Below are 55,910 nucleotides of genomic sequence, written 5' to 3'. Positions count from 1 at the left end.
CGGGAGGATGTTCATTTCGCCTGTCATACGCGGACACAACCTGAGGAAAATGCACTCGGGAGAGCGGGGGACGCCATGTATAATGCCGCCCGTCCTTCCATTCGTTCAAAAAACATAGCAATTGTTTGACGCAGCTCTCTGGATTGAGCCGTCATTGCATTTATGCTGCAACTCTTTAACGGCCGCGCCAGAGCCGACTTGAACCGTATAAGGCCCGTGATCCCTTGACCAGTCCTGTCCTGCAAACCGTCGCCCTCGCGTGTGAACGTGATCTCAGACTGCTCTTCGACAATCTCGAATTGAGACTGGCCAGTGGCGATATGGTGCAGATCAGCGGCCCCAACGGCAGCGGCAAGACCAGTTTGCTGCGTTTGCTGGCCGGTCTGATGCAGCCGACCGATGGCCAGGTATTGCTCAACGGCAAGCCACTGGGCGAGCAACGCAGCGAACTGGCGCGCAACCTGCTGTGGATCGGCCATGCTGCCGGGATCAAGGACTTGCTCACCCCGGAAGAAAATCTCGCCTGGCTCTGCGCCCTGCATCAACCCGCCGAACGCGACGCGATCTGGCAGGCCCTGGCGGCGGTTGGATTGCGTGGTTTCGAGGATGTTCCCTGCCACAGCCTGTCCGCCGGCCAGCAGCGCCGCGTGGCGCTGGCGCGGTTGTATCTCGATAGCCCGCCGTTGTGGATTCTCGATGAACCGTTCACTGCGCTGGACAAACAGGGCGTGGCACAGCTTGAAGAACACCTGGCCGGGCACTGCGAACGGGGAGGGCTGGTGGTGCTCACCACCCACCACACGCTGAGCCGGATGCCGGCCGGTTATCGCGACATCGATCTGGGGAATTGGGCGGTATGAGTGTGTTCGGCCTGCTGGTTGCCCGTGAGTCCCGACTGCTGTTCCGCCGCCCGGCGGAGCTGGCCAATCCGCTGATTTTCTTCGCCATCGTCATCGCGTTGTTCCCGCTGGCCGTCGGACCGGAAACTCAAGTATTGCAAAACTTGTCCCCGGGGTTAGTCTGGGTGGCGGCACTGTTGTCGGTGCTGCTCTCGCTGGACGGGCTTTTCCGCAGTGATTTCGAAGATGGCTCCCTTGAACAGTGGGTCCTTTCGCCGCACCCCCTGCCACTTCTGGTATTGGCCAAGGTGCTGGCACACTGGCTTTTTTCCGGGCTGGCACTGGTTTTGCTCTCGCCGTTACTGGCGTTGATGCTCGGGTTGCCGGCTGCGTGTCTGCCGGTATTGCTGCTTTCGTTGCTGCTGGGAACACCGGTGCTGAGCTTGCTCGGCGCGGTGGGCGCGGCGCTGACGGTCGGTCTGAAACGCGGAGGCCTGTTGCTGGCGCTGCTGATTCTGCCGTTGTACATCCCGGTGTTGATCCTCGGCAGTGGCGCCTTGCAGGCGGCGTTGCAGGGCATGCCGGCGCTTGGTTATCTGTTGTGGCTTGGCAGCCTGACCGCCCTGGCGATAACCCTGACACCTTTTGCAATAGCGGCTGGCCTGAAGATCAGCGTCGGCGAATAATGAGGTCTGGTTAAAATTTAACCAGCAAAGACCCTGAGACTGCTCACACCGATGAGCGGCACCCGTGATGGAAACAGTATGAACTGGACCTGGTTTCACAAGCTCGGCTCGCCCAAGTGGTTCTACGGCATCAGCAGCAAGTTTTTGCCGTGGTTGAGCCTCGCCGCGTTGTTGCTGATCTGCGTTGGCGTCATCTGGGGCCTGGCCTTCGCGCCGCCGGACTATCAGCAAGGCAACAGCTTTCGCATCATCTATATCCACGTACCCGCCGCGATGCTCGCTCAGTCGATCTACGTGATGCTGGCGGTGTGCGGTGTGGTCGGGCTGGTGTGGAAGATGAAACTGGCCGACGTCGCCCTGCAATGCGCCGCGCCGATCGGTGCCTGGATGACCGCCGTGGCGCTGGTCACCGGAGCGATCTGGGGCAAACCGACCTGGGGTTCGTGGTGGGTCTGGGACGCGCGTCTGACCTCGATGCTGATTCTGCTGTTCCTGTATTTCGGCGTGATCGCCCTGGGCAACGCCATCAGCAATCGCGACAGCGCCGCCAAGGCCTGCGCGGTGCTGGCCATCGTCGGCGTGATCAACATCCCGATCATCAAATACTCGGTGGAGTGGTGGAACACCCTTCACCAGGGCGCGACCTTCACCCTCACCGAAAAACCGGCGATGCCCGTCGAAATGTGGCTGCCGCTGCTGCTGACGGTGCTGGGTTTCTACTGTTTCTTCGGCGCCGTGCTGTTGCTGCGCATGCGCCTTGAAGTGCTCAAGCGCGAAGCCCGCGCCAGTTGGGTGAAAGAAGAAGTGCAGAACAGCCTGGAGGCCGCTCGATGAGTTTCGCGTCATTCGGCGACTTCCTCGCCATGGGCCATCACGGCCTGTATGTCTGGTCGGCCTACGGCATCTGTCTGGCGGTACTGATCCTCAACGTGGCGGCGCCGATCGCGGCCCGCAAGCGCTATCTGCAACAAGAGGCGCGTCGTCTGCGCCGGGAGAACGGCAAGTGAATCCGCTGCGTAAAAAGCGTCTGATCATCATCCTGGCAATTCTGGTCGGGGTCGGCGCTGCCGTCGGCCTGGCCCTGAGCGCCCTGCAGCAGAACATCAACCTGTTTTACACCCCGACCCAGATCGCCAACGGCGAAGCGCCGCAGGACACCCGCATCCGCGCCGGCGGCATGGTCGAGAAGGGCTCGCTGCAACGCTCCACGGATTCGCTGGACGTCAAATTCGTGGTCACCGACTTCAACAAGTCCGTGACCATCACCTATCGCGGAATCCTGCCGGACCTGTTCCGCGAAGGGCAGGGCATCGTCGCGCTGGGCAAGCTCAACGCCGACGGCGTGGTGGTTGCCGATGAAGTGCTGGCCAAGCACGACGAAAAATACATGCCGCCGGAAGTGACCAAGGCCCTGAAGGACAGCGGTCAATCCGCGCCAACCCCTGCGAAGGAGGGTTGATCGATGACATCCAGCATTTTCATTCCTGAACTGGGCCATCTGGCCATGATTCTGGCGCTGTGTTTCGCGCTGGTGCAGGCCGTGGTGCCGTTGCTCGGTGCCTGGCGCGGCGACCGTCTGTGGATGGGCCTCGCCCAACCGGCGGCGTGGGGGCAGTTCGCATTCCTGCTATTCGCCTTCGGTTGCCTGACCTATGCGTTCATGACCGACGATTTCTCCGTGGCTTACGTCGCGATGAACTCCAACAGTGCTTTGCCGTGGTACTACAAGTTCAGCGCGGTGTGGGGCGCCCACGAAGGGTCGCTGCTGCTGTGGGCGTTGATCCTCGGCGGCTGGACCTTCGCGGTGTCGGTGTTCTCCCGGCAACTGCCGCAAGTCATGCTCGCCCGCGTGCTGGCGGTGATGGGCATGATCAGCACCGGTTTCCTGTTGTTCCTGATCCTCACCTCGAACCCGTTTTCGCGGATCCTGCCGCAGATCCCGGCCGATGGTCGTGACCTCAACCCATTGCTGCAGGACATCGGCCTGATCGTCCATCCGCCGATGCTCTACATGGGTTACGTCGGTTTCTCGGTGGCCTTCGCGTTTGCCATCGCCGCACTGCTCGGCGGTCGTCTCGATGCGGCGTGGGCACGTTGGTCGCGTCCGTGGACCATCGTCGCCTGGGCTTTCCTCGGCATCGGCATCACCCTCGGTTCGTGGTGGGCTTACTACGAACTCGGCTGGGGCGGCTGGTGGTTCTGGGACCCGGTGGAAAACGCCTCCTTCATGCCATGGCTGGTGGGCACGGCGCTGATTCACTCGCTGGCGGTCACCGAGAAACGTGGCGTGTTCAAGAGCTGGACGGTGTTGCTGGCGATTGCCGCGTTCTCCCTGAGCCTGCTCGGCACTTTCCTCGTGCGTTCCGGCGTGCTGACCTCGGTGCACGCGTTTGCCTCCGATCCTGAGCGAGGCGTGTTCATCCTGATCTTCCTGCTGTTCGTGGTCGGTGGTTCGCTGACCCTGTTTGCCTTGCGCGCCCCGGTGGTCAAGAGCCAGGTCGGTTTCAATCTGTGGTCGCGGGAAACCCTGCTGCTGGGCAATAACCTGGTGCTGGTGGTGGCAGCGTCGATGATCCTGCTCGGCACGCTGTATCCGCTGATTCTCGACGCGATCAGCGGCGCCAAGCTGTCGGTCGGCCCGCCATACTTCAACGCGTTGTTCATTCCGTTGATGGCGCTGTTGATGTTGGTGATGGCGGTCGGTGTGATCGTGCGCTGGAAAGACACCCCGGTTAAATGGCTGGTCAGCATGCTGACCCCGGTGCTGCTGGGCAGCGTTGCCCTGGCGGTGGTGGCCGGTGTCGCTTACGGCGATTTCAACTGGGCCGTCATCGCGACGTTCCTGCTCGCGGCCTGGGTGTTGCTGGCCGGCGTGCGCGACATCTTCGACAAGACCCGCCACAAAGGTCTGATCAAAGGCCTGCCGACCCTGACCCGCAGTTACTGGGGCATGCAGATCGCCCACCTCGGTATCGCCGTCTGTGCGCTGGGCGTGGTGTTGTCGAGCCAGAACAGTGCCGAGCGCGACCTGCGCCTGGCACCGGGCGAGTCGATGGACCTGGCCGGTTATCAGTTCGTGTTCGAAGGCGCCAAGCATTTCGAAGGCCCGAACTTCACCTCCGACAAGGGCACCGTCCGGGTGATCCGCAACGGTCAGGAAATCAGCGTGCTGCACCCGGAAAAACGTCTGTACACCGTGCAGAACTCGGTGATGACCGAGGCCGGGATCGACGCCGGTTTCACCCGCGACCTATACGTCGCCCTGGGCGAACCGCTGGGCGATGGCGCCTGGGCGGTGCGGGTGCATGTGAAACCGTTTGTGCGCTGGATCTGGTTCGGCGGTCTGCTGACCGGTTTCGGTGGTCTGCTGGCGGCGCTGGATCGGCGTTATCGAGTGAAGGTCAAAGCCCGCGTGCGTGAAGCGCTGGGCATGGAAGGAGCCGCTGCATGAGACGTTGGTTGATGCTGGTGCCATTGGCGATTTTCCTGCTGGTGGCCGTATTCCTTTATCGCGGTCTGTACCTGGATCCGGCGGAGCTGCCGTCGGCGATGATCGGCAAACCGTTTCCGGAGTTTTCGCTGCCGGCGGTGCAGGGCGACAAGACCCTGACCAAGTCCGACATTCTCGGCAAACCGGCACTGGTCAACGTCTGGGGCACCTGGTGCATTTCCTGCCGGGTCGAGCACCCGGTGCTGAACAAGCTCGCCGAGCGCGGCGTGGTGATCTACGGCATCAACTACAAGGACACCAACGCCGATGCGTTGAAGTGGCTGGCCGAATTCCACAATCCGTATCAACTGGACATCCGCGACGACGAAGGCTCGCTGGGCCTGAACCTCGGTGTCTACGGTGCGCCGGAAACCTTCTTCATCGACGCCAAGGGCATCATCCGCGACAAGTACGTCGGGGTGATCGACGAGCAGGTCTGGCGGGAAAAACTGGCGGCCAAGTATCAGGCGCTGGTCGACGAGGCCAAGCCATGAAGCGCTTTTTAGCCGCCATGGTGCTGGGCTTGAGCCTGGCCGGCGTGGCCCACGCCGCCATCGACACCTACGAGTTCGCCAAAGAAGGCGATCGCGAGCGTTTCCGCGAGCTGACCAAGGAACTGCGCTGCCCCAAGTGCCAGAACCAGGACATCGCCGACTCCAACGCGCCGATTGCCGCCGACCTGCGCAAAGAGATTTTCCGCATGCTCGGCGAGGGCAAGGACAATCAGCAGATTATCGACTTCATGGTCGACCGCTACGGTGATTTCGTCCGCTACAAACCGGCGCTCAATGCCAAGACCGCTTTGCTCTGGTTCGGCCCGGCCGGCCTGTTGCTGGGTGGGTTCGTGGTGATTGCCGTGATCGTCCGCCGCCGTCGCGGGCAACGCGCCGAGACGCCGCAATCGCTGTCTCCTGAAGAGCGTCAGCGCCTCGACCAACTGTTGGATAAAAACCAAGAATGATTGATTTCTGGCTTGCCGCAGGGCTGTTGCTTCTGGTCGCCCTGAGTTTTCTGTTGATCCCCGTTCTGCGCGAACGTCGCGCCCAGCGTGAAGAGGATCGAACCGCTCTCAACGTCGCGCTGTATCAGGAACGCGTCGCCGAGCTGCAATCGCAGCAGGCGGAAGGCGTGCTCGACGCCGCGCAAATGGACAGCGGCCGCGCCGAAGCGGCCCGGGAACTGTTGGCCGACACCGAAGGTGTGGCGCCGGCGCGGGTTTCGCGTCTGGGCAAGCCGTTGCCATTGCTGGCAGCCGTGCTGGTGCCGGTGTTGGGCCTCGGTTTGTACCTGCACTTTGGCGCGAGCGACAAGGTCGAACTGACCCGGGAATTCGCCCAGGCGCCGCAGTCGATGGAAGAGATGACTCAGCGTCTGGAACGCGCAGTCGCTGCGCAGCCGGATTCGGCTGAAGGCGTGTATTTCCTCGGTCGCACTTACATGGCCCAGGATCGTCCGGCTGATGCGGCGAAGATGTTCGAGCGTGCCGTCAATCTGGCCGGTCGTCAGCCGGAACTGCTCGGCCAGTGGGCGCAGGCCCAATACTTCGCCGACAACAAAAAATGGTCGGACAAGGTTCAGGCTCTGACCGATGAAGCGCTGAAAGCCGATCCGAAAGAAGTCACCAGTCTCGGCCTGCTGGGCATCGCCGCGTTCGAAGGCGAGCGTTATCAGGAGGCCATCGACTACTGGAACCGTCTGCTGGCGCAACTGCCACCACAGGACAAATCCCGCGAGGCTCTGCAGGGTGGTATCACCCGCGCCACCGAAAAACTGCAGGCCAGCGGCGGCAAGGTCGCCCAGGCACCGGCGGCGAAAGCGGCGGCGTTGTTGAAAGTGCGTGTGGATCTGGCCAGCGAGCTCAAAGCCAAAGTGCAACCGGGTGACAGCGTATTCATTTTTGCCCGCGCCACCTCGGGCCCGCCGGCACCGCTGGCGGCCAAGCGCCTGACCGTCGCCGATCTGCCGGTGACCGTCGAACTGGGTGATGCCGACGCGATGATGCCGCAATTGAAACTGTCGAACTTCCCCGAAGTCCAACTGGTTGCGCGCATCTCCCGTGCCGGTCAGCCGACCGCCGGTGAGTGGGTCGGTCGCAGCGGGCCTCTGGCCAGCAGCACCACCGCGCCGCAGACACTGACCATCGACAGCCCGGACAAATAGCCGGAACCAACAGGAAAGCACCGCCATGAACGCCATCGCCCGAATCACAGTCCTCACACTGGCCCTGGGCTTGAGCGCATGTGCGGTGCAACGACCGGAGCCCACCACACGGCTGCCGCCGATCCCACCGTCACAACCCAGCCCGACCCCGTCGACCAGCCCGACGCCGAGCAAACCGGGCATCCCGGCCAAACCCGCCAAACCTGTCCCGCGCACCTCCGCCAGCTTCGCCCCACCACCGGGCGGCAACAGCCACTGGGACCAGAAACTGGGCGTTTACGTGCTCGACGACCAGACCAACACCTTCTACCGTCAGCGCACCTACTACCGCTGGAACAACGGCTGGAGCCGCTCGATCAGCCCCAACGGCCCGTGGGAAGAAACCAACATCCACGGCGTACCGGCGGGACTGGGCAAGCAGTTCGGGCAGTAATGAAAAACGGCGATCTTTGGATCGCCGTTTTGCTGTGTGGGGGTAATGAGCTTTCAAAGGATTGCGTGATAGCCGCGGAGTGCCTGGACTGATTTAACCAGGCCTTGTCGTTGCAGTAGATCAAGAAAAGGTTCGACGTCCATGGCAGGCATTTTCAGCTGCCGACGCTGCTTTTGGGCCGCAGCAACCACTGCTGCCGGATCAAGCCCCAAGAGATTGTCGACGAACTCGTCCGGATGCTGCGCCTCGATGCCGAAAGGCTCCAGCGTTTTGCAGGGAAAGTCTTTCTGGTTGAAGGTCACTATCACACTTGCGCCGCAGCGGATGGCCGCCGCCAGAACATGGCGATCATCGCAGTCGGGCAAGGTGAGGCCGGCAATCAGGTCTTCATAGTCATGGACACAGGCGTCGGGTATCGCTTGATCCATCAGGCCGGACGTACGATCCAGCTGTTCCATCGTCAGGTCAGGACGGTTCTTCAACAGATTGCGTTTCCATTCGCAGTGAATCTCCTGGGTCCATCGCGCCCGAAATCGCCCCGAGAGGGCAAGCCACATGAGGAAGTCTCTCAAGGGGGCAGGGTACAAGACGCATGCATCATATAAAGCGGTAAAAGAGGAATGCCTCACTCGTATCCTGTCCTTAACGCCTGAGCTTGCTCTGCGAGAAGCGCCATTGCCTGCTCGCTGGCGGTGGTGCGCCGGGTCTTATAGTCCATCAGATCGGCAAAACGCACACGTCGGTGCTTGCCTGTTTTGTGGTAGGACAACTCGCCGCTTTCCAGCAGTTTTATGAGGTGTGGACGTGAGACGTTGAGGAGGTCCGCGGCTTCCTGGGTCGTCAATTCGGCATGCACCGGTACGACCTGCACCGCGTTGCCGGCTGCCAGTTCCGCCAGAATGTCGATCAGCAAGCGCAGGGCCGAGGTGGGCAGTTCGACGCGATGAGCTTCGTTCTGCTCGTCGAAAATCTGGATGTGCTGAGTCTCGAAATGGGTCGCGAGGTATGCCGCCAGGGCACGCTGCCCTTCAATGGCGGCTTTTACTTCGCGTTCTACGGGGAGGCTGATGGAGGGATGAATAACGGTCGACATGGCGAGTCCGGCTTTGGAAATGAGGAATGCCGGAACGTTATTCGAAATAAGCGAAAATCGCAATAAACGAAACGAGTAGGGGTTTTATGGCTTTTCGCCGACAACCCCTGCACATATTCAACGAACGCCCGCGCCTTGACACTGGCCAGCCTACCCGTCGGAAACACCGCCGACAGGTAGTCAAAACATCCTGCAAAACAACCAACGTTGTGTCACAACCTTCCGCAGGCTACTAAAGGTATCTCTAGAGTTACTTTAATGGGCGAGGCAATTTCACAATGCAATACCCAATCTGCATCGAGTGGGGTGACGAGAACACCGCCATCGGGATTCAGATTCCCGATATTCCCGGCGCGGTAACGGCCGGGGATACGTTTGAGGATGCCTACAACGCGGCCGTCGAGATTGCCCACATCATGCTGCAGGAGATCGCGGCGGATGGTGATTCGATTCCGATGCCGACCTCCGCGGCCACCCATCGCAACAACCCGGAGTTTGCCGACATGGGCTGGGGCATGCTCGAACTGGACATCTCGCCGTACATGGGCAAGACCGAAAAGGTCAACGTGACGTTGCCGGGCTATGTCATCCAGCGCATTGACCGCTATGTGCGTGAACACAATGTCAAAAGCCGCTCCTCTTTTCTGGCGGATGCCGCCATGGAAAAGCTGGTCCGGCATTGAACCTCGAGCCCTCTCGGATCAGCGATCCGACAGGGCTTTTCAGGTTCTAGGCCGTTGCCAGAACGGTCTTCTGCGAAGCACTCAAAAACCGCACCAGCGCCAGCAGCGGGAACGCGCTGCCGACAATCACGATCCACAACCAGCCGCCATGCTCGTACACCGCACTGGCCACCGACGAGCCGAAGGCGCCGCCGACGAAGATGCTGGTCATGTACAGCGCGTTGAGGCGGCCGCGGCTTTTGGCGTCGAGGGAGTAGACCGCGCGCTGGCCGAGCACCATGTTCATCTGCACGCAGAAATCGAGCACCACGCCGGTCACGGCCAGGCCGATCACGCTGTAGGCCGGGTGGATGAAGGCGGGCAGGAAGCTCAGGCTGGCGAACAGCATGGCCAGCAACGAAGCGATGCGGGTGTGGCCGGCGTCGGCCAGGCGTCCGCTGATCGGCGCGGCGATGGCACCGATGGCACCGACCAGGGCGAAGATCGCGATTTCACTCTGGGACAAGCCATGGTTGCGCGCGAGTTCCAGCGGCACGGCGGTCCAGAACAGGCTGAAGGTGGCGAACATGCAGGCCTGGTAAAACGCCCGCTGACGCAGCACCGGTTGTTTGCGCAGCAGCGTCCACAAGGAACCCAGCAATTGGCCGTAGGAAGCGCTGTGGTCCGGCTGGCGCTTGGGAACGGTCAACGCCAGCACCACGCTGATCGCCGCCATCAAGGCGGCTGCGATCATGAACATCGCCCGCCAGCCGAGGTGGTCGGCGACCACGCTCGACACTGGCCGCGCCAGCAGAATCCCCAGCAGCAAACCGCCCATGATCCCGCCGACCACCCGGCCACGGGATTCCTCCGGCGCCAGGTGCGCCGCCAATGGAATCAGCACCTGCACCGATACCGAGCTGAAACCCACCAGCAAAGAAATGAGCAGGAATACATTCGGTTGATCGGTAAACGCCGCACCGAGCAGGCTGGCAATCGCCACCACGGTGGTGATGATCATCAGACGGCGGTTTTCCAGCAGATCCGCCAGCGGCACCAGGAAGAACAGGCCCAGCGCATAGCCGATCTGGGTCAGCGACACGATGAAACTGGCCATGGTGTCGCTCAGGCCGATGTCCGGCGCGATCAGGCCGATGATCGGCTGGGCGTAGTAGATGTTGGCAACGATGGCGCCGCAGCAGAAAGCGAACAGCAGCACCATGCCTCGGGTCATTGCGTGAGTTGTGGCGGTCATAGGGTTTCTCGATCCAGCGAAAAGGAATGCGATGAGGCTAAGGGACGGGCCGAGCCGGCAGTAGAGGCTTCTGATCGATATCAGTTATTCCGTTGCGGAACAGGTGGCGCCGAACAATCCATTGTTCATCGGCGAACCTTGCGTCCGACCGTTGAGCGTCGATGATACATTCACTTACATCTTGTTCGATAGCGTGCTTATGTTTGTTTCCGAGCACGGCTAACGCGCTGCTGGCTCAAGCCTCCTGCAGACGTTGCGCAAAGAGGATTCAGGAACTACGGGCTGGCGCTTTGAGAATTTCATATAGCCATGCAGCAAACGAAATAAACATCATCACAGCAAGACAGATAAAGACCTCATAAAAATTGGCGACACGTGCCGCCCAGCCTTTGAATTCCCTTGGGTACTCCAGGTGAGCAGTTTGTTGGTCGTTGCCGATACTGACGGCGAATTCATCGATCTTCTCGAGTTCTGATGGAAACCAGATCCAAAGCTTGTATGAGCCGCCTTGCTTGATCGAAGGAATCTTGTAGCGGCGTACTTGTTCGTCGGCCTTTACAAGCTCTTTCTTATCATCCTGAACCATTAAAAGACCAGATTCAGGCAGGTCGACGTAGACATCTTTCGCTACAGCGGAACCTTCATTCTTGATCCAGATGAATACCATTGTCTGGAAAGCGTTGACCCCGTCCTCAAAGGGTGAAGTCCAAGGTGTGAGCATATTGCTGCGGATTTTTTCAAATAAATCGTTTTTTTGTTCAAACGACGCTTCGGGTACTGCCTTGTTTATCAGGGACGACAGCGTTTCCGAGTTGGCCAGTGTCCTACTCTGAAGCATCAGCTTTGAGTATTGAGGCGGAGCATACGAAACTTGCTTGCTGATTTCAGCGACCAGGTTCGGACTTGGGCTTGAGAGCGATATGTATAGACCGGCAATTGCCACAATGGATGTGATGATTCCAAAGATAGTTGCGCTGGTTTTTTCAGCATTCAACAAACGTCATCCTTGTGTCGGTTGATCAGGGGGCAGGGCACTAGTGTGGAAGCGCGTCGGGATTGTAATAGAAAAAGGCGGCCCGAGGGCCGCCTTGATGGACGCAGTGACGCGTTTTACTGAGCGTAGATCTGGTCGAAGATCCCGCCATCGTTGAAGTGGGTCTTCTGTACGGTGCGCCAGTCGCCGAAGGTCTTCTCGACCGACAGGAAATCGACTTTCGGGAAGCGGTCGGTGTACTTGGCCAGTACCGCCGGGTCACGTGGACGCAGGTAGTTGGCGGCCGCGATTTCCTGACCTTGCGGCGACCACAGGAACTTCAGGTATTCCTCGGCAGCGGCGCGGGAGCCTTTCTTCTCGACCACTTTGTCGACCACCGACACCGGCGGCTCGGCTTCGGCGGAGACGCTTGGGTAGATGACTTCGAACTGGTCGCGGCCGAACTCGCGGGCGATCATTTCGGCTTCGTTTTCGAATGTCACCAGCACGTCGCCGATCTGGTTGGTCATGAACGTGGTGGTGGCGGCGCGGCCACCGGTGTCCAGCACTGGCGCCTGTTTGAACAGCTTGCCGACGAAGTCTTTGGCCTTGTTCTCGTCACCGCCGTTTTTCAGGACGTAGCCCCAGGCGGACAGGTAGGTGTAGCGGCCGTTGCCCGAAGTTTTCGGGTTCGGCACGATCACCTGCACGCCGTCCTTGAGCAGGTCCGGCCAGTCTTTCAGGGCTTTCGGGTTGCCCTTGCGCACGATGAACACGGTGGCCGAGGTGAATGGCGCGCTGTTGTTTGGCAGACGGGTGACCCAGTCCTTCGGCACCAGTTGACCGTTGTCGGCCAGGGCGTTGATGTCGGTGGCCATGTTCATGGTAATGACGTCAGCCGGCAGGCCGTCGATCACCGAACGGGCTTGCTTGCTCGAACCGCCGAAAGACATCTGCACGGTGATGTTTTCGTTGTGTTCGGCCTGCCAGTGTTTCTGGAACGCAGCGTTGTAGTCCTTGTAGAAATCGCGCATCACGTCGTAGGAAACGTTGAGCAGGGTCGGTGCGGCCTGAGCCGCGCTGCCGAAGGCAAGACCTGCGGCGAGAAGTGAGGCGCCAAAGAGTTTTTTCACTGCGCATTCCTTGTTCTGTGGGGGTGTTTTTGACAAAGATAAGGCCATTTGCCAGCGACTATAGCGGGGCGCGCATAGTCGTTTAAAGATTAAAAAGAACTTTGCTTATTCCATTTTCTTGAATAACGGATTGCCGCACCGCGAACAGAAGGCGGCGCCGCTTTCATGGCTCTTTTTCTGGCAAACCGGGCAGTCGTGTTGCAACTGTTCACCACGCATCGCATTGGCCAGTTCAGCGGTGAAGATCCCGGTGGGCACCGCGATGATCGAGTAACCAGTGATCATCACCAGCGACGAAATCACTTGGCCCAACGGAGTCTTCGGCACGATGTCGCCAAAGCCGACGGTGGTCAGGGTCACGATAGCCCAATAGATACCCTTGGGAATGCTGGTGAAACCGTGTTCCGGGCCTTCGATTACGTACATCAACGTACCGAACACGGTTACGAGTGTGCAGACGCTCACCAGAAACACCACGATCTTCTGCTTGCTGCCGCGCAGCGCCGACATCAGGTAGTTGGCTTGCTTGAGGTACGGACTGAGTTTGAGGACGCGGAAAATTCGCAGCATCCGGATGATCCGGATAATCAGCAGGTACTGCGCATCGCTGTAGTACAGCGCGAGGATGCCCGGCACGATCGCCAGCAGATCCACCAATCCATAAAAACTGAAGGCGTAGCGCAGCGGTTTGGGCGAGCAGTACAGACGCAGAATGTACTCGCCGGCAAAGATGATGGTGAACCCCCACTCGATATACGCCAGCACATCGGCGTAATTGCGGTGAACGCTGTCGATGCTGTCGAGCATCACGATCACCAGGCTGGCGAGAATGATCAACAGCAGGATGCCGTCGAAACGTCGCCCGGCGGGGGTGTCGCTCTGGAAAATCATGACGTAAAGCTGTTCACGCCAGTGCTGGTTACTGTCCATGGATCACGCCTGAATCAAAGATCAGCGCAGCCTAGGTTGATTCTCCCCGCGAGCGCAAGGCGCGCCGCTGATCTGCGGTTGTTGCATCAGGCGAATGCCGGTGCGCAGCAGCCAGCAGGCGAGAATGAACGGTGCCGTGAGGGTTGCCAGACCCAGGGCACTGAACAGCGGCGCCAACAGCAGCGCCAGGCCGATGCCGAACAGCGGCAGCCACGGTTGCTGGCGCTGGGTGCTGAAGGCGAGGGCGGCAAGGACTGCGTTGTAACCACCCAGACCCAGCAACGCGATTTGGCTGTCATGGTGCAACAGGCTGGAACCCAGACCGATTGCCGACGCCAGCAGCGCCCAGGCAAAGGCCCGGCGATCGGCAATCAACAAACCGGCAGCGATCAATCCACCGGCCAACGGATGGTCGAGGAACATCACCTGACCGAAGCCTTTCAGGGCGGCACCGAGCAGGTTCACGGTATTGAGTTCAAGCGCCGGTGCGGCGGATAAAGGCTCGGCGAAACACAGGAACACCCAGCTCAACAATACGAACGGCGCAGTGTAGGCGGGCAGGTATTCGGTGAGGCGTGCACGTTTGAGCCACTGCTGCGTGATCATCGCGCTCAGGCCACCGGCCGCCAGAATCAGCGGCGGCAGCATCGGCGACCAGGGGAAATACAGGCTCAGCAACAGGCCGACCAGCACGCCGTTGTAGCTGAACAGTCCGGCCTGACGATCCGCCTTGGCGTAGTTGCGCCGTTGCGCGGTGAGCAATCCGGCGACCGCGCCCAGCAGCGCGCCGGCGAACAGCACCGGCGCGGTAAATAAAATGGCCAAAAGGCACAGGAGTCCACACAGCGGATGGCGCTGGAGGAAGATTTGACTGAAGCCGTTGAGCAAAGCCTCGGCCCAGTCAGGGCAGTGGGTGTTGAAATGATTGGCAGGCATGGCAGTTCTAAAAAGTCAGTACTGATCGTTCCCACGTCGAACCGTCTGCGTGGGAATGCCTCAAAGGACGCTCTGCGTCTGCTCTTGGGACGCGGAGCGTCCCGGGCTGCATTCCCACGCGGAGCGTGGGAACGATCTTGGTCAGTGGTTAAATCAATGTTTCGATCCGCAGCGAATTCGTCGACCCCGGCTGCCCGAACGGCACACCCGCGGTGATCAGCAACGTATCGCCACGCTCGGCCATTCCTTGCGCCTGAGCGATTTCCAGCGCGGTCGAGCACACCTCATCCACTTGACGCAGGCGATCATTGACCACCGAATGAATGCCCCACGCCACGCTCAGCCGGCGGGCGGTCTGCAGGTTCGGCGTCAGGTTGAGGATCGGCGCTTTCGGCCGCTCCCGCGCCGCACGCAGACTTGATGCGCCGGACTCGCTGTAGTTGACCAGCACCGCCACCGGCAGCACGTTGCTGATCCGGCGAATCGCGCAGCTGATGGCATCGGACACGGTCGCTTCGGCTTTCGGCCGGCTGACGTCGAGCTGGGTCTGGTAGTCCGGACCGTTCTCCACCTGGCGGATGATCTTGCTCATCATCTGCACGGCCTCCAGCGGGTACTCGCCGGACGCGGTTTCTGCCGACAGCATCACCGCATCGGCGCCTTCGGCCACGGCGTTGGCCACGTCGGTGACTTCGGCGCGGGTCGGCGCCGGGGAGAAGCGCATCGACTCGAGCATCTGCGTCGCCACCACCACTGGTTTGCCGAGCTGGCGGCAAGTGGTGATGATGTTCTTCTGGATTTGCGGCACGCTCTCGGCCGGCACTTCCACGCCCAGGTCACCGCGAGCCACCATGATCGCGTCGCTCAGTTCGGCGATCTCGCGCAGTTGCTCGACGGCCGACGGCTTCTCGATTTTCGCCATCAGGAACGCCTTGTCGCCGATCAGCGCGCGGGCCTCGAGGATGTCTTGCGGACGCTGCACGAACGACAGCGCGACCCAGTCCACACCCAGCTCCAGACCGAAGCTCAGGTCGCGGCGATCCTTGGTGGTCAGTGGGCTCAGGTCGAGCACCGCTTGCGGCACGTTAACGCCTTTGCGATCCGACAGTTCGCCGCCATTGAGCACGGTGGTGTCGATCGCGTCGGTGTATTTGGTCACGACCCGCAGGCGCAGTTTGCCGTCATCGAGCAGCAGGTCCATGCCGGCTTCCAGCGCGGCGATGATCTCCGGATGCGGCAGGTTCACCCGGCGCTCATCGCCCGGCGTTGCGTCCAGATCGAGGCGGAACGCCTGACCGCGATGCAACTGAACCTTGCCGTCAGCGAACTTGCCGACCCGCAGTTTCGGCCCCTGCAGGTCCATCAGGATCCCGAGCGGGTAGTTGAGCTGGCGCTCGACTTCGCGGATCCACTGATAGCGCTTGGCGTGGTCGGCGTGATCGCCGTGGCTGAAGTTGAGGCGGAAGATATTGACCCCGGCCTCGACCAGCTCGCGGATGTCTTCGATGCCGTCGACGGCAGGCCCGAGGGTGGCGAGGATTTTGACCTTTTTATCAGGCGTCATGATTTAGAGCTCTCGAGGATCAGGATGGCGCGGAAGTCGTTGACGTTGGTGCGGGTCGGCTCGGTGACGATCAGCGCATCGAGCGCCGCGAAGTAGCCGTAGCCGTTGTTGTTATCCAGCTCGTCGCTGGCGCTCAGGCCCAGGGCAGCGGCGCGGGCGTAGCTGTCCGGGGTCATGATCGCGCCGGCGTTGTCTTCCGAGCCGTCGATGCCGTCGGTGTCACCGGCCAGCGCATAGACGCCCGGCTGGCCCTTGAGGCTGTCGGTGAGGCTGAGGAGGAATTCGGCGTTGCGCCCGCCACGGCCATTGCCGCGCACGGTCACCGTGGTTTCGCCGCCGGAGAGGATCACGCACGGCGCCGCCAGTGGCTGGCCGTGATGGATGATCTGGCGCGCGATGCCAGCGTGGACTTTCGCTACTTCGCGGGACTCGCCTTCCAGGTCGCCGAGGATCAGCGTGCTGAAACCGGCCTGACGGCATTTCACCGCCGCCGCATCCAGCGATTGCTGAGGGCGGGCGATCAACTGGAAGTGACTGCGGGCGAGGCTCGGATCACCGGGTTTGACGGTTTCCGATTCCGGGCTTTGCAGCCAGCTGCGTACGGACGCCGGAATCTCGATGCCGTAGCGCTTGATGATGGCCAACGCTTCGGCGCTGGTGCTCGGGTCGGCCACGGTCGGGCCGGAGGCGATGACCGTGGCGAGGTCGCCCGGTACATCGGAAATCGCGTAGGTGTAAACAGTCGCCGGCCAGCAGGCCTTGCCCAGGCGTCCGCCCTTGATCGCCGAGAGGTGCTTGCGCACGCAGTTCATCTCGCCGATGGTCGCGCCGGATTTGAGCAGGGCTTTGTTGATCGATTGTTTGTCGGCCAGGGTGATGCCTTCGGCCGGCAGCGCCAGCAGGGCAGAGCCGCCACCGGACAACAGGAAAATCACGCGGTCGTCTTCGGTCAGGTTGCTGACCAGTTCCAGCACGCGTTTGGCCACCGCCAGCCCGGCAGCATCCGGCACCGGGTGCGCGGCTTCGACCACTTCGATTTTTTCGCACGGGGCGCCGTGACCGTAGCGGGTCACCACAAGGCCCGAGACTTCACCTTCCCAGCAGCGCTCGACCACTTGCGCCATGGCCGCGGCAGCCTTGCCGGCGCCGATGACGATCACGCGACCTGTGCGATCGGCCGGCAGATGCGCTTCGAGGACCTGATTCGGATGGGCCGCGTCGATGGCTGTGGCAAACAGCTCGCGCAGCAGTTGTTGCGGATCGACCGACATGGCGGGCTCCCATTCTTATTGTTCTTGGTTAGTGCGGGTGATCGTTCCCACGCTCTGCGTGGGAATGCCTCAATGGACGCTCTGCGTCCGCTTCGGCAGGGACGCGGAGCGTCCCGGGCTGCATTCCCACGCAAACGGTTCGACGCCTCGACGTGGGAACGAGCGACGGGGCAGGGCTTACTTCTTGTCGCGAATCGAGAAGTTGGCCATGTGTTCCAGGCCCTTGATCAGCGCCGAGTGGTCCCAGTTGTTGCCACCGATGGCCGCGCAGGTGCTGAACACTTGCTGGGCGTTGGCGGTGTTCGGCAGGTTTATGTTCAGCTCCTTGGCGCCTTGCAGGGCCAGGTTCAGATCCTTCTGGTGCAGGCTGATGCGGAAGCCCGGATCGAAGGTGCCCTTGATCATGCGCTCGCCGTGCACTTCGAGGATCTTCGAGGAGGCGAAGCCACCCATCAGCGCTTCACGCACCTTGGCTGGATCGGCACCGTTTTTCGAAGCGAACAGCAGGGCTTCGGCCACGGCCTGAATGTTCAGGGCAACGATGATCTGATTCGCAACCTTGGCAGTCTGACCGTCGCCATTGCCACCGACCAGGGTGATGTTCTTGCCCATGGCCTGGAACAGCGGCAGTGCGCGTTCGAAGGCATCGGCGTCGCCACCGACCATGATGCTCAGGGTCGCGGCCTTGGCGCCGACTTCACCACCGGACACCGGAGCGTCGAGGTACTGCGCGCCTTTCTCGTTGATCTTCGCGGCGAAAGCCTTGGTGGCGGTCGGCGAGATCGAGCTCATGTCGATCACGACTTTGCCTTTGCCGATGCCGGCAGCGACGCCGTCGGCGCGGAACAGCACGTCGTCGACCTGCGGGGTATCCGGCACCATGACGATGATGAATTCGGCTTCTTGAGCCACGTCACGCGGGTTGGCCAGAGCGACGGCGCCAGCGGCGACCAGGTCGGCAGGGGCAGCGTCGTGGTGCGCCGACAGGAACAGGCTGTGACCGGCTTTCTGCAGGTTCGCCGCCATTGGGTGGCCCATGATGCCGGTGCCGATGAATCCGATTTTAGCCATGAGAAAATCCTCTTGTTTTTGTCTTGCTCAAGCAAATAGGGGGTCAGATCGCGTTGTGGGTCTTCAGCCAGCCGAGGCCTGCTTCCGTGGTGGTCAGCGGTTTGTACTCACAGCCGACCCAGCCCTGATAACCGATGCGATCGAGGTGTTCGAACAGGAAGCGGTAGTTGATCTCGCCAGTGCCAGGCTCGTTGCGGCCCGGGTTGTCGGCCAACTGCACATGGTTGATCTCGGCCAGGTGCGATTGCAGGGTGCGGGCCAGATCGCCTTCCATGATTTGCATGTGATAGATGTCGTATTGCAGGAACAGATTGGCGCTGCCGACCTGCTCGCGAATCGACAGGGCCTGCGCCGTGTTGTTCAGGTAGAAGCCCGGGATGTCGCGGGTGTTGATCGCTTCCATCACCAGTTTGATGCCGACGGCTTGCAGCTTGTCGGCGGCGTACTTGAGGTTGGCGACGAAGGTCTTTTCAACGGTGGCATCGTCCACGCCCTGCGGACGGATACCGGCCAGGCAGTTGACCTGGGTGTTGCCCAGCACCTGGGCGTAAGCGATGGCCAGATCAACCCCGGCGCGGAACTCTTCGACCCGGTCCGGCAGGCACGCGATACCGCGCTCGCCCTTGGCCCAGTCACCGGCCGGCAGGTTGAACAGCACTTGGGTCAGACCGTTGGCGTCGAGTCTGGCCTTGATTTCGGCAGAACTGAAATCGTACGGGAACAGATACTCGACACCGCTGAAGCCGGCCTTGGCGGCGGCGTCGAAACGGGCAAGGAAATCCTGTTCGGTGAACAGCATGGACAGGTTGGCTGCGAAACGCGGCATGGTGGTCTCCCGTTCTAGATTCTCGTTCCCACGCTCTGCGTGGGAATGCCTCTATGGACGCTCTGCGTCCGCTTTGGGACGCAGAGCGTCCCCGGCTGCATTCCCACGCAGACGGTTCGACGCCTCGACGTGGGAACGATCAAGCAAAAGCAGTTAATCGAGCAACGAAATCGCCGTTGGCGCATCGTTGCCGACCAGCGCCAGGTCTTCGAATTCGTTGACGGCGTTGATCTCGGTCCCCATGGAGATGTTGGTCACACGCTCCAGAATGATCTCGACGATCACCGGCACCTTGAACTCTTCGATCAGCTCTTCGGCCTTGCGCAGGGCAGGGGCGATGTCAGCCGGTTCGAACACGCGCAGTGCCTTGCAGCCGAGGCCTTCGGCGACTGCGACGTGGTCGACACCATAACCGTTGAGTTCCGGCGCGTTCAGATTATCGAAGGACAGCTGCACGCAGTAGTCCATATCGAACCCGCGCTGGGCCTGACGGATCAGTCCCAGATACGAGTTGTTCACCACGACGTGGATGTACGGCAGTTTGAACTGAGCGCCGACCGCCAGTTCTTCGATCATGAACTGGAAGTCATAGTCCCCCGACAGGGCCACGACTTTACGGTTCGGATCGGCCTTCACCACGCCCAGCGCTGCCGGAATGGTCCAGCCCAACGGGCCTGCCTGGCCGCAGTTGATCCAGTGACGCGGCTTGTAGACGTGCAGGAACTGCGCGCCGGCAATCTGCGACAGACCAATGGTGCTGACGTAGCAGGTGTCCTTGCCGAACACCTGGTTCATTTCTTCGTAGACGCGCTGCGGCTTGACCGGCACGTTGTCGAAGTGGGTCTTTCGTTGCAGGCTGGCCTTGCGCTGCTGGCAGTCCTGCAGCCAGGCGCTGCGGTTTTTCAGCTTGCCGGCGGCTTGCCATTCACGGGCGACTTCGATGAACACGGTCAGCGCGGCAGCGGCGTCGGACACGATGCCCAGGTCCGGGGTGAACACGCGGCCGATCTGGGTCGGTTCGATGTCGACGTGAATGAACTTGCGGCCTTCGGTGTAAACGTCGACCGAGCCGGTATGACGGTTCGCCCAGCGGTTGCCGACGCCCAGTACCACGTCGGATTTGAGCAGGGTGGCGTTGCCGTAGCGGTGCGAAGTCTGCAGACCGACCATGCCGACCATCAGCGGGTGATCGTCCGGGATGGTGCCCCAGCCCATTAGGGTCGGGATCACTGGAATGCCGGTCAGCTCGGCGAACTCGACCAGCAATTCGCTGGCGTCGGCGTTGATGATGCCGCCGCCGGCCACCAGCAATGGACGTTCGGCCTGATCCAGCATTGCCAGGGCTTTTTCGACTTGCACGCGGGTGGCGCTCGGCTTGGCCAGTGGCAGTGGCTGGTAAGCGTCAATGTCGAATTCGATTTCGGCCATCTGCACGTCGAACGGCAGGTCGATCAGCACCGGGCCTGGACGGCCGGAGCGCATTTCGTAGAAAGCTTTCTGGAAGGCGTAAGGCACCTGGCCCGGCTCCAGAACGGTGGTCGCCCACTTGGTCACTGGCTTGACGATGCTGGTGATGTCGACGGCCTGGAAGTCTTCCTTGTGCATACGGGCGCGGGGGGCTTGCCCGGTGATGCAGAGGATCGGGATCGAGTCCGCGGAGGCGCTGTACAGACCGGTGACCATGTCAGTACCGGCCGGGCCGGAAGTACCGATGCACACGCCGATGTTGCCGGCCTTGGTGCGGGTGTAGCCCTCGGCCATGTGCGAGGCGCCTTCAACGTGGCGAGCGAGGACGTGATCGATGCCACCGACTTTCTGCAGGGCGGAGTACAGCGGGTTGATTGCAGCGCCCGGAATGCCAAAAGCGGTATCAACCCCTTCACGGCGCATCACCAGAACGGCGGCTTCGATTGCTCTCATTTTGCTCATGGTTTTGTGCCTCTTTACGTTTTGTAATTGTATACAAGTGGCTTTGCGCAGAGTGTATTCACGGCGGACGGCGCAGGTCAATCCATTTTCTCAAGCGCCTGTTTCATTCGTCGGAAGCCTGTTCTGCTGTGGCTTTTCGTCGCATGAGGCGCTTTTCGAGAATTATTGTATACAAAAAAATTATTCATTGTGTTCTATTTGGTGCATCGGGCTGCGGCACTTGCGCGCAGTTCAACGACTTTCCCAATAACAAAATGAGGACGGCACCATGAGCGCTTTAACCTTGAAAGTCGCAGTCAAGCTGGTCAACGAAGCCATCAGCGCAGGGCGGGCCATTTCCGCCGCGCCGCTGACCATCGCGGTACTGGATACCGGCGGCCATCTGGTCACCTTGCAGCGCGAAGACGGCGCCAGCCTGCTGCGCCCGAACATCGCCATCGGCAAAGCCTGGGGCGCCATCGCCCTGGGCAAGGGCTCACGCCTGCTGGCGCTGGACGCGCAACAACGCCCGGCGTTCATCGCCGCGCTCAACAGCATGGGGCAGGGCAGTGTCGTGCCGGCACCGGGTGGTGTGTTGATTCGTGATCAGACGGGGAACGTGCTGGGTGCGATCGGCATCAGCGGCGATCTGTCGGACATCGATGAGCAGGTCGCGATCAAGGCCGTGGAGGCCCTGGATCTGCGGGCGGATGCGGGGGTGGCGGCCTGAGTGGCTAAAACCGGATAGCCGCTGAAACGCACAAGCCCGCCCTCACAGGATGATGTGAAGGCGGGCTTGTTTGTGTCTGGAGGTGCGGACTTCAGTCCGGCTCGCAGCCCTTGAGCACCAACCGGATGATGGTTTGTGCTGCGGCTTCATAGTCGGCTTCGTCGAGCTTGTCCTTGCCGGTGACGGCGGAGATCTGCCAGTCGAAGTCGGCGTAGGTCTGGGTCGCGGCCCAGATGCTGAACATCAGGTGGTTGGGGTCGATCGGGGCGATCTGGCCGCGGTCGATCCAGGTCTGGATGCAGTCGATGTTGTGCTTGGCCTGGCCGTTGAGCTGCTCGACCAGGTCGGCGCTCAGGTGCGGGGCGCCGTGCATGATTTCGCTGGCGAACACCTTGGAGGCGAAAGGCAGGTCGCGGGAGATGCGGATCTTCGAGCGGATGTAACCGCTCAGCACTTCGCTCGGTACGCCGTCCGGGTTGAACGGGGTCGAGGCCTGCAGGATCGGCACGATGATACTTTCCAGCACCTCGCGGTAGAGGTTTTCCTTGGACTTGAAGTAGTAATAGACGTTGGGCTTGGGCAGTCCTGCCTTGGCGGCGATGTCGCTGGTTTTGGTCGCAGCGAAGCCCTTGTCGGCAAACTCTTCACTGGCTGCACGCAGGATCAGTTCTTTGTTGCGCTCGCGGATTGTGCTCATAAACCCGGTGGTTCCTTGCCTGTTCTGGCGGTTGCGCATGGTAGCACCGGCCTCGCGCGGCGCTCAACAATGCCCCGTGTGGCCCACAGTCGCGGTATGCTGCGCGGCATTATTCACATAAGGAAACATGATTCATGGCAGGAAGCAGTTTGCTGGTGCTGATCGACGACATCGCTACCGTTCTGGACGACGTTGCGTTGATGACCAAAATGGCTGCCAAGAAGACCGCCGGCGTGCTCGGCGACGACTTGGCGCTCAACGCCCAGCAGGTCTCCGGCGTACGCGCGGAGCGGGAAATCCCGGTGGTCTGGGCGGTGGCCAAGGGCTCGTTCGTCAACAAACTGATCCTGGTGCCGTCGGCGCTGGCGATCAGTGCGTTCGTGCCGTGGCTGGTGACACCGCTGTTGATGGTCGGTGGCGCCTACCTGTGTTTCGAAGGTTTCGAAAAACTCGCGCACAAGTTCCTGCACAGCAAGGCCGAAGATGAAGCCGAGCACGCCCAGTTGGTTGAGGCCGTGGCTGATCCGGCAACCGATCTGGTGGCCTACGAGAAGGATAAGATCAAGGGCGCGATCCGCACCGACTTCATCCTCTCGGCGGAAATCATCGCCATCACCCTCGGCACCGTGGCCGATGCTTCGCTGACCCAGCAAGTGATCGTGATGTCGGGCATCGCCATTGTCATGACCGTGGGCGTTTACGGATTGGTGGCTGGTATCGTCAAACTCGACGACCTCGGTCTGTGGCTGACTCAGAAGCCTGGGCAGATGGCCAAAAGTATCGGCAACGGCATCCTGCGCGCTGCGCCGTACATGATGAAAAGCCTGTCGGTGATCGGCACTGCAGCGATGTTCCTGGTCGGTGGCGGCATCCTGACCCACGGCGTACCGGTGATGCATCACTGGATCGAGAGCGTCGGCGCTGCGGCCGGTGGCGCCGGGTTTGTGGTGCCGATGCTGTTGAATGGCGTGGCGGGGATCATCGCGGGTGCGGTGGTGCTGGCGGGCGTGTCCGTGATCGGTAAAGTCTGGAAAGCCCTGAAAGGCTAAATCCTGAGGCAAACAAAAAGGCCATTCGACTCGCATCGAATGGCCTTTTTTGTGGCTGGCGTTTTTACTCGGCGATCTGCAACTTGCGCGACTCGGTGTAGACGTAGCGCACCTTCTCGTACTCGAACGGTGAGTTCAGCTGACCGTAGCGGAAGCTGGTCTGGTAGCGCTTGTCGACGCCACGCAGTACCCAGACTTCCGGGTGGTTGGAGCTGACTTCCGAGACATTGAGGAAGTTGATCGCGGACTCGGCGGTGTAGTCCACGGCAAGGCCTGCAGTATCACGCAGGTTCGACGGGCCGAGGATCGGCAGCACGAAATAGGCGCCGCCCGGTACGCCGTAGAAGCCCAGGGTCTGGCCGAAGTCTTCGCTCTGGCGCGGCAGGCCCATGGCGGTAGCCGGGTCCCAGAGTCCGGCGATGCCGATGGTGGTATTGAGCAGCAGGCGCGCGGTGGTTTCCATCGAGCGCTTGCCCTTGAACTGCAACAGGCTGTTGACCAGGTTCGGTACGTCGCCAATGTTGTTGAAGAAGTTGCTCACGCCGGTGCGCACGAAGCTCGGGGTGATGTAGCGATAGCCATCGACCACCGGCAGGAACACCCATTGGTCGAAGCGGTAGTTGAAGTGGTAGACGCGGCGGTTCCACTCTTCCAGCGGGTCATAGACGTTCAGCGCGCTGAGGGTCGAACGCTCGAACTCGCGCTGATCCAGCCCCGGGTTGAACTTGAGTTTGGACAGCGGCTCCTTGAAACCGTCGCTGTCGATGACCACCGGTGCATTGGCTTTGCTGTTGTCGGCCTGGGCCATACCTGCACTGAGGAGCGCTGCAATCAGCAGGAGATATTTAGCCACGGAAGAACTCCAGCATGGCGTCGCTGTTGACGCGATAGTTAAGGTTGCCGCAATGGCCGCCCAGCGGGTAAACGGTCAGGCGATCGCCGAAGGTCCGGCGCAGGAAGCCGAGGTCGCCCGGGCCGAGGATCACGTCGTCGGCGTTGTGCATGACGGCGATTTTCGGGCTGTCGTGCAGATAATCCTTCAGGGCGTACAGGCTCACCTGATCGATCAGTTGCAGCAGGCTGCCGCCGTCGGTGCGGGCGCGCCACATCGGGATCACCTGTTCGGTGAGGTAGCAGTCGAAGTCGCATTGCAGCGCACGCTTGAGGAACGGCGTGAGGCTGGTGCCTTCGGTGATCGGGAATTTCGGCGGGGTGATCAGGCCGCGACGGTTGATCAGGTCCGAAGTGAACGCGATATCGGCCGCCGAGAAACGGAATGACGTGCCGATCAGCATCGCCATCTGCTCGTTGCTCAGGTGCTGCTTGGACTGCTGGAAGTCGTAGAGCAGCGCATCGTTGAGGTCGATGTAGCCCTTCTGCTGGAAGTAGCGGGTCAGTTTGTTCAGCACCAGTTCATAGAAGGTGGTGCTGTTGTTGATGCCCTTGACCTCGGTCTGCACCAGCTTGTCGAGGTTGGTGATCGAGGTGTAGAGGTTGACCGGCGGATTCAGCAGCAGGACTTTCTTGAAGTTGAAGCTGCGACGGGTTTCATCCAGATGCGCCACGAAGGCCGCGTCCAGGGCGCCGAGGCTGTAGCCGCTGAGGTAATAGTCGGTGACCGGCAGTTTCGGGTTCTGCGCCCGTACGGCCTGCATCACCCGGTACATGTCTTCGGCGTCTTCCTTGGTCACGCCGGGGGTGGCGAAACGCGAGGCGGCGCTCATGAAGTCGAAGCTGGTCGGCGATGACAGCTGCACGACGTGGTAGCCGGCCTTGTAATAAAGCTTCTTCAGGTACTCGTTGAGCGTGCTGTCGTAGCGCGCGCCGGTGCCGGCGATCAGGAAGATCAGCGGCGCGGCCTTGTCCTGAGTGGCGATGCGGTAGGTGAGTTTTTTCACCGGCCAGAAATTGTCCGGCAGGATGAATTCGCGCTCGGGACGCAGGGTGATGCTGCGATCGGCCTGATCGATGTCGTCGTCCAGTGGCAGTTCCGGGCGCAAGTCCGGCGGCGTGGTGGCGATGGTCGCCTCGAACGGGTTGGTCAGGGGATAGCCATAGCTGGCGGCGTCGATATCCACCGCCAGCGCGGACGCACTCAGAATAAGGCCGCCAAACAGGGCGGCGAAGCGCAAGGAACGGAGCATGACTGGATCCCTTAGAGGAAGGTGCCGAATGAAGTTCGCAGGCTATGACCACCGGGTTTGCGTCAAAGTGCCATGCCACGGCACCAAACTGACAGAATTCGGAGTAATAGTAGCCGGACGATACACTTTGCAAGGAAGGAATGACCAGTTAAGAGTTGTTAGTCCTTGCGTATGCGCGGCGGCAGATTAAGCTGGCCGCCGATTTCGTCGATTGGAGTGTTCCATGTCCCGCCGCTTGCCCGTGATTCTGCTGCTCGTTCTGTTGCCGTTGTGGCTGGCTGCCAGTTATGGCGCGCGTTATGGCTTCATGGAGGATGCGCAGTGGGTGGGCATCTGCGTGGATGAGGCGAGCCGCTGGGAATGCTCGGTGCGCTCGAACCTGGGCCTGCTGATTCATTTCCAGCTGCTGGGCTGGGCGGCGGTCGCTGCAGCCGTGCTCGGTTTTGTCGTGCCGGGCCGGGCAGGGTGGTGGCTGGCGGTGCTGGCGCTGGTGTTCGGGTTGCCGGCGCTGGCGCTGTACAACACGACGCTGGCGGTGTTTGCGGTGGTGATTGCCGGGTTGCGACTGGTTAGAGAGTCTCGCGGCGTCTGACAGTCAGCCATCGCTGGCAAGCCAGCTCCCACACTTGATCCATGTAGATGCAGAACCTGTGGCAGACAGGAATCCTGTGGGAGCTGGCTTGCCAGCGAAGAGGCCGGTTCAGCCTTTGAAGATCAGCCCTTGCGAACCCGCAGGCAGCGCCACAACGCAGCCACCATCAACACGCTGACCAGCGCCCAACCCCACGCCTGCTGATTCTGCAATCCTTCACGGAACAGCTGCGGCGCAATGCCTGCGCCGATGATGAAGGTCAGCAGGGCAATCTCTCGACGGGCCACTCGCACCGGGCGGCACAGGTAAACCAGCGCCGGCAGAATGAACGCCACGCTCGGAAAGCTGCGATAGCGCGGATCGAACACCAGCTCGAGCATCATTACGGCAGCGGCGAAACCGGCCGCCGCCACCAGCCAGCCGGCCCGTCGCTCGAAAGCGTTGAACGCCTGTTCACGCCAGCCATTGCGGGCGCTCAAGGTCAGCGCGGCATGGGCCAGCACCAACAGATTCAGGATCGTCAGCAAACCGACCCACAGCCATTCGCTGGCAAACCGCGTGGTTACCCGCGCCAGATCGCCCCAGGCGCCGATGGAGCAGGCGGCGAGGGCGCCGAGCAACGGCAGGATCAGCGCCGAGCGCGTCGAGCGAACCCGACCGCCCAGCAGCAATGTGCCGAGGAAGATCACTCCGCCGACCGCCAGCCACTGCGACCAGTACGGCACATTCGATACCGGCCCGGCCAACACGCCTTTGTCCTGGCGATCCGCATCGAACAGCCCCCAGTAACCACCGACCGCGCCTTCGCTGCCGCGCTTCCACGGCTGATCAAACGCTTCGATCAGGTTGTAACGCCAGCCTTCCTGTTCGGCGAGGGTGACAAATCCACGAATGAACTTGGCCTCGTTGACCCGGCTCGGCAGGGCGGTCTCACGCTGGCGGCCTTCGCTCGGCCAGCCGGTTTCGCCGATCATCACGTCTTTGGGCGCGAACTTGTTGCCGAACACCTGACGCACTTGCGCCACATGATGCAGCGCGGCGTCGATGTTCGACGGATCGTCTTCCCAGTACGGCAGCAAATGAATGGTCAGGAAATCCACCGCCGGCGCGACTTCCGGGTGCTTGAGCCAGAACTCCCAGACATCGGCGTAGGTCACCGGCTGCTTGATGTGGCTCTTGACCTTGTTGATCAGCTTCACCAATTGGGTCGCGGTGACCTCTTTACGGAGCAAGGCTTCGTTGCCGACGATCACCGCGCTGACCACGTCCGGGTTGACATTGGCCGAGGCGATCAGCAAGTCGACTTCCTTCTCGGTGTCGACCGGATTGCTGTTGACCCACGCGCCGATCATCAACTTCAAACCATGTTTGCGCGCCAGATCCGGCAGCGCTTCGAGGCCGGTCATCGAGTAGGTGCGAATGCATTCGAAGCGGGTGGCGAGCAGGGCGAGATCGGCGTCCATGCGCTCCGGGCGCAGTTTGAACGGCACGTCGAACGGCGACTGGTCTTTATCGAACGGGGTGTAGGAGGCGCATTGCAACTTGTGGGTCGGGGTGGCGACGTCCGGCAGGATCACCGGTTTGCCGAGGCCGTACCAGAAACCGCACAGGGCAAACAGCCCGAGCAGGCAGGCGAACAGATAAGGAAGAAAGGGGAAACGGGAAGTTGCGGACATGGTCAGGCCGAGTGGCTGCAAAGCGACGCATGTTACCTGCATTTATAAGCAGGTTGGTGGCCCGCACGATTTTGACATGCAAAGTTCGGGCGGATTGTCTGGCGCCAAATATCCGGAGGCAGTTAATGGCTTTCTGATGTCGTTTCTCGTTGCTTCGAGGTCGCTGGCAGAGCAGGTCTTAACGGGCGTCAGGTTGATGATCGGACTCATCAGTACTCCGCTGATGTTCGAACGAGTTCGCGAACGGGCGTGATGGGGGCGCCGAGCACCATAACAACACGTTGACGATGCCCGGCATCCGTCGGGCGCAGCATTTCGGGGAAGTAACGATGAAGATGCGACGACTTTTAGGCGCAGGTGCCGCTCTGGTATTTGCGATGGGCTCCACTTTCGCCAGCGCTGAAAAACAGACCCTGAACATCGGTTACGTTGACGGCTGGTCCGACAGCGTCGCGACCACCCACGTGGCGGCCGAAGTGATCAAGCAGAAACTCGGCTACGACGTGAAACTGCAGGCCGTCGCCACCGGCATCATGTGGCAGGGCGTTGCCACCGGCAAACTCGACGCCATGCTCTCGGCCTGGCTGCCCGTGACTCACGGCGAATACTGGACCAAGAACAAGGATCAGGTCGTCGATTACGGCCCGAACTTCAAGGACGCGAAAATCGGTCTGATCGTGCCGGAGTACGTCAAGGCCAAGACCATCGAAGACCTGAAAACCGACGACTCCTTCAAGAAGCGCATCGTCGGCATCGACGCCGGTTCAGGCGTTATGCTCAAGACCGATCAGGCGATCAAGGATTACGACCTGACGGGGTATCAACTCAAGGCCAGTTCCGGCGCCGGCATGATTGCCGAGCTGACCCGTGCCGAGAAGAAAAACGAATCCATCGCCGTTACCGGCTGGGTGCCGCACTGGATGTTCGCCAAGTGGAAACTGCGCTTCCTCGACGACCCGAAAGGCGTGTACGGCGCGGCTGAAACCGTGAACAGCATCGGCAGCAAGGAACTGGCGACCAAGGCGCCGGAAGTGGCCAAGTTCCTGAAGAACTTCCAGTGGGCTTCGAAAGACGAAATCGGCGAAGTCATGCTGGCGATTCAGGACGGTGCAAAACCTGACGCAGCGGCCAAGGATTGGGTTGCCAAGCACCCTGAGCGTGTTGCCGACTGGACCAAGTGATTTAAGCCGAAGCGTCTAATCTGCGCTTCCCAGGGCCGCCCGACATGACAGTCGGGCGGCCTTTTTTGTTTGTCCTCTATTAATAGGCAGGGGTGGCGGTTTTCGGCTGGTCTGGAAATTGGCAAAAACGTCATGGCGTTCTACTACTAAGGTCGTCTGGAACCCGGCTCGCAGCCGCATACAGTGGATACGTTCCAAAAATAAAAATCTGTGCTGCGAGGATAAAAACAATGAACGACAGCATTTACCTCTCGATTCAGAACAGCCCGCGCTTCAAGGAGCTGGTCAAGAAAAGAGAAAGGTTCGCCTGGATACTCTCGGCGATCATGCTCGGGCTCTACTCCGGCTTCATCCTTCTGATCGCGTACGGGCCGCAAGTGCTCGGCACGAAAATCAGTCCCGAATCATCCATCACCTGGGGCATCCCGATCGGTGTCGGACTGATTGTCTCGGCCTTCATCCTGACCGGCATTTATGTGCGCCGCGCCAATGGCGAGTTCGACGACCTGAACAACGCGATTCTCAAGGAGGCTCAGCAATGATCCGGCGTCTACTGGCTCTTTTGAGCATCGCAGCGTTTGCTCCAGCCGTCTGGGCCGCTGACGCCCTGACCGGCGAAGTCCACAAACAACCGCTCAACGTTTCCGCGATCGTCATGTTCGTGGCGTTCGTTGGCGCAACCCTGTGCATCACTTACTGGGCGTCCAAGCGCAACAACTCGGCGGCCGACTACTACGCGGCGGGCGGCAAGATCACCGGGTTCCAGAACGGTCTGGCGATTGCCGGTGACTACATGTCGGCGGCGTCCTTCCTGGGGATTTCCGCGCTGGTGTTCACCTCCGGCTACGACGGCCTGATCTACTCGATCGGCTTCCTGGTGGGCTGGCCGATCATTCTGTTCCTGATCGCCGAGCGTCTGCGTAACCTGGGCAAATACACCTTTGCCGACGTGGCGTCCTACCGCCTCGGGCAAACCCAGATCCGCACGCTGTCTGCCTGCGGTTCGCTGGTGGTGGTGGCGTTCTACCTGATCGCGCAAATGGTCGGTGCCGGCAAGCTGATCCAGTTGCTGTTCGGTCTCGACTACCACGTTGCGGTGATTCTGGTCGGTATCCTGATGTGCATGTACGTGCTGTTCGGCGGCATGCTGGCGACCACCTGGGTACAGATCATCAAGGCGGTGCTGTTGCTGTCCGGTGCTTCGTTCATGGCGCTGATGGTGATGAAGCACGTCAACTTCGACTTCAACACCCTGTTCTCCGAAGCGATCAAGGTTCACGCCAAGGGCGAAGCGATCATGAGCCCGGGCGGTCTGGTCAAAGATCCGATCTCGGCGTTCTCCCTGGGTCTGGCACTGATGTTCGGTACCGCCGGCCTGCCGCACATCCTGATGCGCTTCTTCACTGTCAGCGACGCGAAAGAAGCCCGCAAGAGCGTGCTGTACGCGACCGGTTTCATTGGCTACTTCTACATCCTGACCTTCATCATCGGCTTCGGCGCGATCCTGCTGGTCAGCACCAATCCGACCTTTAAAGATGCAGCCGGCGCTCTGCTCGGCGGCAACAACATGGCGGCGGTGCACCTGGCCAACGCCGTGGGCGGCAGCGTGTTCCTCGGCTTCATCTCGGCGGTGGCGTTCGCGACCATTCTGGCAGTAGTGGCCGGCCTGACCCTGGCCGGTGCTTCGGCGGTGTCTCACGACCTGTACGCCAGCGTGATCAAGAAGGGCAAGGCCAACGAGAAGGATGAAATCCGCGTTTCGAAGATCACCACCATCGCGCTGGGCGTTCTGGCCATCGGCCTGGGCATCCTGTTCGAAAGCCAGAACATTGCGTTCATGGTTGGTCTGGCGTTCTCCATCGCGGCGAGCTGCAACTTCCCGGTGCTGCTGCTTTCGATGTACTGGAAGAAACTGACCACCCGTGGCGCCATGATTGGCGGCTGGCTGGGTCTGGTGAGTGCGGTGGGTCTGATGATTCTTGGCCCGACCATCTGGGTGCAGATTCTGCATCATGAGAAGGCGATCTTCCCTTATGAGTATCCGGCGTTGTTCTCGATGATCATTGCGTTTATCGGGATCTGGTTCTTCTCGATCACCGATAAGTCGGTGGCGGCAGAGAACGAGCGTGCGGCGTTCTTCCCGCAGTTTGTGCGTTCGCAGACTGGGTTGGGGGCTAGTGGGGCGGTTTCGCACTGAGGCTTTTTGTGTAGGTTGATTTGAATTGAAAATGCCCTGGTCGAGAGATTGGGGCATTTTTTTTTGTGGGCGGTTATCGGGTGTTCTTGGGAGGTGGGTGTATATCCGTTGCTGCGGTAACGGCTTCTTGGGGTTCCGCCCTTACGGCGGGTCACTTTTGGCAAACGCCCCAAAAGTAACCAAAAGGTCTCTGCCCTGACGTACGGCCCCTCGCTGAGGCTCGGGGTTCCTTCGCTCCGGGATTGATCCGGGGGCATCGCCTACGGTTTGCTTCGCTGCACCTCCTCTCGATGCATGCGGCTGCGCCGCACGGTCGCTGCGCTCCCACCCCCGGATCAATCCCTCCACTCAGCCTGCCGACGGGCCCTGCGATCAAAAGCGGTACTCGAGCTAACGCTCATCGTGGTGAGTGGTGAAGGGCGGGTGTTCGGCTTTTGTTTTGTGGTGGATTCACCCCTCACCTCAGCCCTCTCCCCAAGGAGAGGGAGCCGATACGTGTGCTTTTCAAAACTTGAGTTCGACTCGGTATTTCACGTCGACGTAGCTCCTGCAAACACCTCGATCAGTTCCCTCTCCCTCCGGGAGAGGGCTAGGGTGAGGGGTTTTTGATCTGGCTTTTGCTTTGGCTCTGGCTTTTGCTTTGGCTCTGGCTCTGGCTTTTGATCTTTAGCCCCTTCGGCAGGCCGAGCGGAGGTGTCCATCAGGGGGTAGGCGCGCAGCGCCGTGCGGCGAAGCCGCATACATCGAGAGGAGGTGCAGCGAAGCAAACCGTAGGCGATGCCCCCTGATGGACACCGTAGCGAGGGAACACTGAGCCTAAGCGAAGTGCCGTACGCCGGGGCAAAAGCCTTTTGGTTCCTTTTTGGCGTTTGAAAAAGGGACTCGCTGTAAGAGCGAAACCGCCAGCGGCAGCACCCGAAGCAACGGATATGTACCCAATCAACAAAAAAACAGTCGGCCCAAAGGCCGCTGATATGCCAAAAAAAAACGGCCCCCATTCTCATGGAGGCCGTTTCCGATACAACTTAAGGCGCTATCGCAAGACAGCTCTTATTTGCGGTCTTCCAGCTTGGTGATATCCCGCGACTCGTAGCCAGTGTACAGCTGACGCGGACGGCCAATCTTGTACGGGCTGGAGAGCATTTCCTTCCAGTGCGAAATCCAGCCGACAGTACGTGCCAGGGCGAAGATCACAGTGAACATGCTGGTCGGAATGCCGATCGCCTTGAGGATGATCCCCGAGTAGAAGTCGACGTTCGGGTACAGCGAGCGCTCGATGAAGTACGGGTCGGTCAGGGCGATCTCTTCCAGGCGCATGGCCAGTTCGAGTTGCGGATCGTTCTGGATGCCCAGTTCCTTCAACACTTCGTCGCAGGTCTGCTTCATCACGGTCGCACGTGGGTCGCGGTTCTTGTAGACGCGGTGACCGAAGCCCATCAACTTGAACGGATCGTTCTTGTCCTTGGCCTTGGCGATGAACTTGTCGATGTTCGAAACATCGCCGATTTCATCGAGCATGGTCAGCACGGCTTCGTTCGCACCGCCGTGGGCAGGGCCCCACAGTGCGGCGATGCCGGCGGCGATACAGGCGAACGGGTTGGCGCCCGAGGAGCCCGCCAGACGCACGGTGGAGGTCGAGGCGTTCTGCTCGTGGTCGGCGTGGAGGATGAAGATCCGGTCCATGGCCTTGGCGAGTACCGGGCTGATCGGTTTGATCTCGCACGGGGTGTTGAACATCATGTGCAGGAAGTTTTCCGCGTACGACAGGTCGTTGCGCGGGTACATCATGGGTTGACCCATGGAGTACTTGTAAACCATCGCGGCCAAGGTCGGCATCTTGGCAACCAGGCGGATCGCGGAGATTTCGCGATGCTGCGGGTTATTGATGTCGAGGGAGTCGTGGTAGAAGGCCGAGAGGGCGCCGACTACACCACACATGACAGCCATCGGGTGGGCGTCACGGCGGAAGCCGTTGAAGAAGGTTTTCAGCTGCTCGTGAACCATGGTGTGGTTCTTCACGGTGCCGACGAACTGGGCCTTCTGTTCTGCGGTCGGCAGTTCGCCGTTCAGCAGCAGGTAGCAGGTTTCCAGGTAGTCCGACTTTTCAGCCAGCTGTTCGATCGGGTAGCCGCGGTGCAGCAGGATGCCGTTGTCGCCGTCGATATAGGTGATCTTCGATTCGCAGGAAGCGGTCGACATGAAACCGGGGTCGAAAGTGAAGCGGCCCGTGGCCGTCAGGCCCCGAACATCGATAACATCGGGACCAACGGTGCCGGTTAAAATGGGCAGCTCGACGGGGGCTGCGCCCTCGATGATCAACTGCGCTTTTTTGTCAGCCATGTGGCCTCCTATTTATGCTTGAAATCATCAGACAGACCCCCCACGCAGGGCCCGCACCACTATAGTGAGATAAATTCGAATGTCAATTTGCCTAAAGTCTTGCTCCAGAAGGCTTTAACCGCACTTTTTCCTCGAAATTGCCTGCCATTTACGCCTTTTATACGACTTGTGCAATCCGCTATTGGGGGTAGGCGATTGCGTTGTCATTAGTAGCCTAACTGTCTATACTCGGCGACCGACCGCCAAGGGCTTTTGGGCTTGCTTTCATTGGGGGTCGCATCCCTGGGTGGTGGTTACCTGACCAGTGCACTCCCCAACAACTTTGCCCTGATTGTTAGGGGCTCTTCAGTGTGAAAAAAAAGCCGTGAAAAGCCAACGACCTGTAAACCTAGACCTAAGGACCATCAAACTCCCCATCACCGGCGTTACGTCGTTTCTTCACCGTGTTTCCGGCATCATCCTCTTCCTGGGCCTTGGCATCATGCTTTATGCATTGGGCAAATCCCTGGGTTCCGAGGAAGGTTATGTCGAGGTGAAGGCATGCTTGACCAGCCCGCTGGCCAAGTTCGTAGCATGGGGCCTCCTGTCCGCTCTTCTGTATCACCTGGTTGCCGGTGTGCGCCACTTGATCATGGACATGGGCATCGGTGAGACGCTGGAAGGCGGCCGCCTGGGCTCGAAACTGATCATCGCCGTTTCCTTGGTGCTGATCGTTCTGGCAGGAGTTTGGATATGGTAACCAGCGTTACAAACCTTTCGCGTTCGGGCCTCTATGACTGGATGGCACAGCGTGTGTCTGCGGTCGTTCTCGCGGCTTATTTCATATTCCTGATCGGCTACCTCGCCGCGAACCCGGGCATTGGCTACGACCAATGGCACGGCCTGTTCGCCCACAACGGAATGCGTATCTTCAGTCTGCTGGCACTGGTTGCCCTGGGCGCTCACGCCTGGGTCGGCATGTGGACCATCGCGACCGACTACCTGACGCCAATGGCGCTGGGCAAGTCCGCGACTGCAGTACGTTTCCTTTTCCAGGCAGTATGCGGCGTCGCGATGTTCGCTTACTTCGTCTGGGGTGTGCAGATTCTCTGGGGTATCTGATTCATGGCTAACATTCCAACGATTTCTTTCGACGCCATCATTATTGGTGGCGGCGGTGCCGGCATGCGCGCGGCGCTGCAACTGGCACAGGGCGGTCACAAGACTGCCGTGATCACCAAGGTTTTCCCGACCCGTTCGCACACTGTGTCCGCACAGGGCGGGATCACCTGCGCCATCGCTTCGGCCGACCCGAACGATGACTGGCGCTGGCACATGTACGATACCGTCAAGGGTTCCGACTACATCGGTGACCAGGACGCTATCGAATACATGTGTCAGGAAGGCCCGGCTGCCGTTTTCGAGCTGGACCACATGGGTCTGCCGTTCTCGCGTACCGAGCAAGGCCGTATCTACCAGCGTCCGTTCGGCGGTCAGTCGAAGGATTACGGTAAAGGCGGGCAGGCTGCCCGTACCTGCGCCGCTTCCGACCGTACCGGTCACGCGCTGCTGCACACCCTTTATCAGGGCAACCTGAAAGCCGGTACCACGTTCCTGAACGAGTACTACGCTGTCGACCTGGTGAAAAACCAGGAAGGCGAATTCGTCGGTGTGATCGCGATCTGCATCGAAACCGGCGAAACCACCTACATCCGCGCCAAGGCCACCGTACTGGCTACCGGCGGTGCAGGTCGTATCTATGCGTCCACCACCAACGCCCTGATCAACACCGGTGACGGCGTCGGCATGGCTCTGCGTGCTGGCGTGCCGGTACAAGACATCGAAATGTGGCAGTTCCACCCGACCGGCATCGCCGGCGCCGGTGTACTAGTTACCGAAGGTTGCCGTGGTGAAGGTGGTTACCTGATCAACAAGCACGGCGAGCGTTTCATGGAGCGTTATGCTCCGAACGCCAAAGACCTGGCCGGTCGTGACGTGGTTGCCCGTTCGATGGTTAAAGAAATCATCGCCGGTAACGGTTGCGGTCCGAATGGCGACCACGTGATGCTCAAACTCGACCACCTGGGCGAGGAAGTGCTGCACAGCCGTCTGCCAGGCATCTGCGAACTGTCGAAGACTTTTGCACACGTTGACCCGGTGGTTGCTCCGGTTCCGGTTGTTCCGACTTGCCACTACATGATGGGCGGCGTTGCCACCAACATTCATGGCCAGGCGATCACCCAGGACGCCGAAGGCGTGGATCAGATCATCCCTGGTCTGTTCGCGGTAGGTGAAGTGGCTTGCGTATCGGTTCACGGTGCCAACCGTCTGGGCGGCAACTCGCTGCTCGACCTGGTGGTATTCGGCCGCGCTGCCGGCCTGCACCTGGAGAAGGCGCTGACCGACGGCATCGAATACGACGACGCTACCGAAGCCGATATCGAAGCTGCCCTGGCACGTCTGAACGCCCTGAACAACCGTACCGACGGCGAAGACGTCGCTACCCTGCGTCGCGAGCTGCAAAGCTGCATGCAGAACTACTTCGGTGTATTCCGTACCGGCGAATACATGCAGAAGGGTATTGCCCAGCTGGCCGATCTGCGCAAGCGCATCGCCAACGTGAAGATCAACGATAAGTCGCAGGCGTTCAACACTGCACGTATCGAAGCGCTGGAACTGCAAAACCTGCTGGAAGTGGCTGAAGCGACCGCCATCGCTGCCGAAGTACGTAAAGAGTCCCGCGGCGCTCACGCCCGTGAAGACTTCGAAGACCGTGACGACGAAAACTGGCTGTGCCACACCCTGTACTTCCCGGGTGAGAAACGCGTCGCCAAGCGTGCCGTGAACTTCTCGCCGAAGACTGTTCCGACTTTCGAACCTAAAGTCCGGACTTATTAAGGGTGACCGCCATGTTGCAAGTCAGTGTTTATCGTTACAACCCTGATCAGGACGCTGCGCCGTTCATGCAGGAATTCCAGGTTGATACCGGTGGTAAAGACCTGATGGTGCTGGACGTGCTGGCCCTGATCAAAGAGCAGGACGAAGGTTTCTCCTATCGTCGCTCCTGCCGTGAAGGCGTCTGTGGCTCCGACGGCATGAACATCAACGGCAAGAACGGCCTGGCGTGCATCACGCCGCTGTCCGCTGTCGTCAAAGGTAACAAGCTGATCGTTCGTCCGCTGCCAGGTTTGCCGGTTATCCGTGACCTGGTTGTCGATATGAGCATCTTCTACAAGCAATACGAGAAGGTTAAGCCATTCCTGCAGAACGACACGCCGGCTCCGGCCATCGAGCGTCTGCAGTCCCCTGAAGAGCGTGAAAAGCTCGACGGTCTGTACGAGTGCATCCTGTGCGCCTGCTGCTCGACCTCTTGCCCGTCCTTCTGGTGGAACCCGGACAAGTTCCTGGGTCCGGCTGCCCTGCTGCAAGCGTACCGCTTCCTGGCAGACAGCCGTGATACCAAGACGTCCGAGCGTCTGGCGTCCCTCGATGACCCGTTCAGCGTCTTCCGCTGCCGGGGCATCATGAACTGCGTCAACGTATGTCCGAAAGGCCTGAACCCGACTAAGGCCATCGGTCACATCCGTAACATGCTGCTTTCGAGCGGCGTGTGATTCAGCTGCTGTAACCGCTGTACCCGCAGAGGGCTTAGGCGCGGGCTTCAACCCGCGCCATGGCTATAACCAGAGCAGCAGCCATAAGCTGCGGCTCTTATTTTGAAGAAATGAGACAAGCAGGGGCATCCGGGCTGGTACCCGGACTATCAGTGTGATCCTAAGTGGCTTGTTTTGGTCGCTGCATTCGGACTTCTGCAAGCTTGCTCGGTGTCGGCACCGATGGTGTTCCCCTAACCGAGGGTGACCAAGCATGCAAGAAAGCGTGATGCAGCGCATGTGGAACAGCGCCTACCTTTCAGGTGGAAACGCTGCCTATGTGGAAGAGCTCTACGAGCTCTACCTGCACGACCCTAACGCTGTGCCAGAAGAGTGGCGCACCTACTTTCAGAAGCTGCCTGCCGACGGCAGCTCTGCCACCGATGTTTCGCACTCCACAATTCGCGATCATTTCGTGCTGCTGGCAAAGAACCAGCGCCGCGCCCAACCGGTTTCCGCCGGCAGCGTGAGCAGTGAGCACGAGAAGAAGCAAGTTGAAGTGCTGCGATTGATCCAGGCCTACCGTATGCGTGGCCACCAGGCAGCCCAGCTTGACCCGCTGGGGCTGTGGCAGCGTCCTGCACCTGCAGACCTGTCGATCAATCACTACGGCTTGACCAATGCCGATCTTGATACGACCTTCCGTGCCGGCGACCTGTTCATCGGCAAAGAGGAAGCGAGCCTACGCGAAATTCACGAAGCGTTGCAGCAGACATATTGCCGCACCATCGGCGCTGAATTTACGCACATCACCGATTCCGAGCAGCGCCAGTGGTTCCAGCAGCGTCTGGAAAGCGTGCGTGGTCGTCCGGAATACTCCGCGGACATCAAGAGCCACCTGCTCGAGCGCGTGACGGCCGGTGAAGGCCTGGAAAAATACCTGGGTACCAAATACCCGGGCACCAAGCGTTTCGGTCTGGAAGGCGGCGAAAGCCTGATTCCGATGCTCGACGAACTGATCCAGCGTTCCGGTTCCTACGGCACCAAGGAAGTCGTCATCGGCATGGCCCACCGTGGTCGTCTGAACGTACTGGTCAACACCTTCGGCAAGAACCCGCGCGAGCTGTTCGACGAGTTCGAAGGCAAGAAGAAGGTCGAGCTGGGTTCCGGTGACGTCAAATACCACCAGGGCTTCTCGTCCAACGTAATGACCACCGGCGGTGAAGTTCACCTGGCCATGGCGTTCAACCCGTCCCACCTGGAAATCGTTTCCCCGGTGGTCGAGGGTTCGGTTCGCGCCCGTCAGGACCGTCGCAACGATTCGACCGGTGAGAAGGTTCTGCCGATCTCCATCCACGGTGATGCTGCATTCGCAGGTCAGGGCGTGGTCATGGAAACCTTCCAGATGTCGCAGACCCGCGGTTTCAAGACCGGCGGTACCGTGCACATCGTGATCAACAACCAGGTCGGTTTCACCATCAGCAACCCGCTGGACTCGCGTTCCACCGAGTACGCCACCGACGTCGCGAAAATGATCCAGGCGCCGATCCTCCATGTGAATGGTGATGATCCGGAAGCCGTATTGTTCGTGACCCAGCTGGCCATCGACTACCGCATGCAGTTCAAGCGTGACGTGGTGATCGACCTGGTCTGCTACCGTCGTCGCGGCCACAACGAGGCCGACGAGCCAAGCGGCACCCAGCCTCTGATGTATCAGCAGATCACCAAGCAGCGCACCACCCGTGAGCTGTACGCTGATCGTCTGACCCAGGCCGGTGTGCTGGACGCAGAGCGTGTTCAGGCGAAAGTCGACGAATACCGCAACGCGCTGGACAACGGTCTGCACGTCGTGAAATCGCTGGTCAAAGAGCCGAACAAAGAGCTGTTCGTCGACTGGCGTCCGTATCTGGGCCACGCCTGGACTGCGCGTCACGACACTCGCTTCGACCTCAAGACCCTGCAGGAACTGTCCGCCAAGCTGCTGGAAATTCCGGAAGGCTTCGTGGTTCAGCGTCAGGTCGCGAAGATCTACGAAGACCGTCAGAAGATGCAAGCCGGCGGCCTGCCGATCAACTGGGGTTACGCCGAAACCATGGCGTACGCGACCCTGGCGTTCGAAGGTCACCCGATCCGCATGACTGGCCAGGACATCGGCCGCGGTACGTTCTCGCACCGTCACGCTGTGCTGCACAACCAGAAAGATGCCGGTACCTACATTCCGCTCAAGCATCTGTATGAAGGTCAGCCACGCTTCGACCTGTACGACTCGTTCCTGTCGGAAGAAGCCGTACTGGCGTTCGAATACGGTTACTCGACCACCACGCCAAACGCGCTGGTGATCTGGGAAGCCCAGTTCGGCGACTTCGCCAACGGTGCGCAGGTTGTTATCGACCAGTTCATCACCAGCGGCGAGCACAAGTGGGGCCGTCTCTGCGGTCTGACCATGTTGCTGCCACACGGTTACGAAGGTCAGGGCCCTGAGCACAGCTCGGCACGTCTTGAGCGTTACCTGCAGCTGTGCGCCGAGCACAACATTCAGGTGTGCATGCCGACCACCCCGGCCCAGATCTACCACTTGCTGCGCCGTCAGGTGATTCGCCCGCTGCGCAAGCCATTGGTCGTTCTGACTCCAAAGTCGCTGCTGCGCCACAAACTGGCCATCTCGACCCTGGAAGATCTGGCCGAAGGTTCGTTCCAGACCGTTATCCCGGAAATCGATGCCCTGGACCCGAAAAAGGTCGAGCGCGTTGTTCTGTGCAGCGGCAAGGTCTACTACGACCTGCTGGAAAAACGTCGTGCCGAAGGCCGCGAAGATATCGCCATCGTGCGTATCGAGCAGCTGTACCCATTCCCTGAGGACGACTTGAAAGAAGTCCTGGCTCCTTACACCAATGCCAAAGCGGCCGTGTGGTGTCAGGAAGAGCCGATGAACCAGGGCGCCTGGTACTGCAGCCAGCACCACCTGCGTCGCAGCATCAGCAACCTCAACAAATCTCTCGTACTCGAGTACGCGGGCCGTGAGGCTTCTGCTGCCCCAGCATGTGGTTACGCATCGATGCACGCCGAGCAGCAGGAACAACTGCTGCAAGACGCGTTTACCGTTTAACGCCTTCGCGCACCTGAAACCGAATTTAAGGAACCACAGATAATGGCTATCGAGATCAAAGCCCCCACTTTCCCGGAATCGGTTGCCGATGGCACCGTTGCCACCTGGCACAAACAACCGGGCGACGCCGTCAAGCGTGACGAACTGATCGTCGACATCGAAACCGACAAAGTCGTACTGGAAGTGCTGGCTACCGCCGACGGCGTGCTGGGCGCAATCGTCAAGGGCGAGGGCGACACCGTCCTGTCCGACGAAGTCCTGGGCTCCATCGTTGAAGGCGGCGCTGCTGCCGCCGCTCCGGCTGCCGCTGCTGCTCCGGCCGCTGCTGCCGCTGCACCTGCTGCCGCTGATGGCGAAGACGACCCGATCGCTGCTCCTGCCGCGCGCAAGCTGGCTGAAGAGAACGGCATCAACATCGCTTCCGTTGCCGGCACCGGCAAGGGCGGTCGCGTGACCAAGGAAGACGTGGTTGCAGCCGTTGCTGCCAAGAAAGCCGCTCCGGCTGCCGCGCCTGCCAAGGCTGCTGCTCCGGCCGCCGCCGCTCCTGTGTTCGCCGCTGGCGACCGCATCGAGAAGCGCGTTCCGATGACCCGCGTTCGTGCCACCGTTGCCAAGCGTCTGGTTGAAGCTCAATCGAACATGGCGATGCTGACCACTTTCAACGAAGTCGACATGACCGAAGTCATGGCCCTGCGTTCGAAGTACAAGGACCTGTTCGAGAAGTCCCACAACGGCGTACGCCTGGGCTTCATGTCGTTCTTCGTGAAGGCTGCCACCGAAGCGCTGAAACGCTTCCCGGCGGTCAACGCTTCGATCGACGGCAACGACATCGTTTACCACGGTTATGCCGACATCGGTGTCGCTGTTTCCAGCGACCGTGGCTTGGTGGTTCCGGTTCTGCGTAACGCCGAACACATGAGCCTGGCTGAAATCGAAGGCGGCATCGCCACCTTCGGCAAGAAAGCCCGTGACGGCAAACTGTCGATGGACGAAATGACCGGCGGCACCTTCACCATCACCAACGGTGGTACTTTCGGTTCGATGATGTCGACCCCGATCGTCAACCCGCCGCAGGCAGCGATTCTGGGCATGCACAACATTATCCAGCGTCCGATGGCCATCAACGGTCAGGTCGTGATCCGTCCGATGATGTACCTGGCACTGTCCTACGATCACCGTCTGATCGATGGCAAAGAAGCTGTAACCTTCCTGGTGACCATCAAGAACCTGCTGGAAGATCCGGCTCGTCTGTTGCTGGATATTTGATAGAAGCAGCTGCAAGTCTCAAGCCGCAAGCTGCGAGTAACTGCAGTTTGCGCTTGAGGCTTGCGGCTTCACGCTTGCTGCAAAAAAGAGGATTTTTTGAATGTCGCAGAAATTTGACGTAGTAGTGATCGGTGCGGGCCCTGGCGGCTACGTGGCAGCTATCAAGGCCGCGCAACTCGGCCTGAGCACTGCCTGCATCGAGAAGTACACCGATGCTGAAGGCAAGCAAGCCCTGGGCGGCACCTGCCTGAACGTAGGCTGCATTCCTTCCAAGGCGCTGCTGGACAGCTCCTGGAAATACAAGGAAGCGAAAGAAAGCTTCAACGTCCACGGTATCTCGACCGGCGAAGTCAAAATGGACGTCGCTGCGATGGTTGGCCGCAAGGCTGGCATCGTCAAGAACCTGACCGGTGGTGTTGCCACTCTGTTCAAGGCCAACGGCGTTACTTCGATCCAGGGCCACGGCAAATTGCTGGCCGGCAAGAAAGTCGAAGTCACCAAGCCGGACGGCTCGGTTGAAGTCATCGAAGCCGAAAACGTCATTCTGGCTCCAGGCTCGCGTCCGATCGACATTCCACCGGCTCCGGTGGATCAGAAAGTCATCGTCGATTCGACCGGCGCTCTGGAATTCCAATCCGTACCTAAACGTCTGGGCGTGATCGGCGCTGGCGTGATCGGTCTGGAACTGGGTTCGGTCTGGTCGCGTCTGGGTGCGGAAGTGACTGTTCTGGAAGCCCTGGACACCTTCCTGATGGCGGCGGACACCGCGGTTTCCAAGGAAGCGCTGAAAACCCTGACCAAACAGGGTCTGGACATCAAACTGGGCGCTCGCGTAACCGGCTCGAAAGTGAACGGCGACGAAGTCGTTGTGAACTACACCGACGCCAACGGCGAACAGACCATCACTTTCGACAAGCTGATCGTAGCCGTTGGTCGCCGTCCGGTGACCACTGATCTGCTGGCTGCCGACAGCGGCGTGACCCTGGACGAGCGCGGTTTCGTGCACGTTGACGATCACTGTGCCACCACCGTACCGGGCGTTTACGCCATCGGTGACGTGGTTCGCGGCATGATGCTGGCTCACAAGGCCTCGGAAGAGGGCATCATGGTTGTCGAGCGCATCAAGGGCCACAAGGCCCAGATGAACTATGACCTGATCCCTTCGGTTATTTATACTCACCCGGAAATCGCATGGGTCGGTAAAACCGAGCAGGCCTTGAAAGCTGAAGGCGTTGAAGTTAACGTCGGCACCTTCCCGTTCGCAGCATCCGGCCGTGCCATGGCCGCCAACGATACCGGTGGTTTCGTCAAGGTCATCGCCGATGCCAAGACTGACCGCGTATTGGGCGTGCACGTGATTGGCCCGAGCGCTGCAGAACTGGTTCAGCAGGGCGCGATCGGTATGGAATTCGGCACCAGCGCTGAAGACCTGGGCATGATGGTTTTCTCCCATCCGACCCTGTCTGAAGCCTTGCACGAAGCAGCTTTGGCAGTGAATGGCGGCGCCATCCACATTGCCAACCGCAAGAAGCGTTAAGACACAATAAGAAACCACGGCGGTACGGCCCGTCGTGAGCCTTGCGTGCAAGACTCACCGCGGAATGTCCGCTGGACGCAGCCTTGCGTAGCTCAGCTACGCAAGCAGCAGTCACAGGTGGCGCGGCACTCATAAAGAGCGCAGCGCCGAATGCGCAGTACCTAACGAAGACGGTAAAAAGCATGAATCTTCACGAGTATCAGGGTAAGCAGCTGTTCGCTGAATACGGCCTGCCAGTTTCCACTGGTTTCGCAGTAGACACCCCGGAAGCAGCAGCAGAAGCTTGCGACAAAATCGGCGGCAACGAGTGGGTTGTCAAAGCCCAGGTTCACGCCGGTGGTCGCGGTAAAGCGGGCGGCGTCAAGCTGGTTCGCAGCAAAGAAGACGCCAAAGCCTTCGCACAGCAGTGGCTGGGCAAGCGTCTGGTGACTTACCAGACTGACGCCAACGGCCAGCCAGTCACCAAGATCCTGGTTGAATCGTGCACTGATATCGCTAAAGAGCTGTACCTGGGCGCTGTCGTTGACCGTTCGAGCCGTCGCATCGTGTTCATGGCTTCCACCGAAGGTGGCGTGGACATCGAGAAAATCGCTCACGACACTCCAGAAAAAATTCTGAAAGCCACTATCGATCCACTGGTTGGCGCTCAGCCATTCCAGGGTCGCGAGCTGGCATTCCAGCTGGGTCTGGAAGGCAAGCAGGTTGCTCAGTTCGCCAAGATCTTCGTAGGTCTGGCCAAGCTGTTCAAGGATCACGACCTGGCTCTGCTGGAAGTGAACCCGCTGGTGATCAAGGCTGACGGCGATCTGCACTGCCTGGACGCCAAGATCAACATCGACGCCAACGCAATGTACCGTCAGCCCAAGCTGAAGACTTTCCACGATCCGTCGCAGGACGATCCGCGCGAAGCGCACGCTGCCAAGTTCGAACTGAACTACGTAGCACTGGAAGGCAACATCGGCTGCATGGTGAACGGTGCCGGCCTGGCCATGGGTACCATGGACATCGTCAACCTGCACGGCGGCAAGCCAGCCAACTTCCTCGACGTAGGTGGTGGTGCTACCAAAGAACGCGTAACCGAAGCTTTCAAAATCATTCTGTCCGACAGCAATGTCGCTGCAGTACTGGTTAACATCTTCGGCGGCATCGTTCGTTGCGACATGATTGCCGAAGGCATCATCGGTGCAGTGAAAGAAGTCGGCGTGAAAATCCCGGTTGTTGTTCGTCTTGAAGGCAACAACGCTGAACTGGGCGCTAAAGTACTGGCAGAAAGCGGTTTGAACATCATCGCTGCTACCAGCCTGACCGACGCTGCTCAACAAGTCGTTAAAGCTGCGGAGGGCAAGTAATGAGCGTCCTGATCAATAAAGACACCAAAGTAATCTGCCAGGGCTTCACCGGCGCGCAGGGTACTTTCCACTCCGAACAAGCCATTGCCTACGGCACCAAAATGGTTGGCGGCGTGACCCCAGGCAAAGGTGGCACCACTCACCTGAACCTGCCTGTGTTCAACACCGTGAAAGAAGCTGTAGAAGCCACTGGCGCCACCGCCAGCGTAATCTACGTTCCGGCTCCTTTCTGCAAGGACTCGATCCTGGAAGCAGCTTTCGGCGGCATCAAGCTGATCGTCTGCATCACCGAAGGCATTCCTACCCTGGACATGCTGGACGCCAAAGTTAAGTGCGACGAGCTGGGTGTTACCCTGATCGGCCCTAACTGCCCAGGCGTGATCACCCCAGGCGAATGCAAGATCGGCATCATGCCAGGTCACATTCACTTGCCAGGCAAGGTCGGTATCGTTTCCCGTTCCGGCACCCTGACCTACGAAGCTGTGAAGCAGACCACTGACGCCGGTTTCGGTCAGTCGACTTGCGTCGGCATCGGCGGTGACCCGATCCCGGGTTCGAACTTCATCGACATCCTGAAGCTGTTCCAGGAAGACCCGAAGACCGAAGCGATCGTCATGATCGGCGAGATCGGCGGTTCGGCTGAAGAAGAAGCGGCTGCCTACATCAAGGCTAACGTGACCAAGCCGGTTGTTTCCTACATTGCTGGTGTGACTGCTCCTCCGGGCAAGCGCATGGGCCATGCTGGCGCAATCATCTCCGGCGGCAAAGGCACTGCAGACGAGAAATTCGCTGCTCTGCAAGACGCAGGCGTGAAAACCGTGCGTTCGCTGGCAGACATCGGCAAGGCCCTGGCCGAGCTGACTGGCTGGGAAGTGAAGAAGTAAGCTTCGGCTGACTTCTCTGCTCCAGCAACAAAGGCCACCTTCGGGTGGCCTTTGTCGTTTCTGGCGTTCGGGTGGACGATGGCAATTTATAAGCACTCACCCAATAACATGCAAAAAAGCGACACAGAAACGTCGCGTATCGGATAGTTCGCCCTCTAACAGTGCGTTTGTCGGGCAAATTCGTTAGGCTAGCCGCCATTTTGCGTCTGCCGCCCACAAGGCATGCAACGCGCTAAACGGGTCAGTCTTATACGGATTGACAGCATTTCCCTAACCCCACAGGGAAATCCCCCTCTAAATTCCGATTCAGTAGTGTGGTATTTCCTTAATGAAAGTTTTGAAAGGTCAGGACATCCTGGCACTTGGCTTTATGACATTCGCCCTGTTCGTCGGGGCCGGCAACATCATCTTCCCGCCTATCGTCGGTTTGCAGTCCGGGCCTAACGTCTGGATCGCGGCGCTGGGCTTTCTGATCACGGCGGTCGGTCTGCCGGTGGTCACCGTGGTCGCACTGGCCAAGGTCGGTGGCGCAATGGACGCCCTGAGCAGCCCGATCGGCAAGATCGCTGGCGGCGTACTGGCAGCGGCTTGCTACCTGGCCGTCGGCCCATTGTTCGCCACCCCGCGAACCGCGACCGTCTCCTTTGAAGTAGGTCTGGCGCCGCTGACCGGCGAGAGCCCGCTGGCACTGTTCCTCTACAGTTCGGTGTACTTCCTGCTGGTGTTCTTCATTTCGCTCTACCCTGGGCGTCTGCTGGACACCGTCGGTCGCTTCCTCGCGCCGCTGAAGATCATCGCCCTGGCCGTGCTCGGCATCGCCGCATTCGCACTGCCGGCCGGTGATATCGGCGTGGCCACTCCGGAATACGTTGCGGCACCGTTCTCGCAAGGCTTCATCAATGGTTACCTGACCATGGATACCCTCGGCGCGCTGGTGTTCGGCATCGTCATCGTCAACGCGATCCGCTCCCGTGGCGTCGAGTCGCCGGCGCTGATCACCCGTTACGCGATCATCGCCGGGCTGATTGCCGGTGTCGGTCTGGCGCTGGTGTATGTCAGCCTGTTCCGTCTGGGTTCCGGCAGCCATGAAGTGGCGGCGGGCGCGACCAACGGTGCGGCGGTGCTGCACGCTTACGTGCAACACACCTTCGGTTCGCTGGGCAGTGGCTTCCTCGCCGTGCTGATTTCCCTGGCGTGTCTGGTGACAGCGGTTGGCCTGACCTGCGCCTGTGCCGAATACTTCAGCCGCGTATTGCCGCTGTCCTACAAGACTCTGGTGATCATTCTGGCGGCGTTCTCGCTGCTGGTGTCCAACCTGGGTCTGACCAAGCTGATCGCGTTCTCGATCCCGGTACTGACCGCGATCTACCCGCCGTGCATCGTGCTGGTGGCCCTGAGCTTCTGTGCGGCGTTCTGGCATGAACAGAGCCGCATCATGGGCCCGGTAATGTTGGTGTCGTTTGTGTTCGGTACCATCGATGCCCTGAAAGGCGCCGGTCTGGCTGACTGGATGCCATCGCAACTGGCCCACCTGCCGCTGAGCGAGCAAGGTCTGGCGTGGCTGGTGCCGTGCGTGATGACCCTGGTGGTTGCCGTGGTTTGCGACCGCCTGCTGGGCAAGCGCGCCGAAGCACTCGCCTAAGACTGCCGGGCCGCCACAAGCGGCTGCCGAGCGATTAAACAGAAATGCCCCGTATCAATCGATGCGGGGCATTTTTTGTATTTCACACACTATTGTTGGTAGCTAGATAGCGGACGACGGTAGCCGTATTGAATTGGTAGCGACAGTTGCCGGATGCAATGATTTTGTTGTCAGGTTGCACGACGACTGACTCCCATAGTTCTCGATCATACCCGATATTCGTTTCTTGAAATCCAGCGGTTCCGAAGGTGGTATCAGGTTTGCCTGTCACATCGTATCGGGCGACTAGCGAACTTTCATAACTCCTGAGACCGAGCAGGCCTGCAACAACAATTCCACTGATTGTGTTTCCACCTATCGCGCTCCATGCGTTGGCCTCTCCTGTTGGCGCTTCACTGACCACAGGCTTGCCTCCGTTGAAAACGAGGTTGGGGCTGCCATTAGCGTTGTAAAAAGCAATTACGCCTCTTCGCTCACGCCCCCAGACGTCATTCGAATTCAGATCTCGCGATCCAGCGACAATAACGCTGCCATCCGGATTCAGCATCATGCTCGAAAACCCTGTGTATACGCCGTCCACTCGGATTCGGATTTCGCCGTTCTGCCCAAATCCCTGGTCGGGTGTTCCATTGGGGTGGTAGCGGGCGATGAGGCCCTCATAGTCAAATGTGGAGCCTGCAATGGTGATCTTTCCGTCGTTCGATACGGCCACAGCTGCGATGCGGTAATTGGTGTTCAGACTGCCGCTGCCATTGAACGATAAGTCTGGAGAACCGTCGTGTGAGAATTTTTGGATCAGTGTCCATGAAGTGAATACGATTGCACCATCAGGGCCGATTGCAACGTTGGAAAGGGGAGAGTTCGAGGTATTTGCCGACATCGCTATCAGGCTCAATACATTGGGATTCGCAATCGGTGGGACGATCACTACGCCGTCATCACCAAAAGTTTGATCACGAGTTCCATCTGAAAGAAGGCGCAGGATGGCTTGATTCTGAGCATCAGTACCATAATGAGTGCCGATCAGAATAATGCTGCCGTCGTCATTTCGTTGAGCCCCAGATGGAAACGCGGGAGCACCATCCTTGAAGCCGCCGGTGAATATTCCGTTATTGGCGAATCCGGTATCCAGGGTGCCGTTTTCCAGGAGTTGAACCAGCTGGAAGTCCAGGCGATCCTCCCATCTGACGCTTCCCCACATCAAGATTTTGCCTTCGTCGTGTCGTGCCACAATATCAAGGGTGTTGCTCCCTGGGAGGGAAAAATCATAGGCAACTCCATCTTCACCAAACGTGGGATCAAAGCCTTGGTTGTTCTGACTTTTTTTCGCGCGTGTCTGAGCTGGTTTTGACATGGTTGGTGCTCCGGGATGGCAGTTGGTCATTCTCCAATGACGTTACTCGGCTGAAGTCCACCTTGCACCTGTCAGAATTGACAGCTATTGATTGCGCACGACCAATAGAATTCTCAATAAGCGGTGCCTTTTGCGCTCATCTGGCGTCCAAGCTGGGTTCATGTCGCGAGGGTAAAACTATGAAGTTATTGCTTGCGCGGAAACTTTTCTTGCTACTTGCCTAGCTATCATCAAAGGACCTGCATGTCGTTCATCCAAGCCAACCTGATCCACCTGCTGGCCGCGCTCTGGTTTGTCATCTGCTGGGGCGGTTACACCCGTTATGCCACCTGGAAGGGCCGTGACACCGCGTGCCTGGCCAGCGTGCTGCACCTGTACCGCGAAGACTGGATGCGCCGCATGCTGCTGCGCGACAACCGCATCGCCGATGCCAGCGTGATCGGCAACCTTGAGCGCAACGCCTCGTTCTTCGCCTCCAGCACGCTGATTATCCTGGCGGGCATTCTGACCGTGCTCGGCGCTTCCGAGCGCGCGGTGTCATTGCTGGCAGATATTCCGATGGTGCAACAGGCCTCGCAGGGCATGTCGGAGATCAAGTTGCTGTGCCTGGCGCTGGTGTTCGTCTATGCCTTCTTCACCTTCAGCTGGTGCATGCGCCAGTACAACTTCGCCGCGATTCTGGTCGGCTCGGCCCCGATGATCGGTGAGCGGCAAGTCTCGGAGCAGGAGCGCAAGGCGTTCGCCTCGCGGGCGGCTCGGGTGATTTCGATGGCGGCCAACCAGTTCAACTTCGGTCTGCGTTCCTATTACTTCGGGATGAGCATGCTGGCGTGGTTCGTCAGTCCGTGGCTGTTCATGTTGATGAGCGCCGGCGTGGTGCTGGTGTTGTATCGCCGGGAGTTTCATTCCGACGTGCTCGATGTAATGGTCTATACCCCTACAGAGGCGCCATTGCCCGAAGCGAACAAAGAGGCTGCTTGATGAGTATTCCGTTCTGGTGTGTGTTTATCAGTGCATTGTTGATCTACGTGGCGCGTATGCCAGTGGGCAAGGCCATGAAAGAGCAGGGCGGTTACAACAACCACCTGCCGCGTCAGCAGCAGGCGCAACTCACCGGTTACGGGGCCCGGGCGCTGGCGGCCCACCAGAACAGCATCGAAGCGTTCATCCTGTTCGCCGTTGGCGTGCTGATGGCGCATACCACGCAGACGGCGGGATGGCTGATCGATACATTGGCGATCATCTTCGTGATCTCACGGATTTTCTATCTGTGGTTCTACCTGGCGGATCTTCCCAAGCTGCGCAGTCTGGTCTGGCTGGTCGGCTTAGTGTGTTCATTGTTGCTGATGATTAGTCCGACTTTTAGAACTGTTTTGCTCTAAGACGGCATGGGCAAAAAATCACAGACAAAAGAAAACCCGCACTTGGCGGGTTTTCTTTTGAGTTGTCGAGAAGCGGCTTATTGCTTCTTGGCAGCTTCTTCTTGCGCTGCAGCGTTCGATTCGGCCTGAGCTTTGGCAGCTTCGGCGTTTTCTTTCGCTGCGTCGTTCACTTTATCCTGAGCTTTGTTCATGTCTTGCTGAGCTTGTTCAGCATGTTGGTTGGCATCTTGAGCTTTGTCCTCGGATTTTTTATCGCAGGCAGCGAGACCGAGGGAAGCGGTCAACATCAAGGCAATAGCTAAAGTCTTACGCATGGGGTGTTTCTCCTTATGGAAAATAACTACTGGCCTTAAGAGCTCAGGCCCACGGCTTAAGTTCCTCATTTCTTTCAGATATATAAGTTTGTTTTGCAATGGAACTTTTGCTGTTCTTTCCACTACTGGGAATAGCCACTAACAAGAGTAATTATCAAATGGCCGAAAACCCCGTTTTTGAGCGTGCGACACGGTTTCTCTCGGCCCTGCGCCACTGTCAGGTGCTGGGATTGAAGGTGCACAGCGCAAGTAGCGAAGGCCTGACTGTGGTGCTGCCGTACAGTGCGCAAATCGTCGGCAATCCGCTGACCGGCGTCATCCACGGCGGGGCGATCACGTCGCTGATGGACACCGCGTGCGGCATGTCGACCCTTTGCGTCCTGCCGGAATTCGAAGTCTGCCCGACCCTCGATCTGCGCATCGACTACATGCATGCCGCCGAGCCGCATAAAGATGTTTACGGCTTCGCCCAATGTTATCGAGTCACCACCGATGTGATCTTCGCTCGCGGATTTGCCTATCAGGATGATCCCGAGCAACCGATTGCCCATGTCGTCGGCACCTTCATGCGCATGGGCAAAGGCCTGAAAGGCACCAAAGGCTTCGGTGGCGCGATCAAGGGAGAAACCCCATGAGCGACGACTTCAAGCAGCAATTGCAAGAGGCACACGAGAAGGGTGACTACGCGCCGCTCCTGAAGCTGATTCCCTATGCCGGGCTGATCGGCGTCGAGTGTTCGCGGGTCGGTGATGACTTGCTGTTCAAGCTGCCGGCCAACAAGGACAACATTGGTAACCCTTTATTGCCGGCGATCCACGGCGGGGTAATTGCCGGGTTCATGGAGCTGTCCGCGGCCCTGCACCTGCTGATTTTCACCGGCGCGCCCGGTGTGCCGAAGATTATCGATTTTTCCCTCGATTACCTGCGGGCCGGGCAGTTTCGCGATACCTGGGCCCGATGTCAGGTCTGCCGTCAGGGCCGGCGGGTGGCCAACGTCGCGGTCACGGCCTGGCAAAGTACCGAAAGCGAACCGATTGCCACTGCCCGTGCTCACTTCAAAATCGATGAGCCCTTGAAATCCTGAACCACGCCCCCAACTCACAGAACAACCCGCCGCCGACCAGCAAGGTCGCGGCCAATGCCATCTGATTGGAGTTTGATGACCATGAGTGTGGAAACTCAAAAGGAAACCCTGGGCTTCCAGACCGAGGTGAAGCAACTGCTGCACCTCATGATCCATTCGCTGTATTCCAACAAGGAAATCTTCCTTCGCGAATTGATCTCGAACGCCTCTGACGCTGTCGACAAATTGCGCTTCGAAGCCCTGGCCAAGCCTGAGTTGCTCGAAGGTGGCGATGAACTGAAAATCCGTGTGAGCTTCGACAAGGACGCCCAGACCGTCACCCTCGAAGACAACGGCATCGGCATGAACCGTGACGATGTGATCACCCACCTGGGTACCATCGCCAAATCCGGCACTGCCGATTTCATGAAAAACCTGTCCGGCGATCAGAAGAAGGATTCGCACCTGATCGGTCAGTTCGGCGTGGGTTTCTACTCGGCCTTCATCGTTGCCGACAAAGTTGACGTGTACAGCCGTCGCGCCGGCACCGCTGCCAGCGAAGGCGTGCACTGGTCGTCGAAAGGCGAGGGCGAATTTGAAGTCGCCACCATCGACAAACCGGAACGCGGCACCCGCATCGTCCTGCACCTGAAATCCGGTGAAGACGAGTTCGCCGATGGCTGGCGTCTGCGCAACATCATCAAGAAGTACTCCGACCACATCGCGCTGCCGATCGAGCTGCCAAAAGAAGTGGCCGCTGCCGAAGGCGAAGAGAAGCCTGAAGTTGAATGGGAAACCGTCAACCGCGCCAGCGCCCTGTGGACCCGTCCTCGCACTGAAGTGAAGGACGAGGAATACCAGGAGTTCTACAAACACATCGCCCACGACTTCGAAAATCCGCTGTCTTGGAGCCACAACAAGGTTGAGGGCAAGCTCGAGTACAGCTCGCTGCTGTACGTGCCGCGTCGCGCACCGTTCGATCTGTATCAGCGTGAAGCGTCGAAAGGCCTGAAGCTGTACGTGCAGCGCGTGTTCGTGATGGATCAGGCCGAGTCGTTCCTGCCGCTGTACCTGCGCTTCATCAAGGGCGTGGTCGACTCCAACGACCTGTCGCTGAACGTGTCGCGGGAAATCCTGCAGAAAGACCCGATCATCGACTCGATGAAGTCGGCGCTGACCAAGCGCGTGCTGGACATGCTGGAAAAACTGGCAAAGAACGAGCCTGAGCAATACAAGGGCTTCTGGAAGAACTTCGGTCAGGTCATGAAAGAAGGCCCGGCAGAAGATTTCGCCAACAAGGAAAAAATTGCCGGTCTGCTGCGCTTCGCATCGACCAACGGCACCGACGGCGAGCAGATCGTCGGTCTGGCCGAGTACCTGGCGCGCGCCAAGGAAGGTCAGGACAAGATCTACTACCTCACCGGCGAAACCTACGCGCAGGTCAAGAACAGCCCGCACCTGGAAGTCTTCCGCAAGAAAGGCATCGAAGTGCTGCTGCTGACCGACCGTATCGACGAGTGGCTGATGAGTTACCTCAGCGATTTCGACGGCAAGACGTTTGTCGACGTCGCGCGCGGTGACCTGGATCTGGGCAACCTGGACTCGGAAGAGGACAAGAAGGCCGCAGAAGAAGTCGCCAAGTCGAAAGAAGGTCTGGTCGAGCGCCTGAAAACCGCACTGGGCGATTCCGTTGCCGAAGTCCGGGTTTCCCATCGCCTGACCGATTCGCCGGCCATTCTGGCCATCGGCGAGCAGGATCTGGGTCTGCAAATGCGTCAGATCCTCGAAGCCAGTGGGCAGAAGGTGCCGGATTCGAAGCCGATCTTCGAATTCAACCCGAGCCACCCGCTGATCGAGAAGCTCGACAACGAGGCCAGCGAAGATCGCTTCAGCGACCTGTCGCACATCCTCTTCGACCAGGCCGCCCTGGCGGCGGGCGACAGCTTGAAAGACCCGGCCGCTTACGTGAAACGTCTGAACAAGCTGCTGGTTGAACTGTCGGTTTAACCAAGCTGCAGAAAAACCCGCTTCGGCGGGTTTTTTCATTCTGGAATTCAACCAATCTGGAGTCAGAAATGAGCCAAGTCACTGTACGTTCCGTGGTCTATCAGATTGACGGCCAGCCTTATGAAGGTCGCCTGGCCTTCGACGCCGAGCACAAAGGCGCGCGTCCGGGGCTGCTGATGGCGCCGAACTGGATGGGTGTCAGCGCTGGCGCTGAAGAAATCGCCAAATCGGTGGCGGCCAAGGGTTATGTGGTGCTGATCGCTGACGTGTATGGCCAGGCCGTACGTCCGCAGAACGCTGATCAGGCCGGTGCGGCGATGATGCCGCTGAAGAATGACCGCGCGCTGCTGCGCAAGCGTATGCAGGCGGCGTTCGAACAATTGCAGAAGCAGGGCGAGGCGGCGGTCGATACCTCGAAACTGGCGGTATTCGGTTTCTGCTTCGGCGGTTGCTGTGCGCTGGATCTGGCGCGCACTGGTGCTGCGGTGAAAGCGGCGGTGTCGTTCCACGGCACGCTGGACTCGCCGAACCCGGCGGACGCGAAGAACATCAAGGGCTCGGTGTTGGTGCTGCACGGTGCTTCGGACCCGCTGGTGCCGAAAGAGCAGTTGCCGGCATTCGAGGACGAGATGAACGCCGCCGGTGTGGACTGGCAGTTGCTGAGCTACGGTGGCGCGGTGCACTCGTTCACTGATCCGCACGCCAATGTGCCGGGCAAGATGATGTACGACGCGAAGACCGCAGCGCGGGCGTTCAAGTCGATGCATGACTTGCTGGAAGAAGTGTTCAAGGGCTGAATCGGCTGAACACACTCCCACGCCTGGCGTGGGAGTGTGGCTTTACAGCGGTGTCGGTTCGCTGCGCGATTTAGGCAGCTCGATCCGCTCGACTTCCCCCGGCACCGTCGGCCAGTCCCCGGCCGCCCACTTGCGTCGCGCCTCATCGATCGCCGCCGGATCGCTCGCAACAAAATTCCAGTTGATCCGCCGTGGCCCGTCCAGTGGCGCACCGCCGAACAACACTGCGTGACTGTCGCTCTCGGCAAACAGGCTCATCTCTTCCCCAGCCGGCAACACCACCAGCGCATGGGGTTCGACCGCTTCGCCATTCAATTGCACATCACCGCTCAACACATACAGCGCCCGCTCGTCATGTTCGGTCGGGATCAGCAGCGTGGTCGCGGTTTGCATCTTCAGTTCGGCATACAGCGTAGGAGAAAGCACCGGCACCGGCGATTCCAGGCAAAAGCCTGACCCGGCGATCATGCGGATCTGTACACCGAGGTTATCGCTGACCGGCAAGGTCGAGGCCGGGTGATGGCTGTAATGCCCCGGGCCTTGTTCGTGATCCTTGGGCGAGGCGAGCCAGATTTGCAGGCCGTGCATCTTGAAGCTTTGCTCCCACAGCGGTTCGGGCGTGCGCTCGACGTGCGCGATCGCCGTGCCGGCCGTCATCCAGCTGACATCGCCGGCGCTGACCACCTGATCCGAACCCAGGCTGTCCTTGTGCTGGATCTGTCCTTCGAACAAATACGTGAGGGTCGACAGACCGATGTGCGGATGCTGTCGGATGTTCATGCCTTTGCCCGCCGGATAAACCGTTTCGAGCATGTGGTCGAAAAACACAAAAGGCCCAACGCTGCGGCATTTGGCTGACGGCAGCGGGCGCAGGATCGGCTGGCCTTCGACGTCTTCGGCGCGCGGGCGGATGATCAGGGGTTGGGTGTCCATGGTCCATTTCCAGGCTGAGCGGGTGATGCGTGGAGCATAACCCGCCGGTGTCATCGAGGTGATTACTGGCTGTCGAAGCCGACTGGCGCGTGGGTTTCGATGGTGACTTCGCTGGTGGTCATCAGCTTGTGGATCGGGCAGCGATCGGCGACGCGCAGCAGTTCTTCGCGCTGGGCATCGGTGAGCACGCCCTTGAGGGTGAGGGTCACGTGCAGGGCGTACTTGCCTTTCTGTTCCTCGCTGTTGTCACGTTTGACCTCAACGCCGACGCCGGTCAGCGGGATGTCCTTTTTCTTCGCGTACAGCTTCAGGGTCAGAGCCTTGCAGGCACCGAGGGCGGCATCGAAGTAATCGTGCGGCTCCGGCGCCGAGCCTTCGCCGCCGGCAGTCGTCGGGACGTCTGCAAACAGCTCATGCTCATCGATCTGAACAGTGTGGCGAAAACCTTCGGCGGACACGGTATTGACGGTAACGGTCATGTGAACCTCGCAAGCTGTAGGAAAAGGGATTCGATCAAAAAAGACCTTGCAGGTATAGAGCATTTCCCACACAGGCGCGTTCCACTTTCTTGCCGGGTGAACCCTCGTCGCCCGGCGAGGGTCTAGGCTATGCCTGTCTGCCGGAGAATGCTTGTGTCCGTGTTTCGTTTGAGCCTTGCCTGCCTGATGGCTTTCACCGGCGCCGCCAGTGCCCGGGATTACACCTACAGTGACGCGCACCTGCATTACGTGGATTTTTTCCAGGAAACCGCCGGCATGCCGAAATTGCTGACGGCCATGAAGGAAAATGCCATCGAGCATGTGATGATTTCCGGCATTCCCGTGGCGAAGAAATGGCACGAAGACGAGCCGAAGCGCCCGCGTTACTA

Annotated in this window: 56 protein-coding genes (2 of these 56 cut by a window edge); 34 read left to right on the top strand and 22 right to left on the bottom strand. The window is 59.7% G+C overall.

Annotated elements, in window-relative coordinates; translation table 11 throughout:
- Window positions 1-27: the 5' portion of a flagellar hook-length control protein FliK gene (locus CAF80_RS01085; protein WP_085666701.1), read on the bottom strand. It extends 1,548 nt beyond the left edge of the window; the window shows 27 of its 1,575 coding nt (coding positions 1-27); the start codon lies at window positions 25-27; the stop codon falls past the left edge of the window.
- Window positions 28-224: 197 nt separating this feature from the next.
- Between CAF80_RS01085 and ccmA the strand changes: the two genes are divergently transcribed.
- From ccmA to CAF80_RS01035, 10 genes are all read left to right on the top strand, one after another.
- Window positions 225-860 (top strand): cytochrome c biogenesis heme-transporting ATPase CcmA, encoded by a 636-nt coding sequence (gene ccmA / locus CAF80_RS01080; protein WP_007959232.1) that lies wholly within the window; start codon window positions 225-227, stop codon window positions 858-860.
- Window positions 857-1,525, top strand: coding sequence for a heme exporter protein CcmB (gene ccmB, locus CAF80_RS01075; RefSeq protein WP_011333083.1), 669 nt, complete (start codon window positions 857-859; stop codon window positions 1,523-1,525). The genes ccmA and ccmB overlap by 4 nt, the downstream gene beginning before the upstream one ends.
- Window positions 1,526-1,603: 78 nt before the next feature.
- Entirely contained in the window at window positions 1,604-2,359 is a 756-nt protein-coding gene (gene ccmC / locus CAF80_RS01070) for a heme ABC transporter permease (RefSeq protein ID WP_039769743.1), read from the top strand.
- On the top strand, window positions 2,356-2,532 hold the full coding sequence (gene ccmD / locus CAF80_RS01065; protein WP_011333085.1) for a heme exporter protein CcmD: 177 nt from the start codon (window positions 2,356-2,358) through the stop codon (window positions 2,530-2,532). The genes ccmC and ccmD overlap by 4 nt, the downstream gene beginning before the upstream one ends.
- On the top strand, window positions 2,529-2,984 hold the full coding sequence (gene ccmE / locus CAF80_RS01060) for a cytochrome c maturation protein CcmE (RefSeq protein ID WP_011333086.1): 456 nt from the start codon (window positions 2,529-2,531) through the stop codon (window positions 2,982-2,984). Before ccmD ends, ccmE begins: the two co-directional genes overlap by 4 nt.
- Before the next feature lie 3 nt (window positions 2,985-2,987).
- Window positions 2,988-4,976, top strand: a complete 1,989-nt coding sequence (locus CAF80_RS01055) for a heme lyase CcmF/NrfE family subunit (RefSeq protein ID WP_064594418.1) — start codon at window positions 2,988-2,990, stop codon at window positions 4,974-4,976.
- Window positions 4,973-5,509, top strand: coding sequence for a DsbE family thiol:disulfide interchange protein (locus tag CAF80_RS01050; protein WP_039769747.1), 537 nt, complete (start codon window positions 4,973-4,975; stop codon window positions 5,507-5,509). Before CAF80_RS01055 ends, CAF80_RS01050 begins: the two co-directional genes overlap by 4 nt.
- Window positions 5,506-5,976 carry a cytochrome c-type biogenesis protein gene (locus CAF80_RS01045; RefSeq protein WP_011333089.1) on the top strand — a complete coding sequence of 157 codons (471 nt, stop codon included), beginning with the start codon at window positions 5,506-5,508 and terminating at the stop codon, window positions 5,974-5,976. Before CAF80_RS01050 ends, CAF80_RS01045 begins: the two co-directional genes overlap by 4 nt.
- Window positions 5,973-7,175, top strand: a complete 1,203-nt coding sequence (ccmI, locus tag CAF80_RS01040) for a c-type cytochrome biogenesis protein CcmI (RefSeq protein ID WP_007959249.1) — start codon at window positions 5,973-5,975, stop codon at window positions 7,173-7,175. Before CAF80_RS01045 ends, ccmI begins: the two co-directional genes overlap by 4 nt.
- Window positions 7,176-7,200: 25 nt before the next feature.
- Window positions 7,201-7,608, top strand: coding sequence for a hypothetical protein (locus tag CAF80_RS01035; RefSeq protein ID WP_039769751.1), 408 nt, complete (start codon window positions 7,201-7,203; stop codon window positions 7,606-7,608).
- A 53-nt stretch (window positions 7,609-7,661) separates the two neighbouring features.
- On the opposite strand, the gene CAF80_RS01030 is transcribed toward CAF80_RS01035, so the two are convergent.
- On the bottom strand, window positions 7,662-8,237 hold the full coding sequence (locus CAF80_RS01030) for a PIN domain-containing protein (protein WP_039769753.1): 576 nt from the start codon (window positions 8,235-8,237) through the stop codon (window positions 7,662-7,664).
- Entirely contained in the window at window positions 8,234-8,701 is a 468-nt protein-coding gene (locus CAF80_RS01025; protein WP_007959254.1) for a helix-turn-helix domain-containing protein, read from the bottom strand. Before CAF80_RS01025 ends, CAF80_RS01030 begins: the two co-directional genes overlap by 4 nt.
- Window positions 8,702-8,979: 278 nt before the next feature.
- Between CAF80_RS01025 and CAF80_RS01015 the strand changes: the two genes are divergently transcribed.
- The gene (locus CAF80_RS01015; protein WP_085666700.1) at window positions 8,980-9,384 is read left to right on the top strand and encodes a type II toxin-antitoxin system HicB family antitoxin; all 405 of its coding nucleotides are present in this window, start codon (window positions 8,980-8,982) and stop codon (window positions 9,382-9,384) included.
- Between the two features lie 46 nt (window positions 9,385-9,430).
- Here CAF80_RS01015 and CAF80_RS01010 read toward each other — a convergent pair whose 3' ends face one another.
- From CAF80_RS01010 to gcl, 10 genes are all read right to left on the bottom strand, one after another.
- The gene (locus tag CAF80_RS01010) at window positions 9,431-10,618 is read right to left on the bottom strand and encodes an MFS transporter (RefSeq protein ID WP_085666699.1); all 1,188 of its coding nucleotides are present in this window, start codon (window positions 10,616-10,618) and stop codon (window positions 9,431-9,433) included.
- A 268-nt stretch (window positions 10,619-10,886) separates the two neighbouring features.
- On the bottom strand, window positions 10,887-11,612 hold the full coding sequence (locus tag CAF80_RS01005) for a hypothetical protein (RefSeq protein WP_139831655.1): 726 nt from the start codon (window positions 11,610-11,612) through the stop codon (window positions 10,887-10,889).
- 116 nt (window positions 11,613-11,728) lie between these two features.
- Window positions 11,729-12,724: a sulfate ABC transporter substrate-binding protein gene (locus CAF80_RS01000; protein ID WP_085666697.1), complete on the bottom strand. Its 996-nt coding sequence runs from the start codon at window positions 12,722-12,724 to the stop codon at window positions 11,729-11,731.
- A gap of 105 nt (window positions 12,725-12,829) precedes the next feature.
- Window positions 12,830-13,654, bottom strand: coding sequence for an ion transporter (locus CAF80_RS00995; RefSeq protein ID WP_039769763.1), 825 nt, complete (start codon window positions 13,652-13,654; stop codon window positions 12,830-12,832).
- Between the two features lie 21 nt (window positions 13,655-13,675).
- Complete coding sequence (locus CAF80_RS00990) at window positions 13,676-14,590, bottom strand: urea transporter (RefSeq protein WP_085666696.1); 915 nt, start codon at window positions 14,588-14,590, stop codon at window positions 13,676-13,678.
- Window positions 14,591-14,738: 148 nt separating this feature from the next.
- On the bottom strand, window positions 14,739-16,154 hold the full coding sequence (pyk, locus tag CAF80_RS00985) for a pyruvate kinase (protein ID WP_085666695.1): 1,416 nt from the start codon (window positions 16,152-16,154) through the stop codon (window positions 14,739-14,741).
- Entirely contained in the window at window positions 16,151-17,425 is a 1,275-nt protein-coding gene (locus tag CAF80_RS00980) for a glycerate kinase (protein ID WP_064594446.1), read from the bottom strand. Before CAF80_RS00980 ends, pyk begins: the two co-directional genes overlap by 4 nt.
- Before the next feature lie 177 nt (window positions 17,426-17,602).
- Window positions 17,603-18,496, bottom strand: a complete 894-nt coding sequence (locus CAF80_RS00975; protein WP_085666694.1) for a 2-hydroxy-3-oxopropionate reductase — start codon at window positions 18,494-18,496, stop codon at window positions 17,603-17,605.
- Window positions 18,497-18,539: 43 nt separating this feature from the next.
- Window positions 18,540-19,322, bottom strand: coding sequence for a hydroxypyruvate isomerase (gene hyi / locus CAF80_RS00970; protein ID WP_011333102.1), 783 nt, complete (start codon window positions 19,320-19,322; stop codon window positions 18,540-18,542).
- A gap of 153 nt (window positions 19,323-19,475) precedes the next feature.
- On the bottom strand, window positions 19,476-21,251 hold the full coding sequence (gene gcl, locus CAF80_RS00965) for a glyoxylate carboligase (protein ID WP_011333103.1): 1,776 nt from the start codon (window positions 21,249-21,251) through the stop codon (window positions 19,476-19,478).
- A 268-nt stretch (window positions 21,252-21,519) separates the two neighbouring features.
- On the opposite strand from gcl, the gene CAF80_RS00960 reads away from it, so the two are divergent.
- Entirely contained in the window at window positions 21,520-21,960 is a 441-nt protein-coding gene (locus tag CAF80_RS00960; protein ID WP_085666693.1) for a heme-binding protein, read from the top strand.
- A 91-nt stretch (window positions 21,961-22,051) separates the two neighbouring features.
- Here the strand turns inward: CAF80_RS00960 and CAF80_RS00955 are convergent, their stop codons facing one another.
- Complete coding sequence (locus tag CAF80_RS00955) at window positions 22,052-22,657, bottom strand: TetR/AcrR family transcriptional regulator (RefSeq protein ID WP_007959290.1); 606 nt, start codon at window positions 22,655-22,657, stop codon at window positions 22,052-22,054.
- Window positions 22,658-22,791: 134 nt separating this feature from the next.
- Here CAF80_RS00955 and CAF80_RS00950 point away from each other — a divergent pair, with 134 nt between their 5' ends.
- On the top strand, window positions 22,792-23,706 hold the full coding sequence (locus CAF80_RS00950; RefSeq protein ID WP_074687557.1) for a DUF808 domain-containing protein: 915 nt from the start codon (window positions 22,792-22,794) through the stop codon (window positions 23,704-23,706).
- Between the two features lie 64 nt (window positions 23,707-23,770).
- On the opposite strand, the gene CAF80_RS00945 is transcribed toward CAF80_RS00950, so the two are convergent.
- Window positions 23,771-24,559 (bottom strand): VacJ family lipoprotein, encoded by a 789-nt coding sequence (locus tag CAF80_RS00945; RefSeq protein WP_007959292.1) that lies wholly within the window; start codon window positions 24,557-24,559, stop codon window positions 23,771-23,773.
- On the bottom strand, window positions 24,552-25,850 hold the full coding sequence (locus CAF80_RS00940) for a serine/threonine protein kinase (RefSeq protein ID WP_039769776.1): 1,299 nt from the start codon (window positions 25,848-25,850) through the stop codon (window positions 24,552-24,554). Before CAF80_RS00940 ends, CAF80_RS00945 begins: the two co-directional genes overlap by 8 nt.
- A gap of 223 nt (window positions 25,851-26,073) precedes the next feature.
- On the opposite strand from CAF80_RS00940, the gene CAF80_RS00935 reads away from it, so the two are divergent.
- Complete coding sequence (locus CAF80_RS00935; RefSeq protein WP_085666692.1) at window positions 26,074-26,442, top strand: hypothetical protein; 369 nt, start codon at window positions 26,074-26,076, stop codon at window positions 26,440-26,442.
- A gap of 122 nt (window positions 26,443-26,564) precedes the next feature.
- Here CAF80_RS00935 and CAF80_RS00930 read toward each other — a convergent pair whose 3' ends face one another.
- Window positions 26,565-28,160, bottom strand: coding sequence for a beta (1-6) glucans synthase (locus tag CAF80_RS00930; RefSeq protein ID WP_085666691.1), 1,596 nt, complete (start codon window positions 28,158-28,160; stop codon window positions 26,565-26,567).
- A 287-nt stretch (window positions 28,161-28,447) separates the two neighbouring features.
- On the opposite strand from CAF80_RS00930, the gene CAF80_RS00920 reads away from it, so the two are divergent.
- The 3 genes from CAF80_RS00920 (at window position 28,448) to CAF80_RS00910 (ending at window position 31,496) form a co-directional block, all read left to right on the top strand.
- A complete protein-coding gene (locus tag CAF80_RS00920) occupies window positions 28,448-29,299 on the top strand; it encodes a glycine betaine ABC transporter substrate-binding protein (RefSeq protein WP_039769782.1) in 852 nt (283 codons plus the stop codon).
- A 230-nt stretch (window positions 29,300-29,529) separates the two neighbouring features.
- Window positions 29,530-29,841: a DUF485 domain-containing protein gene (locus CAF80_RS00915; RefSeq protein ID WP_011333111.1), complete on the top strand. Its 312-nt coding sequence runs from the start codon at window positions 29,530-29,532 to the stop codon at window positions 29,839-29,841.
- Window positions 29,838-31,496, top strand: coding sequence for a cation acetate symporter (locus CAF80_RS00910; protein ID WP_039769783.1), 1,659 nt, complete (start codon window positions 29,838-29,840; stop codon window positions 31,494-31,496). The genes CAF80_RS00915 and CAF80_RS00910 overlap by 4 nt, the downstream gene beginning before the upstream one ends.
- 1,050 nt (window positions 31,497-32,546) lie before the next feature.
- Here CAF80_RS00910 and gltA read toward each other — a convergent pair.
- A complete protein-coding gene (gene gltA, locus CAF80_RS00900; protein ID WP_007959044.1) occupies window positions 32,547-33,836 on the bottom strand; it encodes a citrate synthase in 1,290 nt (429 codons plus the stop codon).
- A 364-nt stretch (window positions 33,837-34,200) separates the two neighbouring features.
- On the opposite strand from gltA, the gene sdhC reads away from it, so the two are divergent.
- From sdhC to brnQ, 10 genes are all read left to right on the top strand, one after another.
- Window positions 34,201-34,575, top strand: a complete 375-nt coding sequence (gene sdhC, locus CAF80_RS00895; RefSeq protein ID WP_074687560.1) for a succinate dehydrogenase, cytochrome b556 subunit — start codon at window positions 34,201-34,203, stop codon at window positions 34,573-34,575.
- On the top strand, window positions 34,569-34,937 hold the full coding sequence (gene sdhD / locus CAF80_RS00890; RefSeq protein WP_007977503.1) for a succinate dehydrogenase, hydrophobic membrane anchor protein: 369 nt from the start codon (window positions 34,569-34,571) through the stop codon (window positions 34,935-34,937). The genes sdhC and sdhD overlap by 7 nt, the downstream gene beginning before the upstream one ends.
- A gap of 3 nt (window positions 34,938-34,940) precedes the next feature.
- Window positions 34,941-36,713: a succinate dehydrogenase flavoprotein subunit gene (gene sdhA / locus CAF80_RS00885; RefSeq protein ID WP_011333114.1), complete on the top strand. Its 1,773-nt coding sequence runs from the start codon at window positions 34,941-34,943 to the stop codon at window positions 36,711-36,713.
- Between the two features lie 11 nt (window positions 36,714-36,724).
- The gene (locus CAF80_RS00880; protein ID WP_007959035.1) at window positions 36,725-37,429 is read left to right on the top strand and encodes a succinate dehydrogenase iron-sulfur subunit; all 705 of its coding nucleotides are present in this window, start codon (window positions 36,725-36,727) and stop codon (window positions 37,427-37,429) included.
- Between the two features lie 253 nt (window positions 37,430-37,682).
- Entirely contained in the window at window positions 37,683-40,514 is a 2,832-nt protein-coding gene (locus tag CAF80_RS00875; protein WP_039769786.1) for a 2-oxoglutarate dehydrogenase E1 component, read from the top strand.
- A gap of 42 nt (window positions 40,515-40,556) precedes the next feature.
- Window positions 40,557-41,780, top strand: coding sequence for a 2-oxoglutarate dehydrogenase complex dihydrolipoyllysine-residue succinyltransferase (gene odhB / locus CAF80_RS00870; protein WP_039769789.1), 1,224 nt, complete (start codon window positions 40,557-40,559; stop codon window positions 41,778-41,780).
- A 100-nt stretch (window positions 41,781-41,880) separates the two neighbouring features.
- On the top strand, window positions 41,881-43,317 hold the full coding sequence (lpdA, locus tag CAF80_RS00865) for a dihydrolipoyl dehydrogenase (protein WP_011333117.1): 1,437 nt from the start codon (window positions 41,881-41,883) through the stop codon (window positions 43,315-43,317).
- A 182-nt stretch (window positions 43,318-43,499) separates the two neighbouring features.
- Entirely contained in the window at window positions 43,500-44,666 is a 1,167-nt protein-coding gene (gene sucC, locus CAF80_RS00860) for an ADP-forming succinate--CoA ligase subunit beta (protein ID WP_007959029.1), read from the top strand.
- Window positions 44,666-45,550 (top strand): succinate--CoA ligase subunit alpha, encoded by an 885-nt coding sequence (gene sucD, locus CAF80_RS00855; protein ID WP_011333119.1) that lies wholly within the window; start codon window positions 44,666-44,668, stop codon window positions 45,548-45,550. Before sucC ends, sucD begins: the two co-directional genes overlap by 1 nt.
- Window positions 45,551-45,878: 328 nt before the next feature.
- Window positions 45,879-47,192, top strand: coding sequence for a branched-chain amino acid transport system II carrier protein (brnQ, locus tag CAF80_RS00850; RefSeq protein ID WP_039769790.1), 1,314 nt, complete (start codon window positions 45,879-45,881; stop codon window positions 47,190-47,192).
- An 82-nt stretch (window positions 47,193-47,274) separates the two neighbouring features.
- Here brnQ and CAF80_RS00845 read toward each other — a convergent pair whose 3' ends face one another.
- On the bottom strand, window positions 47,275-48,546 hold the full coding sequence (locus tag CAF80_RS00845) for a hypothetical protein (protein WP_163974341.1): 1,272 nt from the start codon (window positions 48,544-48,546) through the stop codon (window positions 47,275-47,277).
- Between the two features lie 243 nt (window positions 48,547-48,789).
- Between CAF80_RS00845 and CAF80_RS00840 the strand changes: the two genes are divergently transcribed.
- Window positions 48,790-49,527: a DUF599 domain-containing protein gene (locus CAF80_RS00840; protein ID WP_011333121.1), complete on the top strand. Its 738-nt coding sequence runs from the start codon at window positions 48,790-48,792 to the stop codon at window positions 49,525-49,527.
- On the top strand, window positions 49,527-49,928 hold the full coding sequence (locus tag CAF80_RS00835; RefSeq protein WP_039769793.1) for an MAPEG family protein: 402 nt from the start codon (window positions 49,527-49,529) through the stop codon (window positions 49,926-49,928). Before CAF80_RS00840 ends, CAF80_RS00835 begins: the two co-directional genes overlap by 1 nt.
- Window positions 49,929-50,005: 77 nt before the next feature.
- Here the strand turns inward: CAF80_RS00835 and CAF80_RS00830 are convergent, their stop codons facing one another.
- On the bottom strand, window positions 50,006-50,242 hold the full coding sequence (locus tag CAF80_RS00830; protein WP_007959016.1) for a hypothetical protein: 237 nt from the start codon (window positions 50,240-50,242) through the stop codon (window positions 50,006-50,008).
- Between the two features lie 158 nt (window positions 50,243-50,400).
- Between CAF80_RS00830 and CAF80_RS00825 the strand changes: the two genes are divergently transcribed.
- The 4 genes from CAF80_RS00825 (at window position 50,401) to CAF80_RS00810 (ending at window position 54,109) form a co-directional block, all read left to right on the top strand.
- On the top strand, window positions 50,401-50,877 hold the full coding sequence (locus CAF80_RS00825; RefSeq protein ID WP_039769795.1) for a PaaI family thioesterase: 477 nt from the start codon (window positions 50,401-50,403) through the stop codon (window positions 50,875-50,877).
- Complete coding sequence (locus tag CAF80_RS00820) at window positions 50,874-51,326, top strand: PaaI family thioesterase (protein ID WP_007959014.1); 453 nt, start codon at window positions 50,874-50,876, stop codon at window positions 51,324-51,326. Before CAF80_RS00825 ends, CAF80_RS00820 begins: the two co-directional genes overlap by 4 nt.
- Window positions 51,327-51,407: 81 nt before the next feature.
- Complete coding sequence (htpG, locus tag CAF80_RS00815) at window positions 51,408-53,312, top strand: molecular chaperone HtpG (protein WP_085666959.1); 1,905 nt, start codon at window positions 51,408-51,410, stop codon at window positions 53,310-53,312.
- Window positions 53,313-53,380: 68 nt separating this feature from the next.
- The gene (locus CAF80_RS00810) at window positions 53,381-54,109 is read left to right on the top strand and encodes a dienelactone hydrolase family protein (RefSeq protein WP_039769796.1); all 729 of its coding nucleotides are present in this window, start codon (window positions 53,381-53,383) and stop codon (window positions 54,107-54,109) included.
- A 42-nt stretch (window positions 54,110-54,151) separates the two neighbouring features.
- Here the strand turns inward: CAF80_RS00810 and CAF80_RS00805 are convergent, their stop codons facing one another.
- Together CAF80_RS00805 and CAF80_RS00800 are read right to left on the bottom strand one after the other, a co-directional pair.
- Window positions 54,152-55,042, bottom strand: coding sequence for a pirin family protein (locus tag CAF80_RS00805; RefSeq protein WP_039769798.1), 891 nt, complete (start codon window positions 55,040-55,042; stop codon window positions 54,152-54,154).
- 62 nt (window positions 55,043-55,104) lie between these two features.
- Window positions 55,105-55,521 (bottom strand): OsmC family protein, encoded by a 417-nt coding sequence (locus tag CAF80_RS00800; RefSeq protein ID WP_074687563.1) that lies wholly within the window; start codon window positions 55,519-55,521, stop codon window positions 55,105-55,107.
- A gap of 129 nt (window positions 55,522-55,650) precedes the next feature.
- Between CAF80_RS00800 and CAF80_RS00795 the strand changes: the two genes are divergently transcribed.
- Window positions 55,651-55,910, top strand: the 5' portion of a protein-coding gene (locus CAF80_RS00795) for an amidohydrolase family protein (protein WP_039769801.1). 796 nt of this gene lie beyond the right edge of the window; only the first 260 of its 1,056 coding nucleotides appear in the window; the start codon lies at window positions 55,651-55,653; the stop codon falls past the right edge of the window.

Source organism: Pseudomonas sp. B34(2017), from assembly GCF_002112915.1.
GTDB classification, from domain to species: Bacteria; Pseudomonadota; Gammaproteobacteria; order Pseudomonadales; family Pseudomonadaceae; genus Aquipseudomonas; species Aquipseudomonas pharyngis.
Note: the sequence above shows the minus strand (reverse complement) of the source record. Positions and strands in the feature narration are given on the sequence as shown.

Coding starts and splice junctions, on each gene's coding strand:
- ccmB (WP_011333083.1), top strand. CDS start 857: ATGAGTGTGTTCGGCCTGCTGGTTGCCCGTGAGTCCCGACTGCTGTTC.
- ccmC (WP_039769743.1), top strand. CDS start 1,604: ATGAACTGGACCTGGTTTCACAAGCTCGGCTCGCCCAAGTGGTTCTAC.
- ccmD (WP_011333085.1), top strand. CDS start 2,356: ATGAGTTTCGCGTCATTCGGCGACTTCCTCGCCATGGGCCATCACGGC.
- CAF80_RS01055 (WP_064594418.1), top strand. CDS start 2,988: ATGACATCCAGCATTTTCATTCCTGAACTGGGCCATCTGGCCATGATT.
- CAF80_RS01050 (WP_039769747.1), top strand. CDS start 4,973: ATGAGACGTTGGTTGATGCTGGTGCCATTGGCGATTTTCCTGCTGGTG.
- CAF80_RS01045 (WP_011333089.1), top strand. CDS start 5,506: ATGAAGCGCTTTTTAGCCGCCATGGTGCTGGGCTTGAGCCTGGCCGGC.
- ccmI (WP_007959249.1), top strand. CDS start 5,973: ATGATTGATTTCTGGCTTGCCGCAGGGCTGTTGCTTCTGGTCGCCCTG.
- CAF80_RS01035 (WP_039769751.1), top strand. CDS start 7,201: ATGAACGCCATCGCCCGAATCACAGTCCTCACACTGGCCCTGGGCTTG.
- CAF80_RS01025 (WP_007959254.1), bottom strand. CDS start 8,701: ATGTCGACCGTTATTCATCCCTCCATCAGCCTCCCCGTAGAACGCGAA.
- CAF80_RS01015 (WP_085666700.1), top strand. CDS start 8,980: ATGCAATACCCAATCTGCATCGAGTGGGGTGACGAGAACACCGCCATC.
- CAF80_RS01010 (WP_085666699.1), bottom strand. CDS start 10,618: ATGACCGCCACAACTCACGCAATGACCCGAGGCATGGTGCTGCTGTTC.
- CAF80_RS00995 (WP_039769763.1), bottom strand. CDS start 13,654: ATGGACAGTAACCAGCACTGGCGTGAACAGCTTTACGTCATGATTTTC.
- CAF80_RS00990 (WP_085666696.1), bottom strand. CDS start 14,590: ATGCCTGCCAATCATTTCAACACCCACTGCCCTGACTGGGCCGAGGCT.
- pyk (WP_085666695.1), bottom strand. CDS start 16,154: ATGACGCCTGATAAAAAGGTCAAAATCCTCGCCACCCTCGGGCCTGCC.
- CAF80_RS00980 (WP_064594446.1), bottom strand. CDS start 17,425: ATGTCGGTCGATCCGCAACAACTGCTGCGCGAGCTGTTTGCCACAGCC.
- CAF80_RS00975 (WP_085666694.1), bottom strand. CDS start 18,496: ATGGCTAAAATCGGATTCATCGGCACCGGCATCATGGGCCACCCAATG.
- hyi (WP_011333102.1), bottom strand. CDS start 19,322: ATGCCGCGTTTCGCAGCCAACCTGTCCATGCTGTTCACCGAACAGGAT.
- gcl (WP_011333103.1), bottom strand. CDS start 21,251: ATGAGCAAAATGAGAGCAATCGAAGCCGCCGTTCTGGTGATGCGCCGT.
- CAF80_RS00960 (WP_085666693.1), top strand. CDS start 21,520: ATGAGCGCTTTAACCTTGAAAGTCGCAGTCAAGCTGGTCAACGAAGCC.
- CAF80_RS00955 (WP_007959290.1), bottom strand. CDS start 22,657: ATGAGCACAATCCGCGAGCGCAACAAAGAACTGATCCTGCGTGCAGCC.
- CAF80_RS00950 (WP_074687557.1), top strand. CDS start 22,792: ATGGCAGGAAGCAGTTTGCTGGTGCTGATCGACGACATCGCTACCGTT.
- CAF80_RS00940 (WP_039769776.1), bottom strand. CDS start 25,850: ATGCTCCGTTCCTTGCGCTTCGCCGCCCTGTTTGGCGGCCTTATTCTG.
- CAF80_RS00935 (WP_085666692.1), top strand. CDS start 26,074: ATGTCCCGCCGCTTGCCCGTGATTCTGCTGCTCGTTCTGTTGCCGTTG.
- CAF80_RS00930 (WP_085666691.1), bottom strand. CDS start 28,160: ATGCAGGTAACATGCGTCGCTTTGCAGCCACTCGGCCTGACCATGTCC.
- CAF80_RS00920 (WP_039769782.1), top strand. CDS start 28,448: ATGAAGATGCGACGACTTTTAGGCGCAGGTGCCGCTCTGGTATTTGCG.
- CAF80_RS00915 (WP_011333111.1), top strand. CDS start 29,530: ATGAACGACAGCATTTACCTCTCGATTCAGAACAGCCCGCGCTTCAAG.
- CAF80_RS00910 (WP_039769783.1), top strand. CDS start 29,838: ATGATCCGGCGTCTACTGGCTCTTTTGAGCATCGCAGCGTTTGCTCCA.
- gltA (WP_007959044.1), bottom strand. CDS start 33,836: ATGGCTGACAAAAAAGCGCAGTTGATCATCGAGGGCGCAGCCCCCGTC.
- sdhD (WP_007977503.1), top strand. CDS start 34,569: ATGGTAACCAGCGTTACAAACCTTTCGCGTTCGGGCCTCTATGACTGG.
- sdhA (WP_011333114.1), top strand. CDS start 34,941: ATGGCTAACATTCCAACGATTTCTTTCGACGCCATCATTATTGGTGGC.
- CAF80_RS00880 (WP_007959035.1), top strand. CDS start 36,725: ATGTTGCAAGTCAGTGTTTATCGTTACAACCCTGATCAGGACGCTGCG.
- CAF80_RS00875 (WP_039769786.1), top strand. CDS start 37,683: ATGCAAGAAAGCGTGATGCAGCGCATGTGGAACAGCGCCTACCTTTCA.
- odhB (WP_039769789.1), top strand. CDS start 40,557: ATGGCTATCGAGATCAAAGCCCCCACTTTCCCGGAATCGGTTGCCGAT.
- lpdA (WP_011333117.1), top strand. CDS start 41,881: ATGTCGCAGAAATTTGACGTAGTAGTGATCGGTGCGGGCCCTGGCGGC.
- sucC (WP_007959029.1), top strand. CDS start 43,500: ATGAATCTTCACGAGTATCAGGGTAAGCAGCTGTTCGCTGAATACGGC.
- sucD (WP_011333119.1), top strand. CDS start 44,666: ATGAGCGTCCTGATCAATAAAGACACCAAAGTAATCTGCCAGGGCTTC.
- brnQ (WP_039769790.1), top strand. CDS start 45,879: ATGAAAGTTTTGAAAGGTCAGGACATCCTGGCACTTGGCTTTATGACA.
- CAF80_RS00845 (WP_163974341.1), bottom strand. CDS start 48,546: ATGTCAAAACCAGCTCAGACACGCGCGAAAAAAAGTCAGAACAACCAA.
- CAF80_RS00840 (WP_011333121.1), top strand. CDS start 48,790: ATGTCGTTCATCCAAGCCAACCTGATCCACCTGCTGGCCGCGCTCTGG.
- CAF80_RS00835 (WP_039769793.1), top strand. CDS start 49,527: ATGAGTATTCCGTTCTGGTGTGTGTTTATCAGTGCATTGTTGATCTAC.
- CAF80_RS00830 (WP_007959016.1), bottom strand. CDS start 50,242: ATGCGTAAGACTTTAGCTATTGCCTTGATGTTGACCGCTTCCCTCGGT.
- CAF80_RS00825 (WP_039769795.1), top strand. CDS start 50,401: ATGGCCGAAAACCCCGTTTTTGAGCGTGCGACACGGTTTCTCTCGGCC.
- CAF80_RS00820 (WP_007959014.1), top strand. CDS start 50,874: ATGAGCGACGACTTCAAGCAGCAATTGCAAGAGGCACACGAGAAGGGT.
- htpG (WP_085666959.1), top strand. CDS start 51,408: ATGAGTGTGGAAACTCAAAAGGAAACCCTGGGCTTCCAGACCGAGGTG.
- CAF80_RS00810 (WP_039769796.1), top strand. CDS start 53,381: ATGAGCCAAGTCACTGTACGTTCCGTGGTCTATCAGATTGACGGCCAG.
- CAF80_RS00805 (WP_039769798.1), bottom strand. CDS start 55,042: ATGGACACCCAACCCCTGATCATCCGCCCGCGCGCCGAAGACGTCGAA.
- CAF80_RS00800 (WP_074687563.1), bottom strand. CDS start 55,521: ATGACCGTTACCGTCAATACCGTGTCCGCCGAAGGTTTTCGCCACACT.